This is a genomic window from Burkholderia sp. BCC1644 (assembly GCF_902833225.1).
Lineage (GTDB): Bacteria > Pseudomonadota > Gammaproteobacteria > Burkholderiales > Burkholderiaceae > Burkholderia.
The window spans coordinates 1-57,155 of the sequence record NZ_CADFEI010000019.1 but is presented as its reverse complement, the minus strand read 5'-3'; the positions used below and the strand labels follow the sequence as shown (position 1 = coordinate 57,155).

47 protein-coding genes (1 of these 47 running past the window's edge) are annotated in these 57,155 nt (G+C 67.9%); 21 read left to right on the top strand and 26 right to left on the bottom strand.

The features are described from left to right. From panD to HWX87_RS30025, 4 genes are all read right to left on the bottom strand, one after another. Positions 1–276: the 5' portion of an aspartate 1-decarboxylase gene (gene panD / locus HWX87_RS30040; RefSeq protein ID WP_011545962.1), read on the bottom strand. Its footprint begins 111 nt before the window's first position; only the first 276 of its 387 coding nucleotides appear in the window; its start codon is at positions 274–276; its stop codon lies off the left edge, out of view. A 44-nt stretch (positions 277–320) separates the two neighbouring features. After that, positions 321–1,160 carry a pantoate--beta-alanine ligase gene (gene panC, locus HWX87_RS30035; protein ID WP_176050635.1) on the bottom strand — a complete coding sequence of 280 codons (840 nt, stop codon included), beginning with the start codon at positions 1,158–1,160 and terminating at the stop codon, positions 321–323. A 260-nt stretch (positions 1,161–1,420) separates the two neighbouring features. After that, positions 1,421–2,293: a ScpA family protein gene (locus HWX87_RS30030; protein WP_176050634.1), complete on the bottom strand. Its 873-nt coding sequence runs from the start codon at positions 2,291–2,293 to the stop codon at positions 1,421–1,423. Positions 2,294–2,297: 4 nt separating this feature from the next. Then, positions 2,298–2,486 carry a DUF3460 family protein gene (locus HWX87_RS30025; protein ID WP_034178757.1) on the bottom strand — a complete coding sequence of 63 codons (189 nt, stop codon included), beginning with the start codon at positions 2,484–2,486 and terminating at the stop codon, positions 2,298–2,300. Between the two features lie 247 nt (positions 2,487–2,733). Here HWX87_RS30025 and HWX87_RS30020 point away from each other — a divergent pair, with 247 nt between their 5' ends. Together HWX87_RS30020 and HWX87_RS30015 are read left to right on the top strand one after the other, a co-directional pair. Beyond that, positions 2,734–4,548: an autotransporter assembly complex family protein gene (locus HWX87_RS30020; protein WP_176050633.1), complete on the top strand. Its 1,815-nt coding sequence runs from the start codon at positions 2,734–2,736 to the stop codon at positions 4,546–4,548. Between the two features lie 28 nt (positions 4,549–4,576). Then, positions 4,577–8,650 (top strand): translocation/assembly module TamB domain-containing protein, encoded by a 4,074-nt coding sequence (locus tag HWX87_RS30015; protein WP_176050632.1) that lies wholly within the window; start codon positions 4,577–4,579, stop codon positions 8,648–8,650. Between the two features lie 58 nt (positions 8,651–8,708). On the opposite strand, the gene metG is transcribed toward HWX87_RS30015, so the two are convergent. Both metG and HWX87_RS30005 read right to left on the bottom strand, forming a co-directional pair. Then, on the bottom strand, positions 8,709–10,865 hold the full coding sequence (gene metG, locus HWX87_RS30010) for a methionine--tRNA ligase (RefSeq protein ID WP_176050631.1): 2,157 nt from the start codon (positions 10,863–10,865) through the stop codon (positions 8,709–8,711). Positions 10,866–11,241: 376 nt separating this feature from the next. Continuing rightward, complete coding sequence (locus tag HWX87_RS30005; RefSeq protein WP_174951256.1) at positions 11,242–11,886, bottom strand: OmpA family protein; 645 nt, start codon at positions 11,884–11,886, stop codon at positions 11,242–11,244. 351 nt (positions 11,887–12,237) lie between these two features. Here HWX87_RS30005 and apbC point away from each other — a divergent pair, with 351 nt between their 5' ends. The 5 genes from apbC (at position 12,238) to HWX87_RS29980 (ending at position 17,872) form a co-directional block, all read left to right on the top strand. Continuing rightward, the gene (gene apbC, locus HWX87_RS30000) at positions 12,238–13,329 is read left to right on the top strand and encodes an iron-sulfur cluster carrier protein ApbC (protein ID WP_176050630.1); all 1,092 of its coding nucleotides are present in this window, start codon (positions 12,238–12,240) and stop codon (positions 13,327–13,329) included. Between the two features lie 133 nt (positions 13,330–13,462). Then, complete coding sequence (gene sodC / locus HWX87_RS29995; protein ID WP_176050629.1) at positions 13,463–13,999, top strand: superoxide dismutase [Cu-Zn]; 537 nt, start codon at positions 13,463–13,465, stop codon at positions 13,997–13,999. A 112-nt stretch (positions 14,000–14,111) separates the two neighbouring features. Then, positions 14,112–14,681, top strand: coding sequence for a dCTP deaminase (gene dcd, locus HWX87_RS29990; RefSeq protein WP_176050628.1), 570 nt, complete (start codon positions 14,112–14,114; stop codon positions 14,679–14,681). An 81-nt stretch (positions 14,682–14,762) separates the two neighbouring features. Beyond that, a complete protein-coding gene (locus HWX87_RS29985) occupies positions 14,763–17,042 on the top strand; it encodes an arginine/lysine/ornithine decarboxylase (RefSeq protein WP_176050627.1) in 2,280 nt (759 codons plus the stop codon). After that, entirely contained in the window at positions 17,042–17,872 is an 831-nt protein-coding gene (locus tag HWX87_RS29980) for a lysozyme inhibitor LprI family protein (RefSeq protein ID WP_176050626.1), read from the top strand. Before HWX87_RS29985 ends, HWX87_RS29980 begins: the two co-directional genes overlap by 1 nt. Before the next feature lie 87 nt (positions 17,873–17,959). Here HWX87_RS29980 and HWX87_RS29975 read toward each other — a convergent pair whose 3' ends face one another. The 3 genes from HWX87_RS29975 to HWX87_RS29965 form a co-directional block, all read right to left on the bottom strand. After that, on the bottom strand, positions 17,960–18,643 hold the full coding sequence (locus HWX87_RS29975; RefSeq protein WP_176050625.1) for an HAD family phosphatase: 684 nt from the start codon (positions 18,641–18,643) through the stop codon (positions 17,960–17,962). Between the two features lie 96 nt (positions 18,644–18,739). After that, positions 18,740–20,149, bottom strand: coding sequence for an argininosuccinate lyase (gene argH, locus HWX87_RS29970; protein ID WP_176050624.1), 1,410 nt, complete (start codon positions 20,147–20,149; stop codon positions 18,740–18,742). Between the two features lie 103 nt (positions 20,150–20,252). Beyond that, positions 20,253–21,062 carry a helix-turn-helix transcriptional regulator gene (locus HWX87_RS29965; RefSeq protein WP_176050623.1) on the bottom strand — a complete coding sequence of 270 codons (810 nt, stop codon included), beginning with the start codon at positions 21,060–21,062 and terminating at the stop codon, positions 20,253–20,255. 216 nt (positions 21,063–21,278) lie between these two features. On the opposite strand from HWX87_RS29965, the gene HWX87_RS29960 reads away from it, so the two are divergent. Beyond that, a complete protein-coding gene (locus HWX87_RS29960) occupies positions 21,279–22,031 on the top strand; it encodes a class I SAM-dependent methyltransferase (protein ID WP_176050622.1) in 753 nt (250 codons plus the stop codon). A 105-nt stretch (positions 22,032–22,136) separates the two neighbouring features. Here HWX87_RS29960 and ppc read toward each other — a convergent pair whose 3' ends face one another. Further along, positions 22,137–25,151, bottom strand: coding sequence for a phosphoenolpyruvate carboxylase (ppc, locus tag HWX87_RS29955; protein ID WP_176050621.1), 3,015 nt, complete (start codon positions 25,149–25,151; stop codon positions 22,137–22,139). 208 nt (positions 25,152–25,359) lie between these two features. Here ppc and hemC point away from each other — a divergent pair, with 208 nt between their 5' ends. From hemC to HWX87_RS29940, 3 genes are read left to right on the top strand one after another with little or no spacing between them, the layout of a single operon-like run. Further along, positions 25,360–26,364: a hydroxymethylbilane synthase gene (gene hemC / locus HWX87_RS29950; RefSeq protein ID WP_176050620.1), complete on the top strand. Its 1,005-nt coding sequence runs from the start codon at positions 25,360–25,362 to the stop codon at positions 26,362–26,364. After that, positions 26,364–28,334, top strand: a complete 1,971-nt coding sequence (hemDX, locus tag HWX87_RS29945; protein WP_176050619.1) for a fused uroporphyrinogen-III synthase HemD/membrane protein HemX — start codon at positions 26,364–26,366, stop codon at positions 28,332–28,334. The genes hemC and hemDX overlap by 1 nt, the downstream gene beginning before the upstream one ends. Before the next feature lie 2 nt (positions 28,335–28,336). Continuing rightward, entirely contained in the window at positions 28,337–29,524 is a 1,188-nt protein-coding gene (locus tag HWX87_RS29940) for a heme biosynthesis protein HemY (RefSeq protein ID WP_176050618.1), read from the top strand. A 63-nt stretch (positions 29,525–29,587) separates the two neighbouring features. Here HWX87_RS29940 and HWX87_RS29935 read toward each other — a convergent pair whose 3' ends face one another. The 5 genes from HWX87_RS29935 to HWX87_RS29915 form a co-directional block, all read right to left on the bottom strand. Then, positions 29,588–30,814: an alpha/beta fold hydrolase gene (locus HWX87_RS29935; protein ID WP_176050617.1), complete on the bottom strand. Its 1,227-nt coding sequence runs from the start codon at positions 30,812–30,814 to the stop codon at positions 29,588–29,590. Next, the gene (locus tag HWX87_RS29930) at positions 30,811–31,224 is read right to left on the bottom strand and encodes a helix-turn-helix domain-containing protein (RefSeq protein WP_176050616.1); all 414 of its coding nucleotides are present in this window, start codon (positions 31,222–31,224) and stop codon (positions 30,811–30,813) included. Before HWX87_RS29930 ends, HWX87_RS29935 begins: the two co-directional genes overlap by 4 nt. A 231-nt stretch (positions 31,225–31,455) precedes the next feature. Beyond that, the gene (locus HWX87_RS29925; RefSeq protein WP_176050615.1) at positions 31,456–32,760 is read right to left on the bottom strand and encodes an MFS transporter; all 1,305 of its coding nucleotides are present in this window, start codon (positions 32,758–32,760) and stop codon (positions 31,456–31,458) included. Positions 32,761–32,975: 215 nt separating this feature from the next. Then, the gene (locus HWX87_RS29920) at positions 32,976–33,734 is read right to left on the bottom strand and encodes an SDR family oxidoreductase (protein ID WP_176050614.1); all 759 of its coding nucleotides are present in this window, start codon (positions 33,732–33,734) and stop codon (positions 32,976–32,978) included. Between the two features lie 78 nt (positions 33,735–33,812). Further along, positions 33,813–35,252: an aldehyde dehydrogenase family protein gene (locus tag HWX87_RS29915; RefSeq protein ID WP_176050715.1), complete on the bottom strand. Its 1,440-nt coding sequence runs from the start codon at positions 35,250–35,252 to the stop codon at positions 33,813–33,815. Between the two features lie 226 nt (positions 35,253–35,478). On the opposite strand from HWX87_RS29915, the gene ppa reads away from it, so the two are divergent. Continuing rightward, positions 35,479–36,006: an inorganic diphosphatase gene (gene ppa / locus HWX87_RS29910; RefSeq protein WP_011352863.1), complete on the top strand. Its 528-nt coding sequence runs from the start codon at positions 35,479–35,481 to the stop codon at positions 36,004–36,006. Positions 36,007–36,060: 54 nt separating this feature from the next. Here ppa and HWX87_RS29905 read toward each other — a convergent pair whose 3' ends face one another. Together HWX87_RS29905 and HWX87_RS29900 are read right to left on the bottom strand one after the other, a co-directional pair. Then, complete coding sequence (locus tag HWX87_RS29905) at positions 36,061–36,855, bottom strand: GIY-YIG nuclease family protein (RefSeq protein WP_176050613.1); 795 nt, start codon at positions 36,853–36,855, stop codon at positions 36,061–36,063. Positions 36,856–36,904: 49 nt separating this feature from the next. After that, complete coding sequence (locus HWX87_RS29900; RefSeq protein WP_176050612.1) at positions 36,905–37,939, bottom strand: AraC family transcriptional regulator; 1,035 nt, start codon at positions 37,937–37,939, stop codon at positions 36,905–36,907. A gap of 151 nt (positions 37,940–38,090) precedes the next feature. Here HWX87_RS29900 and HWX87_RS29895 point away from each other — a divergent pair, with 151 nt between their 5' ends. Beyond that, complete coding sequence (locus HWX87_RS29895) at positions 38,091–40,349, top strand: glycoside hydrolase family 3 C-terminal domain-containing protein (protein WP_176050611.1); 2,259 nt, start codon at positions 38,091–38,093, stop codon at positions 40,347–40,349. Between the two features lie 71 nt (positions 40,350–40,420). Here the strand turns inward: HWX87_RS29895 and HWX87_RS29890 are convergent, their stop codons facing one another. Then, positions 40,421–41,599, bottom strand: coding sequence for a GNAT family N-acetyltransferase (locus HWX87_RS29890; protein WP_176050610.1), 1,179 nt, complete (start codon positions 41,597–41,599; stop codon positions 40,421–40,423). 109 nt (positions 41,600–41,708) lie between these two features. Here HWX87_RS29890 and HWX87_RS29885 point away from each other — a divergent pair, with 109 nt between their 5' ends. Next, positions 41,709–43,415: an NAD+ synthase gene (locus HWX87_RS29885; protein ID WP_176050609.1), complete on the top strand. Its 1,707-nt coding sequence runs from the start codon at positions 41,709–41,711 to the stop codon at positions 43,413–43,415. Between the two features lie 83 nt (positions 43,416–43,498). Next, positions 43,499–43,837, top strand: a complete 339-nt coding sequence (locus tag HWX87_RS29880) for a P-II family nitrogen regulator (protein ID WP_006398637.1) — start codon at positions 43,499–43,501, stop codon at positions 43,835–43,837. A 136-nt stretch (positions 43,838–43,973) separates the two neighbouring features. Here the strand turns inward: HWX87_RS29880 and HWX87_RS29875 are convergent, their stop codons facing one another. Both HWX87_RS29875 and HWX87_RS29870 read right to left on the bottom strand, forming a co-directional pair. Continuing rightward, the gene (locus tag HWX87_RS29875) at positions 43,974–45,050 is read right to left on the bottom strand and encodes a porin (protein ID WP_129512706.1); all 1,077 of its coding nucleotides are present in this window, start codon (positions 45,048–45,050) and stop codon (positions 43,974–43,976) included. 565 nt (positions 45,051–45,615) lie between these two features. Next, on the bottom strand, positions 45,616–46,542 hold the full coding sequence (locus tag HWX87_RS29870; RefSeq protein WP_176050608.1) for a LysR family transcriptional regulator: 927 nt from the start codon (positions 46,540–46,542) through the stop codon (positions 45,616–45,618). A gap of 133 nt (positions 46,543–46,675) precedes the next feature. Between HWX87_RS29870 and HWX87_RS29865 the strand changes: the two genes are divergently transcribed. Further along, the gene (locus HWX87_RS29865) at positions 46,676–47,173 is read left to right on the top strand and encodes a GNAT family N-acetyltransferase (RefSeq protein ID WP_176050607.1); all 498 of its coding nucleotides are present in this window, start codon (positions 46,676–46,678) and stop codon (positions 47,171–47,173) included. Positions 47,174–47,227: 54 nt separating this feature from the next. Here HWX87_RS29865 and HWX87_RS29860 read toward each other — a convergent pair whose 3' ends face one another. From HWX87_RS29860 to HWX87_RS29845, 4 genes are all read right to left on the bottom strand, one after another. After that, a complete protein-coding gene (locus HWX87_RS29860) occupies positions 47,228–48,007 on the bottom strand; it encodes an ABC transporter ATP-binding protein (protein ID WP_176050606.1) in 780 nt (259 codons plus the stop codon). Positions 48,008–48,025: 18 nt separating this feature from the next. Continuing rightward, positions 48,026–48,739 (bottom strand): ABC transporter permease, encoded by a 714-nt coding sequence (locus tag HWX87_RS29855; protein WP_069257301.1) that lies wholly within the window; start codon positions 48,737–48,739, stop codon positions 48,026–48,028. Continuing rightward, positions 48,736–49,425: a histidine ABC transporter permease HisQ gene (gene hisQ, locus HWX87_RS29850; protein ID WP_011352852.1), complete on the bottom strand. Its 690-nt coding sequence runs from the start codon at positions 49,423–49,425 to the stop codon at positions 48,736–48,738. Before hisQ ends, HWX87_RS29855 begins: the two co-directional genes overlap by 4 nt. A 215-nt stretch (positions 49,426–49,640) precedes the next feature. Next, the gene (locus tag HWX87_RS29845; RefSeq protein WP_176050605.1) at positions 49,641–50,423 is read right to left on the bottom strand and encodes an ABC transporter substrate-binding protein; all 783 of its coding nucleotides are present in this window, start codon (positions 50,421–50,423) and stop codon (positions 49,641–49,643) included. Between the two features lie 369 nt (positions 50,424–50,792). On the opposite strand from HWX87_RS29845, the gene HWX87_RS29840 reads away from it, so the two are divergent. Continuing rightward, a complete protein-coding gene (locus tag HWX87_RS29840) occupies positions 50,793–51,491 on the top strand; it encodes a pirin family protein (RefSeq protein WP_176050604.1) in 699 nt (232 codons plus the stop codon). 69 nt (positions 51,492–51,560) lie between these two features. Here the strand turns inward: HWX87_RS29840 and HWX87_RS29835 are convergent, their stop codons facing one another. Further along, positions 51,561–52,112, bottom strand: coding sequence for a periplasmic heavy metal sensor (locus tag HWX87_RS29835; RefSeq protein ID WP_176050603.1), 552 nt, complete (start codon positions 52,110–52,112; stop codon positions 51,561–51,563). 224 nt (positions 52,113–52,336) lie between these two features. On the opposite strand from HWX87_RS29835, the gene HWX87_RS29830 reads away from it, so the two are divergent. Both HWX87_RS29830 and HWX87_RS29825 read left to right on the top strand, forming a co-directional pair. Further along, entirely contained in the window at positions 52,337–53,062 is a 726-nt protein-coding gene (locus HWX87_RS29830; RefSeq protein ID WP_006493394.1) for a response regulator, read from the top strand. Then, entirely contained in the window at positions 53,046–54,362 is a 1,317-nt protein-coding gene (locus HWX87_RS29825) for an ATP-binding protein (protein WP_176050602.1), read from the top strand. The genes HWX87_RS29830 and HWX87_RS29825 overlap by 17 nt, the downstream gene beginning before the upstream one ends. A gap of 42 nt (positions 54,363–54,404) precedes the next feature. On the opposite strand, the gene HWX87_RS29820 is transcribed toward HWX87_RS29825, so the two are convergent. Next, positions 54,405–54,671 carry a hypothetical protein gene (locus tag HWX87_RS29820; RefSeq protein ID WP_011545926.1) on the bottom strand — a complete coding sequence of 89 codons (267 nt, stop codon included), beginning with the start codon at positions 54,669–54,671 and terminating at the stop codon, positions 54,405–54,407. 444 nt (positions 54,672–55,115) lie between these two features. Here HWX87_RS29820 and HWX87_RS29815 point away from each other — a divergent pair, with 444 nt between their 5' ends. Both HWX87_RS29815 and HWX87_RS29810 read left to right on the top strand, forming a co-directional pair. Continuing rightward, complete coding sequence (locus HWX87_RS29815) at positions 55,116–56,873, top strand: ABC transporter permease subunit (protein WP_176050601.1); 1,758 nt, start codon at positions 55,116–55,118, stop codon at positions 56,871–56,873. 22 nt (positions 56,874–56,895) lie between these two features. After that, positions 56,896–57,155, top strand: a 260-nt coding sequence (locus HWX87_RS29810) for an ATP-binding cassette domain-containing protein (protein ID WP_154641543.1), incomplete at its 3' end; no start/stop codon positions are given.

The following is a 57,155-nucleotide window of genomic DNA, read 5'->3' as shown; positions in this document are numbered from 1 at the left end:
CATCGCGAACGCCGCGATGATCACGAGGTCGCCGAGCTGCGCGCGGCGCGCGGCCGAGCCGTTCAGCGAGATCATCCCGCTGCCGCGCTCGCCCTTGATCGCGTACGTCGAGAAGCGCTCGCCGTTGTTGATGTTCCAGATGTCGATCCGTTCGTTTTCGATGAGGCCCGCCGCTTCGAGCAGGTCTTCGTCGATCGCGCACGAGCCTTCGTAGTGCAGCTCGCAGTGCGTGACTGCCGCGCGGTGGATCTTCGATTTGAGCATGTGGCGCTGCATGGTGTCTCCGTGATGCGTCGTGAGAGGCGCGGGCGGGCGGCCCGTCAGATTTCCAGGTTGTCGATGAGGCGCGTCGCGCCGAGCTTCGCGGCCGCGAGCACGACGAGCGGCTCGCCGGCTTCGAGTTCGGCGGCGCTCGGTGCGATCAGGTTCGCGCGGCGGCGGATCGCGATGTAGTCGGGCGCCCAGCCGCGCTCGGCCAGGTGCGTGCGCGCGTGCTGCTCGAGCTTGCCGAGGTCGCGTTCGCCGCCGAGCACGCTGTCGCGCACGCGCTGCAGCGTTTTCGCGAGTTCGGGCGCTTCCTTGCGCTCGTCGGTCGTCAGGTAGCGGTTGCGCGACGACAGCGCGAGGCCGTCCTCGTCGCGCACGGTTTCGGCCGCGATGATCTCGACCGGCAGCGCAAGCTGCTGGCACATCCGGCGCACGATCATCAACTGCTGGTAATCCTTCTTGCCGAACACGGCGACGCGCGGCTGCACGCAGGACATCAGCTTCGTGACGACCGTGCACACGCCGGCGAAGAAGCCGGGCCGGAATTCCCCCTCGAGAATGCCGCCGAGGTCATCCGGCGGCAGCACGCGGTATTCCTGCGGTTCCGGGTACATGTCGCGCTCGGTCGGCGCGAACAGCACGTAGACGTTTTCCTTCTGCAGCTTCTCGATATCGTCCTGGAGCGTGCGCGGATACTTGTCGAAATCCTCGTTCGGGCCGAACTGCAGCCGGTTGACGAAGATGCTCGCCACGACCGGGTCGCCGTGCTGGCGCGCGAGACGCATCAGCGACAGGTGCCCTTCGTGCAGGTTGCCCATCGTCGGCACGAACGCCGTGCGGTTCTGTCCGCGCAGCTGGTCGCGCAGTTCATGGATCGAGCTGATGACTTTCATGATCGGGTAGCGGGTTCCTCGCGCATGCGCGCGTTGGCGCCGCAACAGCGGCGTCGGGGTCGAAGCGGAGAACGCCGGCGCGCGGGCGGCGCATCGGGCGTCGGCGGATTGTAGAGGATTTGGCCGCCGGACGCATCGATAAAAGAACGATCGTTCACTTTTTATCGGGGCGTGCCGGAAACCCGCCGGACGGCCAGCCGCCGCGGCGAAGCGGCGAGCGCCGGAATGAAACGGGGAACGGGAAGCGGCGGGGGCGGGTGTTACGCGGGCAGGTACGCGAGGCGCACGTAGATCGGCGCGAACGGTTCGGGCTGCGTGATCTCGACGAGCGATTCGCGCGCGAGTTCGAGCATCGCGATGAAGTTCACGACGACGACCGGCACGCCGCGCGACGTGTCGAACAGGTCGGCGAACTCCATGAAGCGCGCGTTCTGCAGCCGGCGCAGGATCAGGCTCATGTGTTCGCGCACCGACAGCTCCTCGCGGGAGATCTTGTGATGCTGGACGAGCTTCGCGCGCTTGAGCACGTCGGCCCACGCGGCGCGCAGGTCGTCCGAGTTCACGTCGGGAAAGCGCGGCGTGATGCTTTGCTCGATGTAGACGTCGGCGCGCAGGAAGTCGCGGCCGAGCTGCGGCAACTGGTCGAGCCGCTGCGCGGCGAGCTTCATCTGCTCGTATTCGAGCAGGCGACGCACGAGTTCGGCGCGCGGATCTTCCGCTTCCTCGCCGGTGTCGGCCTTCTTGACCGGCAGCAGCATCCGCGACTTGATCTCGATCAGCATCGCGGCCATCAGCAGGTACTCGGCCGCCAGCTCGAGGTTCGTCGTGCGGATCTGGTCGACGTAGCCCAGATACTGCGCGGTGACCTGCGCCATCGGGATGTCGAGCACGTTGAAATTCTGCTTGCGGATCAGGTACAGCAGCAGGTCGAGCGGGCCTTCGAACGTCTCGAGGAAGATCTCGAGCGCATCGGGCGGGATGTACAGGTCCTGCGGCAGCTTGAAGAGCGGTTCGCCGTACAGGCGTGCAAATGCCGCGACACCGTCGACCGTGTCGGGCGTCGAATCGGCGCCCGCGGGCGCGGCGATCGCGTCGTCCTGCCGGGCGGCGCTGGCCTCGTCGGCGGCGCTCACGTCGTCAGAAGTTCTGGTAGTAGACGTACGACGTTTGCTTCACGCGCGATTCCTGCTGGTCGGCGCGCTCTTCGAGATCGATCGGCTGCTTGTCCCACAGCAGGGAACGGCCCTTGCGCTGCTCTTCCTCGAGCGTCGGCTTCTGCTGCTTGAGCTGGTTCAGGAACTGCGTGACGTCGGACTGGTACGGCATGGCTGGATCTTCCGTTTCGGGCGGCGCACGATGCGCCGGATTCGCGATGGCGGGATTTTACCGCATCGCGGGGAACAGCCGGCGCCAATCGCGCGTCGAATCCGCGGGGCGGCGCCGGAGCGCATGGCGCGGCGGCCGTGCCGGGCCCAGCAGTCTTTCACAATCGTTTGGCTTTGACGCCCGCGCCCTGTGGTCAAATACAGGGTTTTCCACGAAACCGTAACAATCCAGGACGGCGAGGTCATATTTGGCGGGGCAGTCGAACCAGCAAGCACCCATGGCGCACGACGCGGGCCCGCGCGCGGCACGCAGTCGCGCCGGCGCCGCGGCCGGCATCGCACGGGCGACCCTCGCCGGGTGCCTCGCCGCGTGCTTCGCGCTGCCGGCCCATGCGAAGTACGACGTCGACATCGACGCGCCGCGCTCGATCCGCAAGCTCCTCAAGTCGCATCTCGATATCGCGCGCTTCGCGAAGCGCGACGACATCAGCGACGACCAGTTCGACTTCCTCGTGACCGCCACGCCGCAGCAGGTGCGCGACCTGACCGCGACGGCCGGCTATTTCTCGCCGGTCGTGCGTACCGACGTGCGCACGCGTGACGGCAAGCGCGACGTGCGCATCGCGGTCGATCCGGGGAAGCAGACCTTCGTGTCGACGGTCGACCTGACGTTCAAGGGGCCCATCGACACCGAGGATCCGAAGCAGGAGGCCGCGACGCGTTTCGCGTTCTCGCTGAAGCCCGGCGATCCGTTCACGCAGTCCGACTGGGACGGCGCGAAGGGCGCGGCGCTCAGGCAGCTGCAGTCGCGTCGTTATCTCGGCGCGAAGATCGCGTCGTCCGAGGCGCGCATCGATCCCCGCACGCAGCGTGCGACGCTCGCCGTCACGTTCGAGAGCGGCCCGACCTTCACGATCGGCAAGGTCGACGTCGACGGCGTGCGTCGTTATCCGGAGAAGATCGTCACGAACGTCAATCCGCTGTCGGAAGGCGAGATCTACGACGTGCAGCGGATCACCGAACTGCAGCGGCAGTTGCAGAACACGCCTTATTACGCGAGCGTCGCGATCGACGTCGGCGACGATACGGCGAAGCCCGAGCGCACGCCCGTGCACGTGAAGGTCAGCGAGTTCCCGTACAACAACATCCGCGGCGGCGTCGGCTTCGCCACCGATACGGGGCCGCACGTGCAGGGTTCCTATACGTATCTCGACACGTTCGGCGCCGCGTGGCCGCTGACGGTGTCGGGCCGGCTCGACCAGATCCAGCAGTACGGGCAGGTCCAGCTGTCGATGCCGCCGGGCGAGAAGGGCTGGACCAACAGCGTGCTCGCGTCCTATACGAACACCAACGTGTCGGACACGCGCATCTACAGCGCGCGGGTCGGCGTGCAGCGCACGCGCACGGGCCAGTTCATCGACTATTCGTATTCGCTGATGTACTACCAGGACCGGCTCGACCAGAACGGCGCGGGGCCGACCACGAGCCGCGCGCTGGTGCCGCAGTGGGCGTGGACGCGCCGCAACGTCGACGATCCGCTGTTCCCGCGTTCGGGCAACCTGATCCACGCGGAGGCCGGCTTCGCGGTCAAGGGCGTGGCGACCGACCAGACCTTCGTTCGCGGCTACGCGCGCGGCCAGCAGTACCTGCCGGTCGGCAAGCGCGACCTGTTCGTGTTCCGCGCGGAGCTCGGCGGCGTGTTCACGGGCGGCAGCTCGACCGGCGTGCCGGCGTCGCTGCTGTTCCGCGCGGGCGGCTCGAACTCGGTGCGCGGCTACGGCTACCAGAGCATCGGCAACAGCGTCGACGGCTCCGTGTTGCCGACCAAGTACCTGATGACGGGCACCGCCGAATACCAGCACTGGTTCAACCGCGACTGGGGCGCCGCGACGTTCTTCGACATCGGCACCGCGACCGATGCGTGGGGCGAGCGCGTGTTCTATCCGGGCGTCGGTGTCGGCGCGCGCTGGCGCAGCCCCGTCGGCCCGATCAACGTCGACGTCGCGTACGGGTTGCGCAACCATAGCGTGCGCCCGTACCTGACGCTCGGCATCGCTTTCTGACCGTACCGCCTCATCGACGACGAACCGCATGACGAAGGACCCGAACGACACGCCGCCGCCTCACGATCCGGACTCGCCCGACGGCGCGCCCGACACGCCGCCGCGCGCGCCGCGCCGCGGCCGGGCGGTGCGCGTCGTCGCGTGGACGCTGGCGGTACTCGTGCTGCTCGTCGTGCTGGCGGCGGCGCTCGTGGCGGGCGCGGTGACGACCGAGCGCGGCACGCGGCTCGCATGGCAGGTGGCCGGACACGTGCTCGGCACACGGCTCGCGGGCACGCTCGAAGGCGGCTCGCTCGCGACCGGCGTGCGGCTGCGGGGCTTCGCATGGACGAGCCCCGACGGCTCGGGCACCGAGGTCCGCATCGACCGGCTCGACGGCCGCTGGGCGCTGACCCGTGCGCCGTGGCGGCTGTCGATCGCCTATCTTCGCGCGGGCACGATCGACGTGCGGGTCGCGCCGGGGCCGTCGACGCCGGGCACCACGCCGCAGGACCTGAGCCTGCCGCTGCAGTTGCGGATCGACGACCTGCGCGTCGATCGCCTCGCGATCCACGACGGCGGCTCGACGACGCAGCTCGACCACATCGCGCTGAACGGCCGCAGCGACGGCCGTCACCATGAACTCGTGCTCGACGGCGTCGATACGCCGTACGGCGCGCTGACCGCGCGCGCGAAGCTCGATGGCGTGAAGCCGTTCGCGCTGACCGGCGAAGCCACCTACGCGGGCAAGCTGTCGGACGAGCCGGTCGACGCGCGGGCCCGCGTGTCGGGCTCGCTCGAGGCGCTCGTCGCCGACGTCAACGCGAGCGGGATGAAGCTGAACGGGCGCGCGCACGTCGAGGCCGCACCGTTCGGCGCGGTGCCGCTCACGCGCGCGTCGCTTGCGTTCGACCACGTGAACCCGCAGGCGCTTTCGCCCGGCGCGCCGGTGGCCGATCTCGCGGTGCGGGCGGAACTCGCGCCCGTGACCGCGCCGGCCGGCTCGGCGCCCGCGAAGGGGTTCGCGGTGACGGGCCCGGTGTCGATCGTCAACGCGAAGCCCGGCACGCTCGGCGACCACCTGCTGCCGGTGATCGACGCGCATGCGAACGTGCATCTCGATGCGCACGCGCAGCGGATCGACGATCTCGCGCTGAAACTGATCCGCGACGGCAGCGTGACGGGCAACGGCACGCTGAAGGGCGGCAAGGGCCGCTTCGACCTGAAGGTCGCGAACCTCGACCTGAACGCGTTCGTCGCCGAGTTGCGGCCGATGCGTCTCGGCGGCCCGCTCGGCGTGACGCTCGCGGGCGACGTCACGACCGTCGACTTCAACTTGAACGACCCGAAGCTCGCGCTCGGCGCACGCGCGAAAGTCGCGCTGACGCCGCAGCAGACCGTGTTGACCGACGCGCGCGTGACGGCGGGCAAGGGACGTATCGACCTGACGGGCGTGTTCCGTCACGACGCGCATTCGAGCTACGACGCGAAGGCAACGCTGACGGCGTTCGATCCGCTGCTTCTCGCCGCGCTGAGCGCACCGAAGGCCGGCGGCGGCAAGGCGCCCGCCAAGGTGGCCAAGGCGCCCGCCACGCACGGCGAGACGCGCGTGTCGGGCACGCTGACGGCCTCGGGCGCGTTCGCGCCGCAGGTATCGACGAAGGCGACCTTCAAGCTCGGCGACAGCCTGTACGACGGCGTGCCGCTGACCGGCGCCGGCGTCGTGCAGCTCGCCGGTTCGCGGATCCTGCCGAGCAACGCGACCCTGTCGATCGCGGGCAACCACGTCGACCTGCGCGGCAGCTTCGGCGCGCCCGGCGACCGGCTGCGCTTCGTGATCGATGCGCCGCAGCTCGACCGGCTCGGCTTCGGCGTCGAAGGGCTCGTGCAGGCGCAGGGCGACCTGACGGGCAGCTTCGCGCATCCGAACGTGACGGCCACCTACAAGGCCGAGCACGTCGTCGTCGGCTCGAACCGGATCGGCGCCGCGCAAGGCCGCGCGGATATCCGCGACGGCGCGCACGGCGCGCTCGTGTTCACGGCCGACGCGTCCGACATCGCGCTCGGCTCGCTGAAGCTGAAATCGCTGCGCGCGAACCTCGACGGCACGCGCGCGAAGCACACGCTCGACGCGTCGGCGCTCGGGATGGCCGGCGGCCGCGTGATCGACCTGACGCTCGCGGCGAACGGCGGCGTGGTCGAGAACCGCGACGGGATGCGCTGGGACGGCACCGTCACGCGTCTGGCGAATCGCGGCACGCCGGCCGTCGCGCTGCAGGCCCCGCTGACGGTGTCGGCCGGCGCCGGCCGCGTGACACTCGGCGCGACGCGGCTCACGCTCGAAGGCGCGGCGATCGACCTGAAGTCGTTCGTGTTCGATCACGGCCAGATGCGCTCGGCGGGCTCGGTGAGCGGCGCGTCGGTCGCGCGTCTCCTCGAAGTCCGCCAGGAACTGACGGGCCAGCGCCCGCCGGTGCGGACCGACGTCGTGCTCGACGCCGACTGGGATTTCTCGCTCGGCGCGAACGCGACGGGCTACGTGCAGGTGAAGCGCCGCGGCGGCGACGTGACGATCGAGAGCGGGCGCGGCATCGCGTCGCTCGGGCTGACCGACCTGTCCGCGCGTGCGAGCTTCGCGCCCGGCAACCGGCTCAACGTGACGGCGCTCGCGAAGGCGAGCCGCATCGGCACGCTCGACGCGAACGTCACGGTGCCGTTTGCGCTGCGCGACGGCGTGTTCGGTGTCGTCAACGACGGTCCGCTGTCGGGCCGCATCGACGCCGACATTCCGGCACTGAAGACGACCGGCAACCTGTTCGGGCCGAGCTATCTCCTTGGCGGACGAGCGGCGCTGAAGCTGACGGTCGCCGGCACGCCGGTGAAGCCGAACCTGTCGGGGATGCTGACGGGCGACGATTTGTCGGCGACGCTCATCGACCAGGGCGTACAGCTGAAGGACGGCATCGTGCGCGTGAAGCTGTCGGACAACCTGGTCGAATTCCAGCAGGTCGAGTTCCACGGCGGCGACGGCACGCTGCGCGCGCTCGGCCGCGTGCGCCTCGACGGCGAGGCGCCCGACCTGACCGCGAGCATCGTCGCGGACAAGCTCGAACTGTTCGCTGCGCCGGACCGCAAGCTGTCGCTGTCGGGCAAGGCAACCGTCGCGAACGACGGGCCGCGCGGCGCGCTGTCGATCGACGGCAAGTTCGTGGTCGACCGCGCGTTGTTCGACCTGCCCGAGGAATCGGCGCCGCACCTGTCGGACGACGTCGTGATCGTGCAGCCGGACGGCACGGTGCGCGGCGAGACGCCGACCGGCACCGCGGTCGCGAAGCCGAAGCCGGTCGAGGACAAGCCGGCGCCGTCGCTCGCGCCGCGCGCGAATATCGACATCGGTCTCGGCAACAACTTCCGCTTCAAGGGGCACGGCGCCGATCTCGGGCTGCGCGGCACGATCACCGTGATGAGCGCGCCGGGCGTGCCGCTGCGCGCGGTCGGCAACGTGCGCGTGACCGAAGGGTCGACATACACGTCGTTCGGCCGCAAGCTCGCGATCGAGAACGGCTTCTTCACGTTCAACGGCCCGGTGTCGAACCCGGGCGTCAACATCCTCGCGATGCGGCGCAACCAGGAGGTCGAGGCCGGCGTGCAGGTGACGGGCACGATCCAGTCGCTGACGGTCAAGCTCGTGTCGGAGCCGAACGTCACGGACAACGAAAAGCTGTCGTGGCTGCTGTTCGGGCACGGCACCGACCAGGGCAACAACGTCGGCCAGCAGGGGGCGATGACCGCGGCGCTCGGGCTGCTCGGCAGCGTGACGGGCAAGCGCGTCGCACAGACCTTCGGCCTCGACGAGGTGTCGGTCGGCCGCAGCGAAGTCGGCCTGACCGATCCGCAGGTCGTGCTGGTGTCGAAGGCGATCAACGAGCGGTTCGTGCTCGGTTTCGAGCAGGGGCTGCAATCGGCGGCCAACGCGTTCAAGGCGACGATCAACCTGACGCGCTTCTGGTCGGTGTCCGCGTACGGCGGCACGTTCCAGGGCGTCGACCTGAACTACACGCGGCGCTTCGACCGGTGGTTCGGCAGCGACGCCGCGCGCACGCGGCGTACCGAGCAGCCATGAAAAAAGCCCCGCATGATTCGTGCGGGGCTTTTTTTGCGCCAGCGGCAGCGCGTTCGGCTTACTTCACGCGCATGCCGGGCTTCGCGCCGCTGTGCGGCTCGAGGATGTAGAGGCCCGGTTCCGCCTTCTCGTCGGTGGCCGACGCGGCGAGCACCATCCCTTCGGACAGGCCGAACTTCATCTTGCGCGGCGCGAGGTTCGCGACCATCACCGTCAGCTTGCCGACGAGCTGCTCGGGCTGGTACGCGGACTTGATGCCCGAGAACACATTGCGGGTCTTTTCCTCGCCGACGTCGAGCGTGAGCTGCAGCAGCTTGTCCGAGCCTTCGACCGCCTGGCACGCGACGATCTTCGCGATGCGCAGGTCGATCTTCGCGAAATCGTCGATCGAGATCGGTGCGTCGTCGGCGCCGTTCACGACCGCCTGCTTCGCGTTCGCCTTCGCGTTGTTCTTCGCGTCCTTCGCGGCGTTGGCGCTCGCGGCGGCCGCACCGGTAGCCTCGGCCTGCAGCGAATCGCGGTTCGCGGCGAGCAGCGCCTCGATCTGCTTCGCGTCGACGCGCGTCATCAGGTGCTGGTACGCCTTGATCGGCTGTTCCGACGACAGCGGCTTCGCGGCATCGGCCCATGCGAGCGGCGCGATCCCGAAGAACGCCTCGACGGCTTCGGCGACACGCGGCATCACCGGCTTCAGCGCGAGCGACAGCAGACGGAACGACTCGAGGCTCACGCTGCAGGTTTCATGCAGCGCGACCGCGTTGGCCGGATCCTTCGCGAGATCCCACGGCTTCGCGCCGTCGACGTACGCGTTCACTTCGTCCGCGAGCTCCATCGTCTGGCGCAGCGCGCGGCTGTATTCGCGTGCTTCGTAGTGCGCGGCGATCTGCGGAATCGCATCGCGCAGCTTCGCGACGAGCGGGTGGTTCATCGCGCTGTCCTGCACGCGGCCGTCGAAACGCTTGATCAGGAAGCCGGCCGCGCGGCTCGCGATGTTCACGTACTTGCCGACGAGGTCGCTGTTCACGCGCGCCTGGAAATCGTCGAGGTTCAGGTCGATGTCTTCCATCGTCGCGTTCAGCTTCGCGGCGAAGTAGTAGCGCAGCCATTCGGGGTTCAGGCCCGTGTCGATGTAGCTCTGCGCGGTGATGAACGTGCCGCGCGACTTCGACATCTTCGCGCCGTCGACCGTCAGGAAGCCGTGCGCGAACACGTTGGTCGGCGTGCGGTGGCCCGAGAACTCGAGCATCGCGGGCCAGAACAGCGTGTGGAAGTACAGGATGTCCTTGCCGATGAAGTGGTACTGCTCGGCCTTCGTGCCCGGGCGGATCCACGCATCGAAGTCGATGCCGCTGCGGTCGCACAGGTTCTTGAAGCTCGCGTAGTAGCCGACCGGCGCGTCGAGCCACACGTAGAAATACTTGCCGGGCGCGCCCGGGATCTCGAAGCCGAAGTACGGCGCGTCACGCGAGATGTCCCAGTCGGCGAGCTTGGCTTCGCCGGCGTCGCCGAGCCATTCGCGCATCTTGTTGGTCGCTTCGGGCTGTGCGAGGCCGCTCACCCATTCGCGCAGGAACGATTCGCAGCGCGGATCGGACAGGCGGAAGAAGTAATGCTTCGACGTCTTGCGCACCGGCGTCGCGCCCGACACGACCGAATACGGGTTCAGCAGTTCGGTCGGCAGGTAGGTCGAACCGCACACTTCGCAGTTGTCGCCGTATTGATCCTTCGCGTGGCACTTCGGGCACTCGCCCTTGATGAAGCGGTCCGGCAGGAACATTTCCTTGACCGGGTCGTATGCCTGCTCGATCTCGCGCTCGGCGATCAGGCCGGCGTCCTGCAGCGCGAGGTAGATCTTCTCGCTCAGCACGCGGTTCTCGTCCGAATCGGTCGAGTAGAAGTTGTCGAACGACACGCCGAAGCTGTCGAAGTCGCGCTTGTGTTCGGTCCACACGCGATCGATCAGCTGCTTCGGAGTCAGGCCTTCCTTCTCCGCGCGCAGCATGACCGGCGTGCCGTGCGTGTCGTCGGCGCCGATGTAGTAGACCTCATGGCCATGCATTCGCAGCGTCCGCACCCAGATGTCGGTCTGGATGTACTCGACCAGGTGGCCGATGTGGATCTGCCCGTTGGCATAGGGCAGTGCGGACGTTACGAGGATCTGGCGGTCGCCTTGCGGCGCCGCAGCCTGCACGGAAGTGAGGTCGGATGCGGACATAGGGTCTGTAGAGGAACAGCGGAAAAACGACGGGAAAGTGCGATTCTAGCAGGGGCGCACGCCGGCGATGCGAGCGGGCGCCGGGGACCGGGCGCCGGAGGGAGCGGGGCCGCGCAGGTGGCGTGCCCGGTGGCGTTGTGCTGCGATGCAGCACGAATTCTGCAGGCAAAAAAAACCGGGGCGGATACGGCCCCGGAGCAACAACGACAAGAGGAGAATGGTGACGCGCCGGCAACACCAGCCGCGTACCGTAAATACTGACCGCGGCCTGCGACGGAAGTTCGAAAATATTTTCGATTTGTTACCAGCCCCGCCGGACGCGTTGTCCGGCGGGGCTGCGCGGGCAGCCTGCCCGCGCATTCTCCTCGTCGTGCGCTTACTGCGCCTGCGCTGCGCGCAGGTAGATTTCGACGCGGCGGTTCTGTGCGCGGCCGGCTTCGCTCGCGTTGTCCGCGATCGGGTTCGATGCGCCCATGCCTTGTGCCGACAGGCGGCCGCCGTTCACGCCGCGCTGGGCGAGTGCGTTCACGACGCTTTGCGCACGGTTCTGCGACAGCGTCTGGTTCAGCTGCGCCGAACCCGTGCTGTCGGTGTAGCCGACGATCGAAGCCGTGACTTGCGGGTTCTGGTTCAGCGTCGTGGCCAGGTCGTTCAGCAGCGGCGTGAAGGCCGGCGTGATCGCGTACTGGTTCGTCGCGAACGTGACCGAGCTCGGCACGTTCAGCTTCAGCGAGCCGTCCGGCTGTTCGGTGACCTGCGTGCCCGTCTGCGCTGCCGACGGCGCGAGCTTGTTCTTGATCGCCTGCCAGTTGTAGCCCGTCACGCCGCCGACCAGTGCGCCGACACCAGCGCCGATCGCCGCGCCCTTGCCGCCGCCGGCCAGCGCGCCGATACCTGCGCCCAGCGCCGCACCCGTGCCGGTACCGACGGCCGTATTGTTGCCTTGCTGCGTGGCGCAGCCTGCCAGCAATGCGCCGGCCAATGCGAAGACGGACAAGCGGGTCGCGATTTTCATGTTCATCTTGGATTCCTCTCTTGGTTGAACGAGTCGACAACGACGACAACAACAGTTACGGCTCCCAGCGCGGGCCGCCCGAAAAAGGAGGGCAGGCCTGCGCTCGCGGCAGCCGCCGAAGCGGCCGCATGCCCTGTCCGTCAGCGTGGCTGTTCGGACAGTGCGACGCGTCAGCCTCTACAATATAGGCGGTAAGTGGCCGATTTGGCCCCATAGCATGCCGCACGCGAAGAGTGCGCCGGGTCGCGCGTTCGCGCAATGGCGTGCAACAGATTCTTTCACTTTTCCCGATTTTCGCAGCGTAATTTGATATTTTTTGACGTTTGCGCGCGAGAAAAACGTTTTCATGGAGTTTCGATGAGCATTGACCGGGCACAAGTCGACGCCGCGCTGGCGGCAGTCGTCGACCCCAATACCGGCCGCCCGTACGCGGCGAACAAGGGCGTGCGCAACGTCGCGATCGACGGCGATGTCGTGGCGCTTGACGTGGTGCTCGGTTATCCCGCGCGCAGCCAGCACGACGACGTGCGCGCGCGCGTCACCGCCGCGCTCCAGGCCGTGCCGGGCGTGCGCGACGCACGCGTCGCCGTGTCGCAGGAGATCGTCGCGCACACGGTGCAGCGCGGCGTGAAGCTGCTGCCGAACGTGAAGAACATCGTCGCGGTCGCATCGGGCAAGGGCGGCGTCGGCAAGAGCACGACGGCCGTGAACCTCGCGCTCGCGCTCGCCGCGGAAGGCGCGTCGGTCGGCATCCTCGACGCCGACATCTACGGCCCGTCGCTGCCGACGATGCTCGGTATCCACGGCCAGCGCCCCGAGTCGCCGGACAACCAGTCGATGAACCCGCTTGTCGGCCACGGGCTGCAGGCGAACTCGATCGGCTTCCTGATCGAGGAAGACAATCCGATGGTGTGGCGCGGCCCGATGGCGACCTCCGCGCTCGAACAGCTGCTGCGCCAGACCAACTGGCGCGAACTCGACTACCTGATCGTCGACATGCCGCCCGGCACCGGCGACATCCAGCTCACGCTCGCGCAGCGCGTGCCCGTCACCGGCGCGGTGATCGTCACGACACCGCAGGACATCGCGCTGCTCGACGCGAAGAAGGGCCTGAAGATGTTCGAGAAGGTCGGGATTCCGATCCTCGGTATCGTCGAAAACATGAGCATCCACATCTGCTCGAACTGCGGCCACGAAGAGCACATCTTCGGCGCCGGCGGCGCCGAGCGGATGGCGAAGGACTACGACGTGAACGTGCTCGGCAGCCTGCCGCTCGACATCGCGATCCGCGAGCGCGCCGACAGCGGCACGCCGACGGTGGCGGCCGATTCCGAAGGCGCGCTGGCGCGCCGCTACCGCGACATCGCGCGCGGCGTCGCGCTCGCGATTGCCGAGCGATCGCGCGACATGACGTCGAAGTTCCCGTCGATCGTTGTTCAAAATACGTAAAACCCTTGCGGGGCGGGCCCTTACGCTGTTTACGGCGCCACGAGGCGCGGTATCATGGCGACTTTTCCCGGGTCCCTTTACCCGCCCGGCGCGGCCGTCGTGTCAAACGGCCGCCAGCCGGCATGAGGATCGAATGAAACAACGACATCACGGCGTGCGCGCCGGCCGCGCGCAGCGCGCGCTGCTGGCCGCCGCCGCGCTGGGCCTGCTGGCCGGCTGTACCTCCTTTTCCTCGACGCACGAAAAACGGGCCGACGCACAACTGCAGCCGACGGTCGGCGCGCAGGCGCGCGGCGCGGTGACGTTCGTCGAGCGCCCGGACGGCGTCCAGGTCACCTACAACCTGGCCGGTCTGCCGCCGAACAGCGACCATGCGCTGCAGGTGCACGAGCGCGGCGACTGCAACGCGGGCGACGGCTCGAGCGCCGGCCAGGTGTTCGCGCCGGCCGCCGACCGCCTGCGCGCGGGGGCGCGCGTCGCCGGCGATCTCGGCAACATCCATGCGGACGCGAACGGCGTCGCGGCCGGCTTCATCGTCGCGCCCGATCTGGCCCTCGACGGCGTGCGCTCGGCGATGAACCGCGCGGTGCTGGTGCACCGCGAACCGAGCGATCCCGCGTTTCCGCAGCATGGCGCGGGGCCCGCGCTGGCCTGCGGCGTGATCCGTTGACGGCCGCCGCGTGCGCCGGCCGATGATCGCGTAAAATGTCCGCCTTTCCCGGCCGCCGCCTTGTATCGGCGGCTTTCGTTTTCTGTCACGCAGCGTTTCCTGGCGCCCCGATATGAGTATCAAGTCCGACAAATGGATTCGGCGCATGGCCGAAGAGCACAAAATGATCGAGCCGTTCGTGCGCGATCAGGTTCGCGCGTCCGAGGACGGCCGCCGGATCGTCAGCTACGGCACGTCGAGCTACGGCTACGACATCCGCTGCGCGGACGAATTCAAGATCTTCACGAACATCAACTCGACGATCGTCGATCCGAAGAACTTCGACGAGGGTTCGTTTGTCGATTTCAAGGGCGACGTGTGCATCATCCCGCCGAATTCGTTCGCGCTGGCCCGCACCGTCGAATATTTCCGCATCCCGCGCACCGTGCTGACGGTCTGCCTCGGCAAGTCGACCTATGCGCGCTGCGGGATCATCGTCAACGTGACGCCGTTCGAACCCGAGTGGGAAGGCTACGTCACGCTGGAATTCTCGAACACCACGCCGTTGCCCGCGAAGATCTACGCGAACGAAGGCGTCGCCCAGGTGCTCTTCTTCGAGAGCGACGAAGTGTGCGACGTGTCGTACGCCGATCGCGGCGGCAAGTATCAGGGGCAGCGTGGTGTCACGCTGCCGAAAACCTGATCTGGTTGCATAACGTCTCACCAGTTTCCGGGTGACCGCTGCGCGTGACGCGCCGCGGTCGTTCTTTTTGGAGAATCGCCCATGAAGTTTCGTTTCCCCGTCGTCATCATCGACGAAGATTTCCGCTCCGAGAACATCTCGGGCTCCGGCATCCGGGCGTTGGCCGAAGCGATCGAGAAAGAGGGCGTCGAAGTCCTCGGCCTCACGAGCTACGGCGATCTGACGTCGTTCGCGCAGCAGTCGAGCCGCGCGTCGTGCTTCATCCTGTCGATCGACGACGACGAACTCATGCTCGGCGAGACCGGCCAGGACGGCGAGCTGCCCGAGCTCGCAACCGCGATCATCGAGCTGCGCGCGTTCGTCACCGAAGTGCGCCGCCGCAATGCGGACATCCCGATCTTCCTGTACGGCGAAACGCGCACGTCGCGCCATCTGCCGAACGACATCCTGCGCGAACTGCACGGCTTCATCCACATGTTCGAGGACACGCCTGAGTTCGTCGCGCGCCACATCATCCGTGAAGCGAAGGTCTATCTCGACTCGCTCGCACCGCCGTTCTTCAAGGAACTCGTCAAGTACGCGGACGAAGGCTCGTACTCGTGGCACTGCCCGGGCCACTCGGGCGGCGTCGCGTTCCTGAAGAACCCGCTCGGCCAGATGTTCCACCAGTTCTTCGGCGAGAACATGCTGCGCGCGGACGTCTGCAACGCGGTGGACGAACTCGGCCAGCTGCTCGACCACACGGGCCCGGTCGCGGCGTCCGAGCGCAATGCGGCGCGCATCTTCAGCGCCGACCACCTGTTCTTCGTGACCAACGGCACGTCGACGTCGAACAAGATCGTCTGGCATGCGACCGTCGCGCCGGGCGACATCGTGCTGGTCGACCGCAACTGCCACAAGTCGATCCTGCACGCGATCACGATGACGGGCGCGATTCCCGTGTTCCTGACGCCGACGCGCAACCACTTCGGCATCATCGGGCCGATCCCGCGCGACGAATTCAAGCCGGAGAACATCCGCAAGAAGATCGAGGCGAACCCGTTCGCGCGCGAAGCGATGCGCGAGAACCCGGACATGAAGCCGCGGATCCTGACGATCACGCAGAGCACGTACGACGGCGTCGTCTACAACGTCGAGATGATCAAGGACTTGCTGGGCGACCTGCTCGACACCCTGCACTTCGACGAAGCGTGGCTGCCGCACGCGACGTTCCACGATTTCTACCGCGACATGCATGCGATCGGCGACGGCCGTCCGCGCACGGGCGCGCTCGTGTTCGCGACGCACTCGACGCACAAGCTGCTCGCGGGCATCTCGCAGGCGTCGCAGATCGTCGTGCAGGATTCGGAGAATCGCACGTTCGACAAGCACCGCTTCAACGAGGCGTACCTGATGCACACGTCGACGAGCCCGCAGTACGCGATCATCGCGTCGTGCGACGTCGCGGCCGCGATGATGGAGCCGCCGGGCGGCACCGCGCTCGTCGAGGAATCGATCGCGGAAGCGATCGACTTCCGCCGCGCGATGCGCAAGGTCGACGCCGAATACGGCGACGACTGGTTCTTCAGCGTGTGGGGCCCGGACAACCTGTCCGAGGAAGGCATCGGCTCGCGCGAGGACTGGATGCTGAAGCCGAACGACCACTGGCACGGCTTCGGCCCGCTGGCTGAAGGCTTCAACATGCTCGACCCGATCAAGGCGACGATCATCACGCCGGGGCTCGACGTCGACGGCGAGTTCGGCGAGACGGGCATTCCGGCCGCGATCGTCACGAAGTACCTGGCCGAGCACGGGATCATCGTCGAGAAGACCGGCCTGTACTCGTTCTTCATCATGTTCACGATCGGCATCACGAAGGGCCGCTGGAACTCGATGGTGACCGAGCTGCAGCAGTTCAAGGACGACTACGACAACAACCAGCCGCTGTGGCGCGTGCTGCCGGAATTCGTCGCGCAGCATCCGCGCTACGAGCGTGTCGGCCTGCGCGACCTGTGCGCGCAGATCCACGACGTGTACCGCGCGAACGACATCGCCCGCCTGACGACGGAGATGTACCTGTCGGACATGGAACCGGCGATGAAGCCGTCGGACGCGTTCGCGAAGCTCGCGCACCGCAAGATCGACCGCGTGCCGCTCGACGAGCTCGAAGGCCGCGTGACGAGCATCCTGCTCACGCCGTACCCGCCGGGCATTCCGCTCCTGATCCCGGGCGAGCGCTTCAACAAGACGATCGTGAACTACCTGCGGTTCGCGCGCGACTTCAACGAGCGTTTCCCGGGCTTCCACACCGACATCCACGGCCTCGTCGCGGAAGAGGTGAACGGCCGCGTCGAGTACTTCGTCGACTGCGTGCGCGACTGATGGCGGCGCACGGACGAATCCGGGCGATGCGCGCGGCGTTGGCCGCGCTCGCCGTCTGGGCGGCAGGCGCGGCGGGGCTGGCAGGGTCGGGCGTCGCACACGCGGAAGTCGCGGCGGCCGACCCGATCGACGTCGCGATGCGGCAATGCCTCGCGCGGCGCGACCGGTCGTCGCCGGCCGGCCAGATCCAGTGCATGGGCGAAGCGCAGCAGCAGTGGCAGGCCGTGATGGACGGCGCGTACCAGCGCCTGTTGAAGGATGCGCCGGCCGATGCGAAGCGCGGCTGGCAGGACAGCCAGCGCCATTGGCTCACGTGGCGCAAGGACGAAGTACATCTGCTGAAGGCCGTGTACGACACGACGCGCGGCACGTCGTATGCGATGTCGAGCGCCGACCTGCAGCTGCAGCCGGTGCGCGATCGCGCGCTGGCGCTGCGCGGCGCGGCCGATCGCTATGCGCCGCCGCCCGCCGCGGTACCGGTCGCGGCGACGAGCGGTGCGCAGGGCGGTACGAGCGCAGCCCAGGCTGCGGCCACGCCGAATGCCAAGCCGGCGGCAAACGCGCCGCGCGATCCGGCCGTGCGCCGCGTGCGGCCGTGCGAACAGGACGCCGCGTGCGAGCACGCGCTGTTCGACCTGAACCGCTATTACCAGAAGCTGCGCCGCAAGATGCCGGCCCATTCGGCCGCGACGCTCGTACGCGCGCAGCGCGCGTGGGTCGGGTTCCGCGATGCGACGGCGCCGCTGGTCGGCGAGGACGGGCGCGTCGACCTGATCGGTGCGCGCATCGCGACGATGAAGCGGCTGTCGGAGACGGCCGGCAACAAGTAACGGCCGTCACGACGCGGGTCGTTCGGCAACCCAACGAAACGGGCACCCTGGGGTGCCCGTTTTGCATTGCGCGGCGTGCGGCGACGCCTATGCAGGCTGCGACGTGCCTTGCAGGCCGAACCACGACGGCACGAGCGCGACCGCATCGTCGAGCGACGCGAGCACGTGCAGGCTCAGCGCGATGATTTCGGGAGTCGGTGCTTTCAGGTCGGGCACGGTGACGACCGATGCGCCGGCGCCGGCGGCCGACTGCGCGCCGAAGTCGCTGTCCTCGAACGCGACGCACGCATGCGCCGGCACGCCGAGGCGTTCGGCCGCGAGCCGGTAGACGGCCGGGTCGGGCTTGCCGCGTGCGACTTCGTCGCCGCCCGCGATCGCGCGGAAGAACGGCAGCACGCCGACCGCGTCGAGCCGCGCGCGGATCACGTCACCGGCGGACGACGACGCGACCGCGCATGGAATGCCGGCCTGCGCGAGCGCATCGAGCAGCGCGAACGCGCCGGGTTTCAGCGGAAACTTCGGATGCGGCTCGGGCGCCGCGAGCTGCTCGCGCACGCGGGTGCGCACGGCGTCGAACGTATCGGGATTGCCGATCAGCCGCGCCAGGATGACCTGGCCTTCGGCGAACGAGCGGCCGACGATCTGCAGGTAGTCGGTGACGGTCAGCGCGACACCGTGCGCATTCGACACGTCGATCCACGTGTTCATGATGGTCCGCTCGGAATCGACGAGCAGGCCGTCCATGTCGAAGAGCGCGGCGGAAAAGGTCATCGGCGGCATCCGGGAAGCAGGGAAAGCGAGGAGCGGCGCAACGGCCGCCCGAATGAAAAACGGACGCCGAAGGCGTCCGTCCGTGACAGCAGGCTGTTACCGGCCCAGTGCGGCGCGGGCCGCCTTGACGGCCGCACGCACCTGGTCGGGCGCGGTGCCGCCCGGGTGGTTGCGGCTGGCGACCGAACCCTCGAGCGTCAGGTAGCCGAACACGTCTTCGCCGATCAGGTGCGCGACGTTCGGCAGTTCCTGCTTCATCTCGTCGAGCGTCAGGTCGGCCAGGTCGATGCCGCGGTCGTCGCAGACCTTCACCGCGTGCGCGACGGCTTCGTGCGCATCGCGGAACGGCAGGCCGCGCTTCACGAGGTAGTCGGCGAGGTCGGTGGCGGTCGAGAAGCCCTGCAGCGCGGCCGCACGCATCGCGTCCGGCTTCACGGTGATGCCCGCGACCATCTCGGCAAAGATCCGCAGCGTGTCGGCGACGGTGTCGACCGTGTCGAACAGCGGCTCCTTGTCTTCCTGGTTGTCCTTGTTGTAGGCAAGCGGCTGGCCCTTCATCAGCGTCAGCAGCGCCATCAGGTGGCCGTTCACGCGGCCCGTCTTGCCGCGCGCGAGTTCGGGCACGTCCGGGTTCTTCTTCTGCGGCATGATCGAGCTGCCGGTGCAGAAGCGGTCGGCAATGTCGATGAAGCCGACGCGCGGGCTCATCCACAGCACGAGTTCTTCGGAGAAGCGCGACACGTGCGTCATCACGAGTGCCGATGCCGCCGTGAATTCGATCGCGAAGTCGCGATCGGACACGGCGTCGAGCGAGTTCGCGCAGATGCCGTCGAAGCCGAGCGTCTTCGCCACTGCGTGACGGTCGATCGGGTAGCTCGTGCCCGCGAGCGCGGCCGCGCCGAGCGGCAGGCGGTTCACGCGGGTACGGCAGTCGCGCATGCGCTCCGCGTCGCGCGTGAACATCTCGACGTAGGCGAGCAGGTGGTGGCCGAACGTGACGGGTTGCGCGACCTGCAGGTGCGTGAAGCCCGGCATGATCGTGTCGGCGTTCTGTTCCGCGAGGTCGATCAGCGCGCCGCGCAGGTCGGTGAGCAGACCGCCGATGCGGTCGATCTCGCCGCGCAGCCACAGGCGGATGTCGGTCGCGACCTGGTCGTTGCGCGAGCGGCCCGTGTGCAGGCGCTTGCCGGCATCGCCGATCAGTGCGGTCAGGCGCGCCTCGATGTTCAGGTGGACGTCTTCCAGGTCGAGCTGCCATTCGAATTCGCCGCGCTCGATCTCGCCCTTGATCTGCGCCATCCCGCGTTCGATCGCGGCCAGGTCGTCGGCGCTGATGATCTTCTGCGCGGCGAGCATGTTCGCGTGCGCGAGCGAGCCGGCGATGTCGACGAGCGCGAGGCGCTTGTCGAAAAACACCGACGACGTGTAGCGCTTGACCAGTTCCGACATCGGTTCCGAGAAGCGGGCCGACCAGGCCTCGCCCTTTTTGTGCAGTTGGGACGTCATGGCGATTCTTCGAAGGGGAGTTGGGCGGCGTGCGCCGCCGAGGGAATCCTGCAATTCTAACATTCGCGGGCCTGCCGGCCGTGGCCCGCGCGGGCCGGCCCGCTCAGTCGCGTACCAGCACGACGAGCTTCAGGTCCTCGCGGTGCGCGGGCTTCAGCGTGATCTGCTGGTACACGAGGCGGCCGTCGGCCGGATGGTCGAATTCGCGCAGCCCGCCTTCGCGTTCGAACACGTCCTGCGACGCCCAGTACTGCGCGAAGGCGTCGCTGCCGGCGGTCAGCGCGTCGATCAGCGCGCGCGTCGGCGCGTCGGTCAGGTGACGGATCGAATCGGCGCGGAATTCGGCCGCGAGCCGCCGCGCGCGGGTTTCCCAGTCGACGATCAGCGTGCGCGCGGCCGGCGACATGAACGTGAAGCGCAGCAGGTTGCGGTCGTGCTCGCCGTCGAGCCAGCCGGAAAAGAGCGCGGCGGCCGGCGCGTTCCATGCGAGCGCGTTCCATTGCCGGTCGAGCACGTACGCGGGCGTTGCGATCGCCGCGACGGTCGCGGCGAGCGTCGGCGGCAGGTCGCCGCCTGCGACATCGGGTTCGGCCGGGTCGCGCTGCGCGGCCAGCTCGAACAGGTACGCGCGCTCCGCCTTCGACAGCTGCAGCGCGACGGCGATCCGGGCGAGTGCGTCGGCCGATGCCGACACCGGGCGGCCCTGTTCGATCCACGTGTACCAGGTCGGGCTGACGCCGCACAGCTGCGCGACTTCCTCGCGCCGCAGCCCCGGCGTGCGGCGGCGCGGGCCGGGCGGCAGCCCGACGGCCTGCGGCGACAGCCGCTCGCGATGGGCACGGATGAATTCGCCGAGGGCACGGGCGGGCGTGGCGTCGAGCGGCGGGACGGAGGCGGAGGGCGGCTGGTTCATGCGGAAACGGCGAAAGGGACGCGGCAACGCGGCAACGTTCAGACTGGTGGATCGAATACCAGAATAATTGCTTAACTTGTACTGGTACAGGTGCGGGCCTATTGTAGCGGCTCGCGCGCTGGCAGGGCAGCGGGCGTCCCACAAAACGTGTTGCATGGGGCCGGAACGCGCTGACGCAGCCATGCCGGCCGATTGCGCAAGAGAAAGGAGCGAACGATGAAACACCACGACCAGGTCGCCGACGCATTCGGCACGACGGCCGCCGCCTATCTGACGAGCACGGTCCATGCGACGGGCGCCGACCTGCAGACGCTCGCCGACGCGGTGCGCGCGACGCCCGATGCCGCGGTGCTCGATCTCGGCTGCGGTGCCGGCCACGCGAGCTTCGCGGTCGCGCCGCACGTGCACGACGTGGTCGCCTACGATCTCGCCGCGCCGATGCTCGCGACCGTCGATGCTGCCGCGCGCGAGCGCGGGCTCGCGAACATCCGCACGCAGCAGGGGCCGGCCGAGCGGCTGCCGTTCGACATGGCGACGTTCGACTGGGTCGTGAGCCGGATGAGCGCGCACCACTGGCATGACATGCGCGCGGCGCTCGCCGAGGTGCGCCGCGTGCTGAAGCCGGGCGGCCGCGTGCTGATGATCGACATCGCCGGCAACGATCACCCGCTCCTCGACACGTACCTGCAGGCCGCGGAAGTGCTGCGCGACGCGTCGCACGTGCGCGACTACCGGGCCGATGAATGGCTCGCGATGTTCCGCGAGGCCGGTTTCGCCGCGCAGGTGCACAGCCGCTGGCGGCTGCCGATCGATTTCGATACGTGGGTCGCACGTATCCGCACGCCGGCCGACAGCGTGACCGGCATTCGCGCGCTGTGGGCGCATGCGCCCGACGAGGTGCGGGCCTACTACGCGGTGCAGCCCGACGGATCGTTCGAGCACGACGCGCTGCTGATCGACGCGCATTGAACGATGCGGCGCGCAGTGGCATGAAAAAAGCCGCGATACGCACGTTCGCGTATCGCGGCTTTCACGATGCCGGCCGGCGCGGCGCGTGCCCGCGCCGCATGCGGATCAGCCGGTGTTGCGCAGGCCCGCCGCGATCCCGTTGATGGTCAGGTGAATCCCGCGGCGCAGCCGCGCGTTCGTGTCGCCCGCGCGGTGACGCTTGATCAGCTCGACCTGCAGGTGGTTCAGCGGATCGAGATACGGGAAGCGGTTCTTGATCGAGCGCGCGAGCAGCGGGTTGGTCGCGAGGCGGCCTTCGTGCCCGGTGATTTCCGCGAGCGCCTGCGACGTGCGCTCCCATTCCGCGACGATCCGCTCGAACACGTGCTTGCGCAGCTTGCGGTCGGACACGAGCTGCGCGTAACGCGACGCGACCGCGAGATCGGTTTTCGCGAGCACCATGTCCATGTTCGACATCAGGTTCGAGAAGAACGGCCAGGTCTTGTTCATCTTCTTCAGCAGCGTGACGCGCTTCGTGCGTTCGGCGTCGTCCTGCGCGCTGTCGAGATACGCGCTCACCGCGCTGCCGAAGCCGTACCAGCCCGTCAGCAGCAGCCGGCACTGGCCCCACGAGAAGCCCCACGGGATCGCGCGCAGATCCTCGATCTTGCGCTGCTTCGGATCCTGCAGCTTGCGCGACGCCGGGCGGCTGCCGATGTTCAGCTCGGCGATCTCGGTGATCGGCGTCGACGAGAAGAAGTAGTCGGTGAAGCCCGGGGTTTCATAGACGAGCGCGCGGTACGCGGCCATCGCCGAATCGGACAGCGTCTGCATCGCGGCTTCGAACACGGGCAGTTGCGCGGGCGCGTTCGACTGCGGCAGCAGCGATGCCTCGAGCGTCGCGGCGACGACGGTCTCCAGGTTGCGGCGGCCGATCTCGGGGTTCGCGAACTTGCTCGCGATCACCTCGCCCTGTTCGGTCAGGCGGATCTGGCCGTTCACGGTGCCCGGCGGCTGCGACAGGATCGCCTGGTAGGTCGGGCCACCGCCGCGGCCGACCGTGCCGCCACGGCCGTGGAACAGCCGCAGCGTGATCTTGCGGTCGCGGAACAGGTCGACGAGCGCGAGCTCCGCACGATACAGCTCCCAGTTCGACGTGAGGAAGCCGCCGTCCTTGTTGCTGTCCGAGTAGCCGAGCATCACTTCCTGCTCGGCGCCCTGGTGCGCGATCAGCGCGTCGATGCCCGGCAGTGCGAAGTATTCGCGCATGATGCGCGCGGCGTCGCGCAGGTCGGGAATCGTCTCGAACAGCGGGATCACCATCAGGCTGTTCCTCGCCTCGCCGCCCGGCACGCCGAGCGCGCCTTCGAGCAGGCCCGTCTCTTTCTGCAGCAGCAGGACTTCGACGAGGTCGCTGACGGTTTCCGTGTGCGAGATGATGTAGTTGCGCACCGCGCGCGCGCCGAATTGCGCGCGGACTTCGCGCGCCTTCTCGAACACGCCGAGCTCGCTCTGCGCGAGCGCCGAGTATTCGAAGTACGGCGAGCGCAGCGGGCGCGGGTCGGCGAGCGCGGCGAGCAGCACGCGCAGCTTGTCTTCTTCGGCGAGCGCCGCGTAGTCGGCCTCGACGCCCGCGCGCGCGAACAGCTCGGCGACCACCGCTTCATGGATGTCGGAGCTCTGGCGCAGGTCGATGCTCGCCAGATGGAAGCCGAACACCTCGGCCGCGCGCACGAGCGGCGCGAGGCGCGGTGCGGCGAGCGACGTGCCGTGGTGTTCGTCGAGCGACGCCGTCAGCACCTTCAGGTCGGCGACGAACGCTTCGGAATCCGCATACGGGATCGCGCGCACGGGCGGCGCGCCGCGGCCCGCGCTGCGCACGGGCACCGTGCCTTCGCCAAGACGCACGCGCGCGCTCGCGGCGAGGCGCGTGTAGATGCCGATCAGCGCGCGGCGATACGGTTCGTCGACGCGGTGCGGCGACTGGTCGGGCGATGCGGCCGCGAGCGCCTTCACCGCGTCGTTCGCGCCGACGAGCAGGTTCGATACCGACAGCTCGGCGCCGAGCTTGTGCACCTGTTCCAGGTAGTGCTCGAGGATCACCGCGGCCTGGCGGTTGATCGCTTCCTCGAGCGTCGGCGCGGTCACGTTCGGGTTGCCGTCGCGGTCGCCGCCGATCCAGCTGCCCATCTGGAAGAATGCGGGCACGCGGGCGGACAGGCCGTGCTCGGCGAGCGCGGCCTCGATGTCGCCGTACAGCGCGGGCAGCTCGTCGAGGAAGGTCGCGCGGTAGTACGACAGCGCGTTCTCGATCTCGTCGCCGACCGTCAGGCGCGCGTCGCGCAGCATGCGGGTCTGCCACAGCGCGGTGACGCGTGCGCGCAGCATCGCTTCGTTGTACTGGCGCTCGCGCGCGGTCAGTTCCTGGTCGCGCTCGGCGAGCAGGCGCGCGATGTCGTGCTGCGCGTCGAGGATGCTCTTGCGCTGGACTTCGGTCGGGTGCGCGGTCAGCACCGGCACGATCAGCGCATCGTCGAAGAAGCGCTGCAGCAGGCGCTTCGATGCGTTGCCGGTCGTCTTCAGCTGTTCGAGCGCGTACGCGACCGTGCCCGGTTGCGACGCGGAGCCGGCCAGCGCGTGGATGCGGCGGCGGCGGTTGTGATGGCGGTCTTCCGCGATGTTCGCGAGATGCGAGAAATAGCTGAACGCGCGCACGACGCTCACCGTCTGCTCCGGCGTCAGCTTGCGCAGCTTCTTCTCGAGCGTCTGCGCGGCTTCGTTGTCGTCCTCGCGGCGGAACTTGACCGCGGTCTGGCGGATCGTCTCGACGACGTCGAACACCGTATCGCCTTCCTGCTCGCGCACGACGTCGCCCAGCAGGCGGCCGAGGAAGCGGATGTCTTCGAACAGCGGACGGTCCTTGTCTTCGCGCGTCCGCGTGCCGGCCTTCGGCGCGGCGGCCTTGCGGGCAGCGGAGCCGGCGGCTTTCGTCACGCGTTTTGTCTGACGTATCGGGTCTTTCGGTTTCGTTGCCGTTTTCGCACGGCCGTTCGCGGCGGTGGCGACGGTGTCCGTCGAGGCGTCGGAGGAGGACAGGGCAGCATTGCGGCGCGCCGTACGCGCCGATCCGGAAGACTTCACGATGGGTTTCCTTGGGAAAGCTCGAGTCAAAAGGAACTGCGAAAACTGCGGGAACTGCGGTCAAGCAACCAGCTACGTGCGGCACATCCGCACATCGGCGCCGCGACCCGCGCAGGGGCAGGCCGGGCGCAGGCTCCGGGCCCGGGCGGGCCGGGGCGTGCGTGCTACCATTGTTCGATCTTCAATCCCGTCCTTCGATGTTCCAGCAATGAATTCCGAGACCCCTGCGGCAGGGCCGCAACAGGCACAACCGCCCGCGACGTTGACGATTGCTTCGCGCGAGAGCCGCCTGGCGATGTGGCAAGCCGAACATGTGCGTGATGCGCTGCGCAAATTATATCCAGCTTGTGACGTGAAAATCCTCGGGATGACGACCCGCGGCGATCAGATTCTCGATCGCACGCTGTCGAAGGTCGGCGGCAAGGGCCTGTTCGTGAAGGAACTGGAGAGCGCGCTGGCCGACGGCCGCGCCGATCTCGCCGTGCATTCGCTGAAGGATGTGCCGATGGCGTTGCCCGACGGCTTCTCGCTCGCCGCGATCATGGAGCGCGAAGACCCGCGCGACGCATTCGTGTCGAACGACTATGCGTCGCTCGACGCGCTGCCGGCCGGCGCGGTCGTCGGCACGTCGAGCCTGCGCCGCGAAGCGATGCTGCGTTCGCGCTATCCGCACCTCGACGTCCTGCCGCTGCGCGGCAACCTCGACACGCGTCTCGCGAAGCTCGACCGCGGCGACTACGCGGCGATCATCCTCGCGGCCGCCGGCCTGAAGCGCCTCGGCCTCGACGCACGCATCCGCACGCTGATCGACGTCGAAGCCAGCCCGCCGGCCGCCGGTCAGGGCGCGCTCGGCATCGAGATCGCCGCGCATCGCGACGACGTCGCCGCGTGGCTCGCGCCGCTGCACGACCCGAAGACCGCGCTCGCGGTCGAGGCCGAGCGGATGGTGTCGCGTGCACTCGGCGGCAGCTGCGAGGTGCCGCTCGCCGCGCATGCGGTGTGGCGCGCGGGCGAACTGTATCTGACGGGCCGCGTGTCGACGACCGACGGCAAGCGCGTGCTGACGGCCGAGGAGTGCGGCGCCGTGATGACCGTCGCCGATGCGCTCGCGCTCGGCCGTGCCGTGTCCGACGAACTCGAGGCGCAAGGCGCGCTCGACATCGTCCAGGCGCTGCTCGCGGGCTCGCAGGCCGCCGGCAAGGGCGACGCCTGATGGCGGGCGGCGCGCGCGCGTTCACCGCTGTCCTGACGCGTCCGGACGGTCAGTCCGACGCGCTTGCGTCGCAACTCGCCGATGCCGGTTGCGACGTGCTCGAATTCCCGCTGATCGACATTGCGCCGGTTGACGATCCGGCGCCGCTCGACGCCGCGTTCGCGGCGCTCGCCGATTATGCGCTCGTGATTTTCGTGTCGCCGAACGCGATCGACCGCGCGCTCGCGCAGTACGGCGCGATCTGGCCGAACGCGCTGCCGGTCGGCGTGGTCGGGCCCGGCAGCGTCGCGGCCCTCGCGCGTCACGGCATCGCGGCGCCCGCGCATCGCGTGATCGCGCCGCAGGCGCCGGCCGACGGCGGCGTGCCCCATTACGATTCCGAAAGCCTGTTCGCGTGCATCGAGACCGCGTTCGGCGGCGCGCAGGCGCTGACGGCCAGGCGCGTGCTGATCGTGCGCGGCGACGGCGGGCGCGAATGGCTCGCCGACCGGCTGCGCGAGGCTGGCGCGGACGTCACGCTCGTCGCCGCATACCGGCGCGTCGTGCCGGAGCCGCGCGTCGGCGCGTGGGAGCGCGTGCACGCGCTGCTCGACGGCCAGCCGCATGCGTGGCTCGTCACGAGCTCCGAAGGCGTACGCAACCTGCACGAACTCGCGCGGGCACACCTGAACGATGCCGAGATCGACGCGCTGAAGCATGCGCCGCTCGTCACGCCGCACCCGCGGATCGAGCAGACCGCGCGCGCACTGGGTTTTGATAGGATTACGCTGACCGGCGCGGGCGATGAGCGCATCGTCCGCGCGTTTCGAACGATGGCCGACGAGGCCGTCCAACCGGCGACAGCCGCACCGGTGACTAAACGCATGACAGATACCAACGATTCCAAAAGCGTCGCTTCCCAGCCGGCCGCTGCATCCGCACCGCCGTCTCGTCCCGCCTATATGGCGTCCGAACCGCCCGCGCGCCGCGGCGGCAGCGCGGTGCTGTGGTTCGTCGTCGTCGTGCTCGGCTGCGCGGCCGGTGTCGGCGGCTACGCGCTGAACCGCAAGATCGACCGGCTCGACGGCACGTTCGTCACGCGCCAGAAGGCGCTCGACGCGCAGACGGCCGAGACGCGCATGAAGACCGAGCAGGCACTCGCCAGCACGCACCAGGTCGACACGCAGCTCGCGCAGCTCGACGGCAAGCTCGCCGACGCGCAGAGCGCGCAGCAGGCGCTGCAGCAGCAATACCAGGACCTGTCGCGCAACCGCGATGCATGGATGCTCGAGGAAGTCGACCAGATGCTGTCGAGCGCGAGCCAGCAGCTTCAGCTGACCGGCAACACGCAACTCGCGCTGATCGCGCTGCAGAACGCCGATGCACGTCTCGCGACCTCGCAGAGCGCACAGGCCGTCACGGTGCGCAAGGCGCTCGCGCTGGACATCGAAAAGCTGAAGGCCGCACCGGCGGCCGACCTCACGGGCCTCGCGATCAAGCTCGACGACGCGATCGCGAAGGTCGACGCGCTGCCGCTGTCCGGCGAGGCGATCGTCCCGCACGAAGCGCCGAAGGCCGCGCCGGCCGAAGCCGCCTCGTCGGCCGTGGCCGGCGAGCCGCGCTGGAAAGTGTGGTGGCACGACTTCTCGGCCGGCCTCGGCCAGCAGTTGAAGGGCCTCGTGCAGGTGCGCCGGATCGACAATGCGGATGCGATGCTCGCGTCGCCCGACCAGGGCTACTTCGTGCGCGAGAACGTGAAGCTGCGCCTGCTCACCGCGCGGCTGTCGCTGCTCGCGCGCAACGACAGCGCGATGAAGGCCGACCTGCACGCCGCGCAGGCGTCGCTCGGGAAGTATTTCGACCAGGCATCGAAGGACACGCAGACCGTCGAGGATCTGCTCAAGCAGGTTGACGGCGCATCGCTGACGGTCGCGGTGCCGAACCTGAACACGAGCCTGAACGCCGTTCAGCAGTTCAAGAGCCGGGGGTAACGATGACGCTTCGAGGAATCGTCTGGCTCGCGGTCCTGTTCGCGATCGCCGCGGCACTCGCCACCGTCGGCCGTTTCGACGCGGGGCAGGTGCTGCTCGTCTATCCGCCGTACCGGATCGACGTGTCGCTGAACCTGTTCGTGATCGCCATCGTCGTGCTGTTCATCGTCATGTACGCGCTGCTGCGTATCGTGCGCAACATCTGGCGCATGCCGCAGCGGGTCGCCGCGTATCGTGCGCGCTCGCGCAACGAGAAGGCACAGGCGTCGCTGCGCGACGCAATTTCGAACCTGTACGCAGGCCGCTTCTCGCGTGCGGAGAAGGCCGCGCGTGAAGCGCTGACGGTCGATGCGAATCTCGGCGCCGCGAGTCTCGTCGCGGCCACCGCCGCGCACCGGATGCACGAGTACACGCGCCGCGACGACTGGCTGTCGAAGGTCGATGCGCCCGAGTGGCAGGATGCACGGCTGCTTGCGGCGGCCGACATGCGCGCGGATGCGCGCGATGCCGACGGTGCGCTCGCGGCGCTGGCCGACATGCAGGCCGGCGGCAAGCGCATTCATGCGCAGCAGGTTGCGCTGCGCGCGCAGCAGCAGTTGAAGAACTGGGCCGAGGTGCTGAAGCTTGCGAAGGCGCTCGAGAAGCGCGAGGCGCTGCATCCGGCCGCGGCCGTGCGGCTGCGCCAGCAGGCGGCGGAAAACCTGCTGCGCGAGCGCCGGCACGACCCGGACGCGCTGCTCGAGGTGTGGCAGTCGCTGTCGCCGGTCGAGCGCCAGTCGCCGCGTCTGGCCGATCTCGCGGCCGACCTGCTCGTGCCGCTCGAGCGTCGCAACGAAGCGCGCCGCATCGTCGAGGACGCACTCGCGCACAACTGGGATGCGCGCCTGCTGCGCCGCTACCCGGACACGGCCGGCGCCGATGCGCTGCCGCTGATCCAGAAGGCCGAAGGGTGGAAGAAGGATCACCCGGACGATGCCGACCTGCTGTTCGCGCTCGGCCGCCTCTGCCAGCAGCAACAGCTGTGGGGCAAGGCGCAGTCGTTCCTCGAATCGGCGCTGAAGCTGGCCGACAACGAGGCGCTGAAGGTGCGGGCGCATCGCGCGCTCGCTCGCCTGTTCGAGCATCTCGGCGAAACCGACAAGGCCGCGAAGCATTATCGAGAAAGCGCGCTTGCGATTACCGTGGTCTGACGCTGCGCTGCGCTGCAAAAAAGCCCCGAACGCCAAGCGGCCTTCGGGGCTTTTTTTCGTCCGTTACGCGCCGAGCCTGCGTAGCAGGTCGTCCTCGCTCGCGACGAACCACACCGACGTCCCGCGATTGCACTCGCGAACGAGCGCGCGCAGCGCTTCGCTGTGCGTGAGCCGGCGATCGATGTCGCCGACCACACCGAGCCGGACGCCGTAGTTGACGAGCTTCTGCAGCACGGCGCCGGCCAGCCCGCTGTCGAGCCGGTAGAAGTCGTCGTGCAGCGCGTCGGCGGGGACCGCGATCCAGTCGGCTTCGTGCTCGTGCGCAAGCGCGACGAGTTCGAGTGCATCGCTTTCCCGCTGCACGAGGCCGGCGGAAGGATCGCGGACCAGCACACGGCTGCCGGCTGCCTGAACGATTCGATGGTGCATGTCGAGGGTTTCCGTCGAGGCGAGAAACGCGAGTATGTTGTCGCGCTGCCCGCGGATGAAGTGGGGCTGCCCGGGAAGAAACCGGACCTGCGCGTGCGGCACGAGACGCGTCAGGCGATCGCGCGTGTCGCGTGAATCGAGCATCACGTCGCGGCCGCCGACGATCGCCAGCACGGGCATGGACAACGTGCGGAGCGTGGCGTCGTCGAATACCGGAATCGGTTCGAGGCGCGGGCGAAACCCGCGATCGACAGCGCGCATCAGTGCGAGCCCGTCACGCTCGGCCGCCGTCGACGCGGGCGGCAGCCGGCCGAGCACGCGCCGTCGCACGCACGCGCGTCCGGCATCGCCGAGCAGCAACAGCGGCAGCGCCCACCACAGAAACGGCTTCTGCCGGCCGACGCCGGACGGGCAGAGCAGCGCGAGCCGCGTCACGCGTGCGGGCCGCCGCAGCGCGAAGTCGAGCGCCGTTCGCGCGCCGAGCGAGATGCCGACGAACGCGGCGCGCGACACCTGCAGGCCGTCCAGCACGTCGTCGAGCCACTGCGCGTACGCGTCGCCTGCGAGCGGCGGCCGCGACGGCGCGCTGGGTCCCGCTTCGCCGATCACGTCGATCGCGTAGAGCCGGAAGTGCGTCGACCAGACGGCCGCGTAATGCTGCCAGCTTGCCGCTGTCGTCTGCGCGCCGTGGATCAGCACGACCGGCGGCGCGTGTTCCGGGCCGCAGGCGATCACATGCGTCGCGCCCTGGCGCGTTTGTATCGTGACGCGCCGGTGTCCGGCCGGCCAGTGCGACAGCGCGGCCGCGTACGCGGCGCGAATCGCGCGGGCGTGGCGGGGCGACCGGAAGATCGCGCTCATGTCCCGCTTTTCTGCAGCAGCGTGTCGAGCGACGACATCAGCGCCGCCGTGTCGGCCGGCGTCGCGGCGACGACGACCTTGACCACGCTTGCAGCGGGGTCGAACGTGACGTCGATCCGCACGGGATCGACATACGACGTGCGGCCCGACGCCATCGCATGCAGCGAGCGCGACAGGTACTGGTGCAGCGACTGAGACGCGTCCGGAATGTCGACGATGCTGGTGACGCGCACCGCGCGCGGCACGGGCGCGGCCGGCTCCGTTTGCGCGAACGCGGCGAGGTCGGCGTCGAGGATGCGGTACGCGCGGCCGACCCGCGTCGCGCGCAGCTTGCCGTCGCGAATGAACCGCAAGACGGTTTTCGGGTGGACGCGCAGGCGGGCGGCAGTGTCTTCGACGGTGTGGAACATGGTTGGAAAATTATTCCCTAAATGTTCTTTATTGTTCCATATGTAAAGGATAATAAGGGAATAATTTGGTGAAAGAGATGTCATCATCCAGCCGGCGTAGCATCCGCCCGATCCGGGACGCGCCTGTCCGGAATTGAAAACGCCCCGGCGACCGGAGGGATTCCGGTCGCCGGGGCGTTTCGGGAGCCGGCGGTCGGCCGGCGTGCCCGGTGCGCCGCTATGCGCCGCGCGTCACTTGTCGACCAGCCGTTTCGGCACCGACAGCGCGAGCAGCCCGCCGAGCACGAGGAACGCGGCAAGCATGACCATGCCTGCATTGTTGGTGCCCGTCGCCTGCTTGAGCCAGCCCATCATGTACGGGCTCAGGAAGCCGGCGAGGTTGCCGATCGAGTTGATCATCGCGATGCCGGCCGCGGCCGCCGTGCCGCCGAGGAATGCGGTCGGCAGGCTCCAGAACAGCGGCAGCGTCGTCAGGATGCCGATCGTCGCGAGCGTGAGGCCGAGCATCGCGAGCGCGGTCTGGTGCGCCCAGATGACCGACAGCACGAGCCCGAGCGCGCCGATCGCGGCCGGGATCGCGAGGTGCCAGCGGCGTTCGCGGCGCTTGTCCGCGCTGCGCGCGATCAGGATCATCGCGACCACCGCGGCCGCATAGGGAATCGCCGACAGCAGGCCGATCGTGAACGTGTCGGTCACGCCGGTGGCCTTGATGATCGTCGGCAGCCAGAAGCCGACGCCGTAGAGCCCCATCACGAACGAGAAATAGATCAGCGCCATCAGCCACACGCGCGGGCTCGACATCACGGCGCCGAGCGGCAGGTCTTCCTTGGTCGCTTCCTCCGCGTCGACGTTGCGGGTGAGCAGCGCCTTTTCCTCGTCGGTCAGCCACTTCGCCTTCGCGATTCGCTCGTCGAGCTTGAAGAACACGAGCACGCCGACCAGCACCGACGGGATACCTTCGAGCAGGAACAGCCATTGCCAGCCGTGCCACCCGCTCATGCCGTCGAACGCCTTCAGGATGAAGCCCGAGAGCGGTCCGCCGATCACGCCGGACAACGCGACGGCCGTCATGAAGAACGTCGTCATCCGGCCGCGCCGGTGCGCGGGATACCAGTAGGTGAGGTAGAGGATCACGCCGGGGAAGAAGCCTGCCTCGGCGACGCCGAGCAGGAAGCGCATCACGTAGAACATCGCGGGCGTCGTGACGAACATCGTCAGGATCGAGATCACGCCCCACGTCGCCATGATGCGCGCGATCCACACGCGCGCGCCGACCTTGTGCAGGATGATGTTGCTCGGCACTTCGAAGAGGAAATAGCCGAAGAAGAAGATCCCGGCGCCGAGCCCGTACACGGTGTCGCTCAGGTTCAGGTCGCTCGCCATCTGCAGCTTCGCGAACCCGACGTTCACGCGGTCGAGATACGCGACCACGTAGCACAGCAGCAGGAGCGGCACGAGCCGCCACGACACCTTGCGATAGGTTGCTTCCTCGAATGCGCCGGACGAGCCCGGCAGCGACTGCGTCGATATTGCCATGTTGTCTCCTGTCGATCAAAGTTGGCGCTTACTTGGATCCCATGCTTTGCGGTCGATCGAAGTTGGCGCTTTAGCGGTTACCTGGATCCCATGCACCGCTGTCCTTGTAGTTGGCCGGAGAAGGCGTATCGGCGCCTAGTCCGGTGTCGTGCGAGGCAATGCGCGTGTGTCGTTGCGGTTGCCGGCCGCGGCACGTCGCGGTAACGGGGATACCGCTAGATACAGCGCCCGCCGTCGACTTCGAGGCAGACGCCGGTGATGAATTCGGCTTCGTCGGAAGCAAGATAAAGCGCCGCGTTCGCGATGTCCTGCGGCGTCGAGAAGCGGCCGAGCGGGATCGTCGCAAGGAAGCGGCGGCGGTTCTCGGGCGTGTCCTCGCAGCCCATGAACTCGGTCATCAGCGCCGTCTCGCCGAGCACGGGATTGATGCAGTTCACGCGGATGCGGTCGGCGCCGAGCTCGGCCGCGAGCGACTTGCTCGCGGTGATCATCGCGCCCTTCGTACTGTTGTACCAGATGAGGCCCGGGCGCGGCCGCACGCCGGCCGTCGACGCGACGTTCACGAACACGCCGCCGCCCTGTTCGCGGAAATACGGCACGAAGGTCTGCACGCACCAGAACAGGCTCTTCATGTTGACTGCGTACACACGGTCGAACTCGGCTTCCGTCACGTCGAGCACGGGCTTGTTGCGGTGCGTGGTGCCCGCGTTGTTCACGACGATCTGCACCGAGTGGAAATCGTCGAGCGTGGCCTGCAGCAACGCATGCCAGTCGTCCTGCTTCGACACGTCGCCGGCCACCGCGATCGCCTTGCCGCCCGCGAGCGCGATCTCGCTCGCGACGCGCTCGGCCGCCGCACCGTTCAGATCGTTGACGACGACGTTCGCGCCTTCGCGCGCATACGTCTTCGCGATGCCTTCGCCGAAACCCGAGCCGCCGCCCGTGACGATGGCCGTCTTGCCGCTCAACCGCATGGTGTGTCTCCTGTGCTGGTGATGAGTGTCGTCGTGCTTCGGCATGCGGCCGGGCGCTATCGGCCGCGTGCCGCATGTTCAGCCGTGCCGGATCGCGATCGTTTTCAGCGCGGTGAATCCGTACAGCGCCTCGAAGCCTTTCTCGCGGCCATGGCCCGAATGGCCGACGCCGCCGAACGGCAGCTCGACGCCACCGCCCGCGCCATAGTTGTTGATGAACACCTGGCCCGCGCGCAGGCGTCGTGCGAGCCGCATCTGGCGCGCGCCGTCGCGCGTCCAGATGCCCGCGACGAGGCCGTATGGCGTGCCGTTCGCAAGCGCGACGGCTTCGTCTTCGTCGATGAAACGCATCGCGGCGAGCACGGGGCCGAACACTTCTTCCTGTGCGAGGCGGTGCGACGGCGGCACGTCGCGCAACAGCGCGGGCGCCTGGTAGAAGCCGCTCTCGGGTGCGTCGGCGACGACCTGGCCGTGCGCGGCCATCGGGATGCCGTCGTGCTGCGCGTCGGACAGGAAATCCCACACGCGCTGCTGCTGTTTCGCGTTGATCAGCGGGCCGCAGTCGAGATCGGCGCGGCTCGGGCCGACGCGCAGCCCGTTGAATGCGGTGGCGAGGCGCTCGACGAGCGGCTCGTACACCGCTCGTTCGATCAGCACGCGGCTGCCGGCCGAGCAGGTCTGCCCGCCGTTCTGCACGATCGCCGACACGAGCACGGGCAGCGCCGCTTCGAGATCGGCATCGGCGAACACGATCTGCGGCGACTTGCCGCCGAGTTCGAGCGTGACGGGCACGTGGTTCTCGGCCGCCATCTGCGTGACCAGCTTGCCGGTGGCCGGCGAACCCGTAAACGAGATGTGGTCGATGCCCGGATGGCGCGCGAGCGCGGCACCGGCTTCATGGCCGTAGCCGGTGACGATGTTGAGCGCGCCGGCCGGCAGCCCGGCTTCGGCGGCGAGTTCGGCGACGCGCAGCACGGACAGGCACGCATCCTCGGCCGGCTTGACGACGCATGCGTTGCCGGCCGCGAGCGCCGCGCCGACGCTGCGCCCGAAGATCTGCATCGGGTAGTTCCAAGGCACGATGTGGCCCGTGACGCCGTGCGGCTCGCGCACCGTCAGCACCGTGTAGCCGGCCTGGTAGGGGAGGGTTTCGCCGTGCAGCTTGTCGGCGGCGCCCGCGTAGAACTCGAAGTAGCGTGCGAGCGCGGCCGCGTCGGCGCGCGCCTGCTTAAGCGGCTTGCCGGTGTCGCGCGCCTCGATCGCGGCGAGTTCCTCGATCGAATCGGTCACGCGCGCCGACAGCCGCATCAGCACGCGGCCGCGTTCGGCGGCGCTTTTGGCGCCCCACGGGCCCGCGAAGGCGTCGCGGGCCGCGGCGACCGCGCGCTCGATGTCGGGCGCGGTGCCGCGCGCGATCGTCGCGAACGGCTGGCCGTCGGAAGGATCGACGACCGCGATGGTTTCCAGTTGCGCGGGCAACGTCCATTCGCCCGCGATGAAGTGCTTCGCCTCTTCCATGCCTGCTCCCGTGTACCAGGGTTGGCGCTTCAGCGCCGACGCCGATTCCATGCAACGCGGCCGGTGGTTCGACAGCCGACCCATCCGGAACGATTATCGCGCCGATCGTCATCCGGACGCCACCGGTCGATTGGCTATAATGGCGCATTCCCTTGGGGGACGCCCGCGCCGGTGCATCGGCCGCGGCGCCCTGTCCCGAATTCCCATCGACCTACAGAGAGTGCTCATGAGCTTCAATCATGTTCCGGCCGGCAAGGACCTGCCGCAAGATTTCAACGTGATCATCGAGATTCCCGCGCAAAGCGACCCGGTGAAGTACGAGGCGGACAAGGAACTGGGCCTTCTCGTCGTCGACCGCTTCATCGGCACGGGCATGCGCTATCCGGTGAACTACGGCTACATCCCGCAGACGCTGTCGGGCGACGGCGATCCGGTCGACGTGCTGGTGATCACGCCGTTCCCGCTGCTGGCCGGCTCGATCGTGCGTTCGCGCGTGCTCGGCATGCTGCAGATGACCGACGAGTCGGGCGTCGACGCGAAGCTGGTTGCCGTGCCGCACGACAAGGTCTGCCCGATGACGGCGAACCTGAAGTCGATCGACGACGTGCCCGAGTACCTGAAGGACCAGATCAAGCACTTCTTCGAGCAATACAAGGCGCTCGAGAAGGGCAAGTGGGTGAAGGTCGAAGGCTGGGCCGGCATCGAAGCCGCGCACAAGGAAATCACCGACGGCGCAGCGAACTACAAGAAGTAAGCGGCGTACCGGCCGACGGCCGGTTCGTACCGAACGCAAACCGCGCGTGTCTCCTCAGGAGGCCGCGCGGTTTTGTTTTGTGCGCGCGGGTTTCTTGCGTGCGGGTGTGGCAGCGGGCGGGGCGGTTTCCGCACGTTCGGCTCGGCGAGGGGTAACGGAGGCTGCGGGGGCTTCGGCGGCTTTCGTGCTGGACGATCGGCGACGGGCCGGTGCGGAAGCCGCATTGTCGTGTCCGTTCGCAATGGGCTTGCCGGCGGCGGCCGGCGCTTTCTTTTTCGACGACGGCGGTGTGGCCGGCCTGGCCTTTTTTACCGGCTTGTCGCGCGACGAGGTCTTTTTCCCGACTGCATTTCCGTCTGTCTTCACGCGTTTCGCAGCCGCGGTGGTTTTTGCTGTCTTCGGCTTCCTGGCCGGTTCGGGTGTCTTCGCGGCCTTGACGGTCTTTCCCGTCTTCACGGCAACCGGCTCCGTTTCAGCTGCTTTCGCCGCGCCGTCGATGTTGTCTGTCTTCGCCTTCTTCCGCCCGCGCGTGCGCATCGGCAAGCCGGGCGCGTCACTGCTTTCATCGAGCGTCGCCACGACGGGCAACACCGATTCGAGCGTTCGCAAACCGGTCGCCAGCTCGCGCTTCTGTGCGGGCGTGAGCCGTTTTACCCAGTACTCCGCACGCGACGCGCTCGACCGGTCGGGCAGCGGAAACGACGCGAGCACCGCACGCGGCTTGCGCGAGCGCGTGTAGCGCGCGCCCTTGCCGGACGCGTGTTCGTCGAAACGCGCGGCAACGTCGGTCGTGATGCCCGTGTAGACGCTGTCGTCGGCACATTCGATCAGATACAGAAACCAGGACATGGCAGGGCGGCGGTGTGCGAAGCCGCCAGTGTCTCAGAAAAAGCGCGTGTCAACGCCACCGTTCGCCGTGTCCGTCGCGGAAGCGGCTCGGCGCCGCGCCGAGTTCGCGCGTGAAGAAGCGCGTGAACGCGCTCGTCGAACGGAAGCCGACGCGCACGCCGATCTCGCCGATCGGCAACTGCGTATTCAGCAACAGGTCGCGCGCCTCGCCGAGCCGGGCCTGCGCGACGAGCGCATGAAAACCCACGGCCTCGCGATGCAGCCGCCGACGCAGCGTCCAGCGCGACATCGCGAAGCGCGAGCACGCATGCTGCATCAGCGTGTCGGTCGGTGCATCGGCTTCGTCGGCGGTGCGCAGCCAGTCGCGCACGCACTGCTCGACCGACGAGCCGAACGTCGAGCGCACGCGCACACGTTCGCGTGCGGCGTCGGCCGCATGACGCTGGATGCCGGCGAGCGGCGCGTTGTAGCGCTCGAACGGCGTGTCGAAGTGCGCGGAGCGCAGCACGATGCGGTTGTGCGCGGCATCGAACGACATTGGCGCGCCGAGCATGTCGCGCAGCGCGGCGGCCGGTGCGAATGCGCGGCCGGCGAATTCGGCATCGCCGATGCCTACGCGCGGATCGTAAAGGCGCGCAAGCGCCGCGAGGATCGTGAGGTTCGCGAACGCGCTGCCCGCGTGCCGGCCGTCGCCTTCGTTCACGTATTCGAGCGCGATCGCGTCGCCGTTCTCGTGCGCGAACACCCAGTCGACGTTGCCGATCAGCTCGCGATAGCGCAGGTAGCCGCGCAGCGCATCGCGCAGCGTCGCCGCGTTGCACGTGATGCCTGCGAGCTCCGGGAACGGCACGAGCCACGGCACGACCTGCGGCGGCGGCCGATACCACGACAGCGGCCATTCGTTCGTGAGCTGCATCGCGGCGACGTGCCGGTCGCCCGCGATGCGGCGCGTGTCGTCGGCGAGTTCGGCCGGCCCGATGCCGAGCGTGTCATACAGCGGTGCGAGATCGATGCCGTTCGCGCGCGCGTCTTCGCACAGCCAGCGGTAGATCCGGACGGATACCGATTTCTGTTGCAACTCCATGTCTGTCTCCCTGTCGTCATGCCGTTCGGGTTTGTCCCCGCTGCGAGAGGTCAACGCATGCTCCTGCCGGTCAAGCGTGGTGACCGGTCAATTTTTAGACTCGGACGCTGGAGTTAAGCCACAAGTACAACAGAACGATTCTGGAGGATCAATGAAAACTTCGCTGTTCCGGTGTTCGACGATTGCGTCTGCGTGCGCGCTCACGGTGCTGCTCGCGTCGTGCGGCGGCGACGACATCCACGCGGGCCCGACCGCGCCGGCCGATCCCGATGTGGCGGCCGACCAGCGCGCGGCCGCGCTCGTCGCGCAACTGACGACCGACGAGAAGCTGCAGCTCGTGCACGGCACGGGCATGCCGGCGCTCGATCTGGGCGGCCCGTTCCCGGCCGACGCGCTGAACGGCGCAAGCTACATCCCGGGCGTGCCGCGGCTCGGCATTCCGGCGGTCAGCAGCGCCGATTCGGCGGGCGGCGTGAACGTGAAGAATGCGCGCGTGACCGCGCTGCCGGCGCCGGTCGCGCTCGCGGCGACGTGGGATCCGGCGCTCGCGGGCACCTACGGCACGCGCATCGCACTCGAACTGCGCGCGCTCGGTTTCGCGGAAGGGCTCGGCGGCGGCGTGAACCTCGCGCGCGAGCCGCGCAACGGCCGCACGTTCGAATACATGGGCGAGGATCCGGTGCTCGCGGGCACGCTGAGCGCCGCGCGCACGCAGGGGACGCAGGCGCAGAAGGTGATCGCGACGATCAAGCATTTCGCGTTCAACGACCAGGAAACCAACCGGATGACGATCGATTCGGTCGTCGACGAGCGGACCATGCGCGAGGCCGAACTGCTCGCGTTCGAGATCGGCGTGAAGGACGGCCAGCCGGGTAGCGTGATGTGCTCGTACAACAAGCTGAACGGCGTGTATGCGTGCGAGAACCCGTATCTGCTGACCACGGTGCTGAAGAACGAATGGGGTTTCAAGGGCGTCGTGCAGTCGGACTGGGGTGCGACGCATTCGACCGTCGCGGCCGTGCAGGCCGGGCTCGACGAGGAACAGCCGGGCGCGGCGGACGACAACAACGCGCCGCTCGGCTCGTACTTCAATTCGAAGCTGCGCGCGGCGCTGCAGGCCGGCAGCGTGTCGGCCGCGCGGCTGAACGACATGGTGCAGCGCAAGCTGCGCACGCTGATCCGCATCGGCGTGATGGATGCGCCGCCGAAGGCAGGCGGCGCGATCGACGAGGCCGCCGGCAATGCCGATGCGCTCGCGATCGCGCGGCAATCGGCGGTGCTGCTGAAGAACGCGGCCGCATCGGGCGATGCGCAGCCGGTGTTGCCGCTCGCGGCCGGTGCGCTCAAGTCGATCGTCGTGATCGGCGGTCATGCGGACGCGGGCGTATTGTCGGGCGGCGGCTCGGGCGCGGTGCCGGCGATCGACGGCAATGCGGTGACGACCTGCCAGCAACCGGCCGACACGTTGTTCGGCGGTTGCGCGACCTGGTACAAGTCCGCGCCGCTCGCGGCGATCCGCGCGAAGGCGCCGAGCGCATCGGTCAGCTATCTCGACGGGACCGACGCGAATGCCGCGGCGACCGCCGCCGCGCAGGCCGATGTCGCGATCGTGTTCGCGACGCAGTGGCAGACGGAAGGGCTCGATCTCGCGAGCCTGTCGCTGCCCGATGCGAAGGCCGATCCGTACAACCAGCAATACGACCAGAACGCGCTGATCGCGGCCGTCGCGGCGAAGGCGAAGCGCGTGATCGTCGTGCTCGAGAACGGCAGCCCCGTGCTGATGCCGTGGCTCGCGAACGTGCACGGCGTGCTCGACGCGTGGTATCCGGGCGCGCAGGGCGGCCAGGCGATCGCCGACCTGCTGTTCGGCGACGCGAACCCGTCGGGCCGGTTGCCGCTGACGTTCCCGAAGCAGGAAGCCGACCTGCCGCAGCCGACGATCGATCCGTCGCGCACGCAGACCGTCTATGCGGAAGGTCTCGCGTACGGCTATCGCTGGTTCGACGCGAAGGCGATCGAGCCGCTGTTCCCGTTCGGCTACGGGCTGTCGTACACGACGTATGGGTTGTCGGCGATGTCTGCACGGGCCGATGCGTCGGGCAACGTGACGGTCGGCGTGACGGTGACGAACACGGGCGCGCGGGCCGGTGCGCAGACGGTGCAGATCTACGCGGCGCTGCCTGCGTCGCTTGGCGAGCCGCCGAAGCGGCTCGTCGGCTGGACCAAGGTCGCGCTGCAGCCGGGCGAGGCGCGCACGGTCAGCGTCGCGGTGCCGGCGCAGCGCTTCGCGGTCTGGGATGCGAATGCGCACGCGTGGCGGATCGGCGCGGGCAGCTACACGCTGTCGGCGGCCGCGTCGTCGCGCGATCCGCAGGCGCTGTCGCAGGCGGTGACGCTCGCCGCACGCTGAACCGGAGCCGGGCGCGCGGCCTGCGGCGGGGCCGGTCGTGGCCGCGCCGCAGGCCGATGCGCTTGCCGACGCTACTCGCTGCCGCGCCGGAACGGATCGTGTTCGCGCAGCTCGTCGACGTACGCGTGGATATGCTCGGTCTCGCGTTCGAGAAAGCGCGCGACCGCATCGGAAAATGCCGGGTGCGCGAGCCAGTGCGCCGAGTGCGTGACGGTCGGCAGGAAACCGCGCGCGAGCTTGTGTTCGCCCTGCGCGCCGCCTTCGAACGTATCGAGCCCGGCCTCGATGCAGAATTCGAGCAACTGGTAGTAGGCCGTTTCGAAATGCAGGCAGGGCACGTGCTCGATCGCCCCCCAGTAGCGGCCGTACAGCGTGCCGCCGCCATGCTCGCCGCGCCGGTACACGGCGAGCGCGCTCGCGATCGGCTGGCCGTCGGCTTCCGCGATCACGAGCAGCAGGTTCTCGGGCATCGTCGCGCCGATCGTGCGGAAGAATTCGAGGTTCAGGTACGGGCTCGAATAGTGCTCGCGGTAGGTCTGCCGGTAGCAGCGCGAGAAGAAGCGCCAGTCGGCGTCGGTGATTCGATCGCCGGTCAGCCGCCGGAACGTCACGCCTGCGTCGTGCACCTTGCGCCGCTCCGCGCGGATGTTCTTGCGCTTCTTCTGCTCGAGCGTGCCGAGGAAATCGTCGAAGTGGCGGTAGCCGTCGTTGAGCCAGTGGAATTGCACGCCTTCGCGCAGCATCATCCCCATCGATTCGAGGAGCCGCGCTTCGTCGCCGGTCGGGAACAGCACGTGCAGCGACGACACGTCGCTCTGCTCGGCGAACGCGAGCAGCGTGGCCGCGAGCCGGCGGCGCGCGTCGTCGTTAGCCGCGAGCAGCCGCGTGCCCTGCACGGGCGTGAACGGCACCGCGCACAGCAGCTTCGGGTAGTAGGGCAGGTCGTTGCGCTGGTACGCGTCGGCCCACGCCCAGTCGAACACGTATTCGCCGTACGAATGCTGCTTCGCGTAGACGGGGGCCGCGGCCGCCAGGCGGCCGGTGCGCTCGTCGGTCAGCGTGACGAAGTGCGGCGACCAGCCGGTATCGTCGACCGCGCAGCGCGCGACGTGCAGGGCGTCGAGGAATTCGTGGCGCAGGAACGGCGTCGGCTGCGCGTCGCGGGCGAGCAGCGCGTTCCATTCGTCGGCCGGCACCTCCGCGGGGGACGACAGGATGCCCGTGCGATAATCGATGCGTTCGTGTTTCAAGCGTGAATCCGTACCGTTGGATGTTGCCGGATGCGTGCCGCCATGGCCCGCGTCCGGGTCGATTTCGTCAGCCGTTCAGGGCGCGCCGCCGGGCTGCGCCGATCCCGCCATGAAGACCCGACTCGCACTCGCCCAGATCAACGTCACCGTCGGCGATTTCGCCGGCAACGTCGCGCGGATCGTCGCGGCCGCGCGCGCCGCGCACAACGATGGTGCGCAGCTGATGGTCGCGCCCGAACTCGCGCTGTCCGGCTATCCGCCGGAAGACCTGCTGCTGCGCCCCGCGTTCTACGCGGCGGCGGCCGTTGCGCTCGACGCCCTGGCCGACGCGCTGAAGGCGTTCGACGGGCTCGCGGTGCTGGTCGGCCATCCGGTGCGCGGGGCGGGCGGCGATGCGCGCGCGCCAGCCGTCGATGGTAATGCAAACCGCCCGATTGAGCGCGGCGTGCCGCCGACCGATACCTTCAATGCCGTGTCGCTGATCGTCGGCGGCGAGATCGTCGGCACCTACCGCAAGCAGGATCTGCCGAACGCCGAGGTGTTCGACGAGAAGCGCTATTTCGCGACGGACGCCGAGCCGCTCGTGTTCGAGCTGAACGGCGTGAAATACGGCGTGATCATCTGCGAGGACGCGTGGCATGCATCGGCCGCGCAGATCGCGAAAGCGGCCGGCGCTCAGGTGCTGCTGATCCCGAACGGTTCGCCGTACCACATGAACAAGGAAGCGGTGCGCATCGACATCCTGCGCGCGCGGATCCGCGAGACCGGGCTGCCGATGGTGTACGTGAACCTCGTCGGCGGCCAGGACGAACTCGTGTTCGACGGCGGTTCGTTCGTGCTCGACGCGCAGGGCGCGCTCGTCGCGAAGATGCCGCAGTTCGACGAAGGCCATGCGATCGTCGAATTCGACGGCGCGCGGCCGCTGCCCGGCGCGATCGCGCCCGCGCTGTCGACGGATGCGCAGGTGTACCGCGCGCTCGTGACCGGCGTGCGCGACTACATCGGCAAGAACGGCTTTCCCGGCGTGCTGATCGGGTTGTCGGGCGGCGTCGATTCGGCGCTGGTGCTGGCCGTCGCGTGCGATGCGCTCGGGCCCGAGCGCGTGCGCGCGGTGATGATGCCGTCGCGCTTCACGGCCGGCATCTCGACCACCGACGCGGCGGAGATGGCGCGGCGCGTTGGCGTGCGCTACGACGAGATCGCGATCGCGCCGATGTTCGACGCGTTCCGCGCATCGCTCGCCGGCGAGTTCGCGGGCCGCGCGGAAGACGCGACCGAGGAGAACATCCAGGCGCGCATCCGCGGCACGCTGCTGATGGCGCTGTCGAACAAGTTCGGCTCGATCGTGCTGACGACCGGCAACAAGAGCGAGATGGCCGTTGGCTACTGCACGCTGTACGGCGACATGGCCGGCGGTTTCGCAGTGATCAAGGACATCGCGAAGACGCTCGTGTACCGGCTCTGCCGCTATCGCAACGAAGCGACCGACTATGGGCTGCGCGACGTGATTCCCGAGCGGATCCTGACGCGCGCGCCGTCGGCCGAGCTGCGCGAGAACCAGACCGACCAGGACAGCCTGCCGCCGTACGACGTGCTCGACGCGATCATGCGGATGTACATGGAAGAAGACCGGCCGCTCGCCGAGATCGTCGCGGCCGGCCATGCGCAGGCCGATGTCGAACGCGTGACGCGGCTCATCAAGATCAACGAATACAAGCGCCGTCAGGCGCCGATCGGCATCCGCGTCACGCATCGCGCATTCGGGCGCGACTGGCGCTATCCGATCACGTCACGTTTTACCGAACGTCTCGATTGAGCCGTGCTGGGCCGGATGCGGCTCGCAGGCTTACAATCGGGATCGCGATTTTTCATCCAAACGAGCATTGGGGGACAACCACCATGAAACGCATCACCGCCATCATCAAGCCGTTCAAGCTGGACGAAGTCCGCGAAGCGCTCGCCGAAGTGGGTCTCACGGGCCTGACCGTGACGGAAGTGAAGGGCTTCGGCCGCCAGAAGGGCCATACCGAGTTGTATCGCGGCGCCGAATACGTCGTCGATTTCCTGCCGAAGATGAAGATCGAAGTGGTCGTCGCGGAAGCGCAGGTCGACCAGGTGATCGACGCGGTGATCGGCGCGGCGCGTACCGGCAAGATCGGCGACGGCAAGATCTTCGTGTCGGACGTCGAGCGCGTGATCCGCATCCGTACCGGCGAAGAGAACGAAGCGGCCGTCTGAGCGCCGCATTCGTCAGCGGGCCGTTTCAGGCCCCGCCAATAAAAAACGGTGCGATACCCGGTTGGGTACCGCACCGATACGCGCCTCTCGCAGCAGCGTGGAAAGTGTTGTCGAATCGTTCTTTGACGGCGCCCGATCAGAACAGGTGCTGGATGCCGGCGTAGACGCCGGTCTGGCTGCCGCCCGGATTCGGGTTGCCCGTCGACACGGCCGTACCTGCGCCGTTGGCGTTCAGGCCGAAGTTCGCGTTCTTGCTGTTGCGCACCGTCGCGACCTGCAGATCGAACAGCGTGCGCTTCGAGATGTTGTACGAACCGCCGACCGTGTAGATGTTCGCGTTGCCGCCGCCATGGTTCGCGTTCACGTGATAAGCGGCCGCGATCAGCGCCGCTGCCGGCGTGGCTTGCCACGTCACGCCGCCCCAGACCTGCTGGGTACCCGTCACGCCGGCGTTCACTGCCGGGCCGCCGCTGCCGTCCGCGCGCGATGCCTGGTAGGCCGCCTGCACCTTGAACTGGCCGAGGAACACGTTCACGCCCGCGAAGTATTCACGCGAGTAGTTGAACACGTCCGAGAAGCGGCCGTTGCTGTCGCGCGTTTCGTCGTAGATGCCGCGCAACTGGAACAGCGAGTTCGTATAGGTGACCTGACCACCCATTGCACGGCCCGGTTGGCCGGCCGTCGTGTTGCCGTTGAAGCTGGTCGAGTTCGAGAACGAGAACTGGCCGTAGAAGTCGAGGCCGTAGAACTGCGGCGACTGGTACGACACGTTGTTGCTGGTCTTGTTCCAGTTGCGGCCGCGGACGAGCGATGCGGTCGACCAGGCCGACTGGCCGAACGGATCGAAGTCCCACACGCCGTTGGCGATCGCGAGTTCACGACCCAACAGCAGCGTACCGTAGCGATCGTTCGAGATGCCGACCGTCGCAAAACGATCCCAGATCGAGCCGCTGAAGCCGCCGGTCATCGTGTTGAACGCGCCTTCGAGGTGGAACAGGACCTTGTTGCCACCGCCGATGTCTTCGCTACCCTTCAAGCCCCACAGGCTCGTGCCCCAGTCGCCGCTTTCCGCGCGCACTTGGTGGCCGTTTTGCAGGCCGTTCATGTACTCGATGCCTGCATCCAGGCGGCCATACAGCGTGACGCTGCTCTGCGCGTGCGCCGTCACCACCCCAGCAGCCATCAGCGCGGCCGCGACCAAAGCTTTCTTCATCGTCTCCTCCATACCCTGTCAAAAAGTCAACCCAGAACTGCACGAGATGCCCGGAGCGACGAGCGCCGGGCAAAAGCGGGATAACCAGGGAGACCTCGTGCAGGGCCGGTAAGCGCAGCACGCGGGCAAGCGGACGGAAATGCCGTTGAGCGGTCCCGCGCACAGCCGGGTCGGCTTGCGGGGTCTCCTTGTAGTGTCGTGAAGCTAAACTACATTTCACGAACTTCGTTTTGCTACTTTGGTTACTAATTTAGCAAAAATACAATTTTGTGGCGATGGAAATCGTTGTTTGACTAACAGCTGTCGCCAAATTGCCATGCAACACAGTGCGCAACTGGTGCACCGAGGGTTAGCAATTAACGGAAAACCCTTGTCACGCAAGGGAGACACGAATTCCCGGAACATGGGTCAAGGATTGCCACTATTGACGTTGCCTGAGCGCGGGCGTAGGCGTGAAAGTCGCGAAATTGGTAAGTATTTCGTAATGATTCGGGCGGTTTCGCCAACGTCTGGCCGGCGCCTGAAACGCCCGTCGCACAAGGCGCGCGGCCAGGTCGCGCGGAACCTAGCCTGGGCCCGGCCGTGCGTCGAGCAACTGCGCGCGAATCCAGCGGTGCGCATCGGTGCGTGCATGCTTCGCGTGCGAATAGACCTTCACGGTGTAGCGCGGAATCTCGAACGGCGCGGGAAAGATGCGGATCGGCGCCGCGTGCCGCAGCGCTTGCGCGGCGCGGTTCGGCACGGTCATCAGCAGTTCGGAGTCCGCGATCACGAACGGCGCGGCCAGCACGGTCGGCAACTGCACGGCCACGTGCCGCGCGAGGCCGAGCCGGTCGAGCACGTAGTCGACGACGCCGCGCGACTCGTTCCACGGCGTGACGACCACGTGGCGGGCGGCCAGGTACTGATCGAGCGTCAGCCGCCGGCGGATCGCCGGATGCGCGGCGCTTGCGATCACGACGTAGTCGTCGGAGAACCAGTCGAAATCCTCGATGCCCGGCGCGTCGGCCGCCGATTCCTCGTGATAGCCGAGCGCGAAGTCGATGCGGCCGGCCGCGAGCTCGTCGACGGAAATCTTCCGGTCGGAATGCACGACGCGGATCCGCAAATGCGGCGCGACGTGCTGGATCCGCGCGAGGAACGCCGGCAGCACCGCGAACGCCGTGTAGTCGGTCGCGGCGAACACGAACGTGCGGTCGCTGTGCGCGGGATCGAAGCGGCGTGCGCGGGCGAGCCCCTTCGACATCGCGTCGAGCGCGTCGCCGGCCCACGTGGCGATGTCGTCGGCGCGCACGGTCGGCTGCATCTCGTTGCCGAGGCGCACGAACAGCGCGTCGCCGATCGCGTCGCGCAGCCGCGCGAGCGCGTGGCTCAACGCGGACGGGCTCAAGGCGAGTTCGTGCGCGGCCGCCGCGACCGACCGGTGGCGGTACAGCGCGTCGAATACGAGCAACAGGTTCAGGTCGAGACGGCGCAGGTCGGGATGCATCATGTTCAGGTCCGGATGAAGAAACTGCACTTCCTGCAGGAACGGCGTGAACGTAGCATGACGGTTTGATCGGCGCCAGCGCGGCTGCGCGGCGCCGCTTTCCGTTTCAAGTCCGGGCCGGAGGAGGGCTCAACCCGTGCAAATCGATATCCGTTCCGCCACTGTCGCCGACGTGCCGCTGATCCTGCGTTTCATTACCGAGCTGGCCGTCTACGAGAAGGCGGAGCACGAAGTGATCGCGACGCCCGCGTCGCTCGAGCGCAGCCTGTTCGGCGAAGGGTCGCCGGCGCGCGCGCTGGTCTGCGAGGTCGACGGCGAGCCGGCCGGCTTCGCCATCTATTTCTTCTCGTATTCGACCTGGCTCGCGCGGCAGGGGCTGTATCTCGAGGATCTGTACGTATCGCCGCGTTTTCGCGGTGCGGGCGCCGGGCTGCGGCTGCTGAAGACGCTGGCGCGGATCGCGGTCGAGTCGGGTTGCGGGCGGTTCGAATGGAGCGTGCTCGACTGGAACGAGCCGGCGATCCGCTTCTACGAGAGCGTCGGCGCGGCGCCGCAGAGCGAATGGGTGCGTTACCGGCTGGCGGGCGACGAACTGCGCGCGTTCGCCGACAGCGCGCCGGTGAGCGCCGCGTAAACGCAAAACGGGCGCCGTGGGGCGCCCGTTCGAACGTCGTGCGTTTCGTGCGTGTTACTTGAGGCTGCCCGACAGGAACCCGCGCAGGCGGTCGCTCTTCGGGTTGGCAAACACCTCGGACGGCACGCCTTCTTCCTCGACGCGGCCCTGGTGCAGGAACATCACGTGGTTCGACACGTTGCGCGCGAAGCCCATCTCGTGCGTGACGACGATCATCGTGCGGCCTTCCTCGGCCAGTTTCTGCATCACCTTCAGCACTTCGCCGACGAGTTCCGGGTCGAGCGCCGACGTCGGTTCGTCGAACAGCATCACGTCAGGATGCATCGCGAGCGCGCGCGCGATCGCCACGCGCTGCTGCTGGCCGCCCGACAGGTGCGACGGATACTGCTTCTCGACGCGCGGCGCGAGGCCGACCTTCTCGAGATACGCGCGCGCGCGGTCCTCGGCTTCCTTCTTCGGGATGCCGAGCACGTTCACGGGCGCTTCCATCACGTTCTCGAGCACGTTCATGTGCGACCAGAGATTGAAGTGCTGGAACACCATCGACAGCTTGGTGCGCACGCGCTGGAGCTGTTTCGTATCGGCCGCGCGCAGCGCGCCGGTCTTGTCGAGCGCGGTGCGGACTTCCTCGCCGTCGACGAAGATGCGGCCCGCATTCGGCTGCTCGAGGAAATTGATACAGCGCAGCATCGTGCTCTTGCCGGAGCCGGACGAGCCGATCACGCTGATCACGTCGCCCGAGTTCGCCTTCAGCGACACGCCCTTGAGCACCTCGTTGTCGCCGTACCGCTTGTGCAGATCGTCGACGAAAAGCTTCTGAGTCTGGGAATTCATCAATAGTCCTGCGAAAACTTACTTGCCTTGCGGGCGCAGATACGCGAGCCAGCGACGCTCGGCCTGGCGGAACAGCCACACGAGCGTGAACGAGATCACGAGGTAGAGCAGGGCGGCGATGCCGAACGCATGGAACGACATGTAGGTCGCCGAGTTGACGTCGCGCGCGATCTTCAGGATGTCAGGCACGGTCGCGGTGAAGGCGACGGTGGTCGCGTGCAGCATCAGGATCACTTCGTTGCTGTACAGCGGCAGCGCGCGGCGCAGCGCCGACGGCAGGATCACGCGGCGGTACATCGTGAAGGTGGACATCCCGTACGCGCGCGCGGCTTCGATCTCGCCGTACGACGTCGCCTTGATCGCGCCGGCGAAGATCTCGGTGGTGTACGCGCAGGTGTTCAGCGTGAACGCGAGCAGCGTGCAGTGCATCCCGTCACGGAAGAACGCGTCGAGCATCGGCGTGCCGCGCACGGCCTGCAGGCTGTAGAGGCCCGTGTAGCAGAGCAGCAGCTGCACGTAGAGCGGCGTGCCGCGAAATACGTACGTGTACAGCCACACGGCGCCCGACAGCCACTTCTTCTTCGACACGCGCGCGACCGCGAGCGGCACCGACAGGCAGAAGCCGAGGCCGATCGACACGACCAGCAGCCACAGCGTGATCGCGACACCGGTGATGCGATAGCCGTCGGTGTAGAGATAGTTGCGCCAGTATTCTTGGATGAGTTCGATCATAGGTCAGCCTTGCGGACACCGGTCGAGTAGCGCTTTTCGAGCCACATCAGCACGAAGTTCGAGATCGTCGTGATGGCGAGGTAGACCGCACCCGCGATCAGCGTGAAGAAGAAGAACCGCAGCGTGCCCTTGCCGGCGTCCTGCGATGCCTTCACGACGTCGGCCAGGCCGATGATCGACACGAGCGCGGTCGATTTCACGAGCACCTGCCAGTTGTTGCCGATGCCCGGCAGCGCGAAGCGCATCATCTGCGGGAACATGATCCGCGTGAATACCTGCCAGTTCGTCATCCCGTATGCGCTGCCGGCCTCGAGCTGGCCGCGCGGCACCGACAGGAACGCACCGCGGAATGTCTCGGTGAAGTACGCGCCGTAGATGAAGCCGAGCACGAGCACGCCGGCGAGGAACGGGTCGATGTCGATCTGGTCCCAGCCGAGTGCGTCGGTCGCCATGTTCAGCCAGATCTGCAGGCTGTAGAACAGCAGGAGCATCAGCACGAGGTCGGGTACGCCGCGGATCAGCGTCGTGTAGACGGTGCCGACGCCGCTCGTGAAGCGGTTGCGCGACAGCTTCGCGCCTGCGCCGAGCAGCCCCAGCAGGAACGACAGCGCGAGCGAAAGCACCGCCAGTTTGACGGTTTGCCAGGTGCCAGCGAGGATCAGCGGGCCGTAACCTTGTAGAAACATATGTGGTCCTTGACGGCGCACGCAGTGCGCCGCGAAAGACGCGCCCGCCAAGCTGCGCGGAACGCCCCGTGCGTATCATGACCGTCCGCCCCGGCAACGGTGCCGGGCGAGCCCGTCGCGAGCGGCGGGCAAGGGGGCGGGCGGCGCGTGGTTGACTGCCTGTACTGCGCGGATACGGGGCCGCCCCCGCATCCGTTGCTTCTTCTTGTCGGCGCTCAGCGGGCCGAAGCCGAATAGACGCTGAACGAGAAGTACTTGTGCGACAGCCGGTCGTACGTGCCGTCCTTGTGCATGTCGGCCAGCGCCTTGTTGATCTTGAGCTTCAGGTCCGTATCGTCCTTGCGCAGGCCGATCGCGGTGCCGTCGCCGATCGTTTTCGGATCCTTCACTTCCGGCCCGGCGAACGCGAAGCCCTTGCCGCGCGGCGTGCGCAGGAAGCCGTAGTCGGCCTGCAGCTCGTCCTGCAGCGTCGCGTCGAGGCGGCCCGAGCCGAGATCGGCATAGACCTGGTCCTGGTTCTGGTAAGGAATGATCGTCACGCCCTGCGGTTCCCAGTACGCCTTCGCGTAGGTTTCCTGCGTCGAGCCCTGCTCGACGCCGACGCGCTTGCCCTTCAGCGACGCGACCGTCGGCAGCAGCGGCGAGCCGGTCTTCGCGATCATGCGCGCCGGTGCGTCGTACACCTTGTCGGAGAAGTCGATCTGCTCGCGGCGCTTGTCGGTGACGGTCAGCGACGACACGATGACGTCGTACTTCTTGGCCTTCAGCGCCGGGATGATTCCGTCGAGATCCTGCGCCACCCACACGCATTTCACGTTGATCCGCTTGCAGATTTCCTTGGTGAGATCGACATCGAAACCGACGATCTCACCGCTCGGTGCGGTCGACTCGAACGGCGGGTAGCTGGCATCGACACCGATCCGCACGGTCTTCCACTCCTTCGCGAAGGCGCTGCCCGCCACGAGGGCGAGGGCGGCGCACAGGGCGGCCTTCTTCATTTCCATCCTTCTGTTGCTGACTTTCCGGGGGCGCTCGCGGCCGGTCGTACCGGGCGCCGCGGCGTATTCTAGACGGCCAAAATTCGCCGAACGGCGCTTGGGCGTTGGCGGCCGCCGGAACGGCGAACGCCAAAAGGGCGGTATTTTACCCGAACGCGATACCCGGAAAACGGCAATCCGGCGCGATCGATCGATTCTTCGATTCGGTTGTTGCGGCAACAGTGGCATTCGCAACGAATATTCTGGTGATTGGTCTCGCGGGTGCAACGATGCGGTGCGGCGGCGGCGGATTGTGGCGCGTTCGGTGTCCCCCTACAGTCGAGGTAAACCCGAACGAAGAAAGAATCCTGCCCCCGGAGTGTCCGCGCCATGTTCCAGATCCGCCGCGCCGAAGACCGCTGTCACACGCACCAAGGCTGGCTCGAATCGAGTCACAGCTTTTCGTCCGCTGGCCGTGCCGCGAACGCGTATCCGCCGGTCGGCGCGCTGCACGTGCTGAGCGAGGACCGGATCGCGCCGACGCGCGGGTTCGGGATGCAGCAGCGGCGCGACGTGGAGATCGTGACCTACGTACTGGACGGCACGCTCGCGCACCGCGACAGCCTTGGCTGCGGCGCGATCGTCCGCGCCGGCGGCGTCCAGCGGATGAGCGCCGGCACGGGGCTCGTGCACAGCGAAACCAACCCGTCGCGCGACCGTCCGCTGCATCTGCTGCAGATCTGGCTGCAGCCGGCCGAGCGGGGCGAGCGGCCCGGCTACGAGGAACGGCATTTCGCCGACGACGAGAAACGCGGGCGGCTGCGGCTCGTCGCGGCGCCGGATGGCGGCGACGGCGCGCTGTCGATGCGTGCGGACGCCCGCATCTTCGCGGGGCTGATCGACGGCGACGAGGCGGCGACGTTCGATCTGCGTGCCGGGCGCAGCACCTACGTGCATGTGGTGCGCGGCGACGTCGAGGTCAACGGCCGCGCGCTGGCCGCCGGCGACGGCGCGCGGATCGGCGGCGTGGACGCAGTGGCGTTCGCGCGCGGCCGGGCGGCCGAGGTGCTGCTGTTCGACGTCGCCTGAAACGAAAAAGGGGACGCGGGCCGGTGCCCGCGTCCCCTCCGGCGCCGCTCCGCGGAGCGGCCAGCCGGCTTACTGCGCCGGCGCCGATGCGCCCTTGGCGGCGCGATGCTGCTCCCAGCGCTCCTTCATCTTCTCGTGGCGCTGCTCCATCTTCGCGAACTGCTGCTTGAGCGCCGTGCTGACCATCGTCTTCTGCTGGTCGTTCAGCCCGTTGTAGAACGTGAGCCATGCGGCGGTAGTCTGCTCGCGCAGTTGCGCGTTCTGCGCCTCGGCCTGCTGGCGGGCCGATTGCATCGCGCTCAGGTCGAGGATCGGCTGGTTCTGCTGCGCCTTGAACTGCTCGCGCATCTGCTCGTGGCTCTTGCGCATCGCGTCATGGTTCTGCTTCATCGTGTTGACGGCAGCCTGCCACTGCTGTTCCTGCGACGCATTGAGCTTCAGCTGGTCGTGCAGTTTCATGACGGCGCCGAACGGGCCGCCTTCATGCCCGCCGTGCATCTGGTGCATGCCGGGGCCGCCCGGAGGCGGCATGTCGTTGGGCTGCGCGGCATGCGCAGTGCCGAATGCGAGAGCGAGCACGGTGGCGGCCGCGATGGCCACGCGGGAAGTCTTCTTATACATTTCAGAAACTCCTTGTATCCAAAGGGTCCGGCGATGCGGTGCCGGGAAAGTCGGGTACCGCATCCGGTAAGACGCAGGTTAGCGATGCAGGCCCCGGCCGGTGTTACGTGGGGCGGCGGCCCGGTTACCGCGCATTACAGTTCCCTTGCGCGGTAACCCGCAGTAACCCTTTCGTCCCTTTGTTTCGTTCTTCGACTCCGCCCTCGCGCGGTAAACTTCGAGCCATGACTACCCAGATCCTCATCGTCGACGACGACCAAGAACTCCGAGACCTGCTGCGCGACTATCTCGTGCGCCAGGGGATGGAAGTGTCCGTGCTGCACGACGCGGCGACGCTCGAGAAGCGCCTCGAGCGCGAGCGGCCCGACCTGATCGTGCTGGACCTGATGATGCCGGGCGTGGATGGCCTGACCGCGCTGCGCCAGTTGCGCGCGGCCGGCGACGACATCCCCGTGATCATGTTGACCGCGCGGGCGGACGACGTCGACCGCATCGTCGGGCTCGAACTCGGCGCGGACGACTACCTCGGCAAGCCGTTCAACCCGCGCGAGTTGCTCGCGCGCGTGCAGGCCGTGCTGCGCCGCCGCCGTGCGACGCCGTCGGCGGCCGCGCCCGAACAGCGCGAGCCGTTCGCGTTCGGCCGCTTCCTGCTCGACTTCCAGGCGCGCACGCTGTCGGTCGACGGCAAGCCGGCCACGCTGTCGAGCAGCGAATTCGCGCTGCTGAAGATCTTCGTGAACCATGCGCTGCGCACGCTCACGCGCGAGCGGCTGCTCGAGCTGCTGCACGGGCCCGAGTACGACGGTACCGACCGCGGCATCGACGTCCAGGTGTGGCGCCTGCGCCGCATCCTCGAAACGGATCCGTCGACGCCGCGCTTCATCCAGACGGTGCGCGGGCGCGGCTACGTGTTCGTGCCCGACGGCGAGGCTCATGCGCAAACCCATTGATTCACTGTTCGGGCGGCTGGCGCTGCTCGTCGTCGGTGTCCTGCTCCTGTCGCACTTCGCGTGGTTCTTCGCGATGCGGCTCGAGCGCAACCAGATGCAGACGCGTTATGCGGTCGAGGAGGCCTCGTTCCTCGTCGATGCGGTGCGCCAGCACGTCGAGCGCACGCCGGACCAGCCGCTGCCGTCGCGCGTGCGGCTCGTGGCGCCGGGCAGCGCCGACATCCCGACGGGCGGCGATGCGGGGCTGCCGCCGCCGCTCAAGCGTTTTCGCGACGACGTGAGCGACCGCATGCCGCCCGGCACGCAGGTCGAGATCGGCGCACCCGGCCATCCGCCCGTGCTGTGGGTGAAGGAGCCGGCCGACCGCAACTGGATCGTGGTGCCCGTGCAGCCGCTGCGGCCGCCGCGCTCGCTCGACCGGATGCTGCTGTGGCTCGGCACGATCTTCTCGGCCGGCGTGATCGCCGCGCTGTTCGCGGCCTGGCAGCTGCAGCAGCCGCTGCGCTCGCTCGCGCGCGCGGTCGCGCGTTTCGGCCGCGGGCAGCCGGTGCCGCCGCTGCGCGAGCGCGGCCCGCGCGAGCTGCGCCAGCTCACGCACGGCTTCAACCAGATGGTGGAGCAGGTGTCGCAGGCCGAGAGCGATCGCGCGGTGATGCTGGCGGGCGTTGCGCACGACCTGCGCACGCCGCTCGCGCGGATGCGCCTGCGGGCGGAAATGATGGACGACGCGCGGTTGCGCGACGGTGTCGTGCGCGATGTCGACTCGATGTCGCACATCGTCGACCAGTTCCTGGTGTTCGCGCACGGCGGGTCCGACCGCAGCGAACCGGTGTCGGTCGACCAGGCTTGCGAGCGGATCGCACGCAGCTATCGCGCGGTCGCGCCGAACGCGCCGACGGTCCAGACGCGGCTCGACGCCGATCCGGGCTTCCGGCTGCCGACGGCCACGCTCGACCGGATCCTGTCGAACCTGCTGGACAACGCGCATGCGTATGGCGCGCCGCCGGTGATCGTCGAGACGGCGCGCACGCCGACCGGCTATGTGTTGTCGGTCAGCGACAGCGGCGGCGGGATTGCGCCGCGCGACCTGGCGGCCGCGACGCGGCCGTTCGTGCGGCTCGACCCCGCGCGCGGCGGGAACGGCCACAGCGGGCTCGGGCTTGCGATCGTCGAGCGGCTGGTGCTCAGGCTGGGCGGGGCGTGCGACATCGGCAACCGCCCCGAAGGCGGCCTGCGCGTCGCGATGACATTCCCGTTTGAAGTTGTGCCGAAGGACGAACCCCACGCACAGGCCGCGTAAGCGGCTGCGGCGCCTGCCCGGCCGGGCGGGCGCCGCGCGGCATCATTCGCCGAACAGCGTGCCGAGCGTCTCGGCCGCGTTGCTGTCGATGGTGTTGTAGGTCACGGTGGTGGCCTCGAAGATGTAGACGGTCGTATACCGGCCGAGGCGCTCCAGGATTTCCTCCTGCAGCGATTCCGGCACGACGTTCATGTTCAGGTACCATGCCGTCGACGACAGCCGCGTCTGGAACGACCCATACTCCTGCATCAGTTCGTAGAACGCGTCGGCATCCTGATCGCGGCAGACGATCACCAAGTTTCCTGCCATTCCCTTTCCTCCCGCTCGTCGATCGATCCCCAAGGGGGCTAGCCCCGATCATACCCGCTTCGCCACATCCGGCTCGTGACGCCGGACACGGATTGCGCCCGTGTGCGGCTGGCGGGTTCCCGGCCGGGCCGGATCACGGCATAATTCGGGCCTGCTGCCGGCCGAAGGACTCAGGCCGGGTTGCTCCGTACCGTGCACCGGCCGTCCGCCCGCGCGTCGGGCACGATCCGTGCGCCGCCCCCGGACGGTTGTACCTGAAATACAGGTTGGTGTAGTGTCGTGCCGTCGCGGGCCGACTCGCCCGGGAGCGCGGGTGCAGCTTGCACGCACGGCGCATCGCGCGTGCGCGAGATCGTCAGTCAATCGAATTACCGCGCCCGTGCGCTTTGCCATGAATCAACATCGACTGCCGGCTTCGTTCGGCCTTACCGGGGAGGGCGCCTGATGGACGTCGGATTCTTCAATCCGAACCGGACCGCCAACGCGTCCGCGTGGCGCGTTCTGCCGAACCGGTGGGACTTCATCGCGTTTCCGCTGATCATCTGCCTGATCGCGATGGCGGTCGTCGGTTTCCACGAAACGATGGCGCCGATCGGGACGCTGCAGACGCAGAAGATTTCGCTCGATCCGTCGAGCCTGCCCGAATACGCGTTGCGGACCACGCTGCGGATGCTCGCGGCAATGGTCGCGTCGCTCGCGTTTACGCTCGTCTACGGCACGCTCGCGGCCAAGAGCCGCCGCGCGGGCATGGTGCTGATCCCGATCCTCGACATCCTGCAGTCGGTACCGGTGCTCGGCTTCATCTCGTTTACCGTCACGTTCTTCCTCGCGTTGTTCCCGAGCCGCGTGCTCGGCGCGGAGCTCGCGGCGATCTTCGCGATTTTCACCGCGCAGGCCTGGAACATGACGTTCAGCTTCTACCAGTCGCTGCGCACGGTGCCGCGCGACCTGGACGAAGTGTCGCGGGGCTTCCACCTGACGTCCTGGCAGCGCTTCTGGAAGCTCGAAGTGCCGTTCTCGATGCCGGGCCTGATCTGGAACATGATGATGTCGATGTCGGGCGGCTGGTTCTTCGTCGTCGCGTCGGAGGCGATCACCGTCGGCAACCAGACGATCACGCTGCCGGGCATCGGCGCGTATCTCGCGCAGGCGATCTCGGACAAGAACCTCGGCGCGATCGGCTGGGTGATCGTCACGATGACGGTCGTGATCCTCGCGTATGACCAGTTGCTGTTCCGCCCGCTCATCGCGTGGGCCGACAAGTTCCGGATGGAGAACACCGCATCGGGCGATGCGCCGCAATCCTGGCTGCTCGACCTCGTGCGCCGCACGCGCCTGATTCATCAGCTGCTCGTGCCGGCCGGCTGGTTGTTCGCGAAGGCCGCGCGGATTCCGCTGCGCCTGCCGCTGTCGGGCGCGATGCGTTTTTCGCTGCCGCGTGTCGAGAAGAAGGCGTCGCGCACCGTCGACATCACGTGGGCGATCCTCGTGCTGATCGGCACGGCCTATATCGTGTGGCGCGTCATCAGCTTCGTGTCGACCGGCGTGACGATGGCCGAGGTCGGCCACGTGATCGTGCTCGGGCTCATCACGCTGCTGCGCGTGGTCGTGCTGATCGCGATCGCATCCGTGATCTGGGTGCCGATCGGCGTGTGGGTCGGGCTGCGCCCGAGGCTGGCCGAGAAGCTGCAGCCGCTCGCACAGTTCCTCGCCGCGTTCCCGGCCAACCTGCTGTTCCCGGTGTTCGTGATCGTGATCGCGCGCTTTCACCTGAACCCGGACATCTGGCTGTCGCCGCTGATCGTGCTCGGCACGCAGTGGTATATCCTGTTCAACGTGATTGCCGGTGCAACGTCCTACCCGAACGACTATCGCGAAGCGGCGACGAATTTCCGCATCCGCGGCTGGCAGTGGTGGCGGCAGGCGATCCTGCCCGGCATTTTCCCGTACTACGTGACCGGTGCGATCACCGCGTCTGGCGGCGCGTGGAACGCGAGCATCGTGTCGGAAGCCGTCCAGTGGGGCAACACCAAGATCGAGGCGCACGGCCTCGGCGCGTACATCGCACAGACCACGGCTGCCGGCGATTTCCCGAAGATCATCCTGGGCATCGCCGTGATGTCCCTGTTCGTCACCCTGTTCAACCGCCTGCTGTGGCGCCCGCTGTATGCCTTCGCCGAAGCGAAGCTGCGGCTCGACTGAGACCGATTGAGAGCGAAACGCGATGCACAATCCGAATGCTGTAAACGCCCCCGTCCAGACGTCCCAGCCGCCGCGCCTCGGTGAGGAAATCCTGCGGGTCGATCACGTCTGCCGCGGCTTCAACAAGACGCAGGGCGAGCTGCTCGTGCTCGACGACGCGAACCTGTCGCTGCGCGAAGGCGAGATCGTCGGGCTGCTCGGCCGTTCCGGCTCGGGCAAGTCGACGCTGCTGCGCATCATCGCCGGCCTGATCGAGCCGACCGGCGGCGAAGTGACCTACCT

Coding starts and splice junctions, on each gene's coding strand:
- HWX87_RS29880 (WP_006398637.1), top strand. CDS start 43,499: ATGAAACGCATCACCGCCATCATCAAGCCGTTCAAGCTGGACGAAGTC.
- HWX87_RS29820 (WP_011545926.1), bottom strand. CDS start 54,671: ATGGCAGGAAACTTGGTGATCGTCTGCCGCGATCAGGATGCCGACGCG.
- HWX87_RS29875 (WP_129512706.1), bottom strand. CDS start 45,050: ATGAAGAAAGCTTTGGTCGCGGCCGCGCTGATGGCTGCTGGGGTGGTG.
- HWX87_RS29845 (WP_176050605.1), bottom strand. CDS start 50,423: ATGAAGAAGGCCGCCCTGTGCGCCGCCCTCGCCCTCGTGGCGGGCAGC.
- HWX87_RS29985 (WP_176050627.1), top strand. CDS start 14,763: ATGAAGTTTCGTTTCCCCGTCGTCATCATCGACGAAGATTTCCGCTCC.
- apbC (WP_176050630.1), top strand. CDS start 12,238: ATGAGCATTGACCGGGCACAAGTCGACGCCGCGCTGGCGGCAGTCGTC.
- HWX87_RS29815 (WP_176050601.1), top strand. CDS start 55,116: ATGGACGTCGGATTCTTCAATCCGAACCGGACCGCCAACGCGTCCGCG.
- panC (WP_176050635.1), bottom strand. CDS start 1,160: ATGAAAGTCATCAGCTCGATCCATGAACTGCGCGACCAGCTGCGCGGA.
- HWX87_RS29925 (WP_176050615.1), bottom strand. CDS start 32,760: ATGGCAATATCGACGCAGTCGCTGCCGGGCTCGTCCGGCGCATTCGAG.
- HWX87_RS30015 (WP_176050632.1), top strand. CDS start 4,577: ATGACGAAGGACCCGAACGACACGCCGCCGCCTCACGATCCGGACTCG.
- HWX87_RS29885 (WP_176050609.1), top strand. CDS start 41,709: ATGAAGACCCGACTCGCACTCGCCCAGATCAACGTCACCGTCGGCGAT.
- sodC (WP_176050629.1), top strand. CDS start 13,463: ATGAAACAACGACATCACGGCGTGCGCGCCGGCCGCGCGCAGCGCGCG.
- HWX87_RS29965 (WP_176050623.1), bottom strand. CDS start 21,062: ATGAACCAGCCGCCCTCCGCCTCCGTCCCGCCGCTCGACGCCACGCCC.
- HWX87_RS29830 (WP_006493394.1), top strand. CDS start 52,337: ATGACTACCCAGATCCTCATCGTCGACGACGACCAAGAACTCCGAGAC.
- HWX87_RS29905 (WP_176050613.1), bottom strand. CDS start 36,855: ATGTCCTGGTTTCTGTATCTGATCGAATGTGCCGACGACAGCGTCTAC.
- HWX87_RS30025 (WP_034178757.1), bottom strand. CDS start 2,486: ATGCCGTACCAGTCCGACGTCACGCAGTTCCTGAACCAGCTCAAGCAG.
- HWX87_RS29895 (WP_176050611.1), top strand. CDS start 38,091: ATGAAAACTTCGCTGTTCCGGTGTTCGACGATTGCGTCTGCGTGCGCG.
- HWX87_RS29930 (WP_176050616.1), bottom strand. CDS start 31,224: ATGTTCCACACCGTCGAAGACACTGCCGCCCGCCTGCGCGTCCACCCG.
- HWX87_RS29980 (WP_176050626.1), top strand. CDS start 17,042: ATGGCGGCGCACGGACGAATCCGGGCGATGCGCGCGGCGTTGGCCGCG.
- HWX87_RS29870 (WP_176050608.1), bottom strand. CDS start 46,542: ATGATGCATCCCGACCTGCGCCGTCTCGACCTGAACCTGTTGCTCGTA.
- HWX87_RS29935 (WP_176050617.1), bottom strand. CDS start 30,814: ATGAGCGCGATCTTCCGGTCGCCCCGCCACGCCCGCGCGATTCGCGCC.
- argH (WP_176050624.1), bottom strand. CDS start 20,149: ATGACGTCCCAACTGCACAAAAAGGGCGAGGCCTGGTCGGCCCGCTTC.
- HWX87_RS29975 (WP_176050625.1), bottom strand. CDS start 18,643: ATGACCTTTTCCGCCGCGCTCTTCGACATGGACGGCCTGCTCGTCGAT.
- HWX87_RS29835 (WP_176050603.1), bottom strand. CDS start 52,112: ATGTATAAGAAGACTTCCCGCGTGGCCATCGCGGCCGCCACCGTGCTC.
- hemC (WP_176050620.1), top strand. CDS start 25,360: ATGAATTCCGAGACCCCTGCGGCAGGGCCGCAACAGGCACAACCGCCC.
- metG (WP_176050631.1), bottom strand. CDS start 10,865: ATGTCCGCATCCGACCTCACTTCCGTGCAGGCTGCGGCGCCGCAAGGC.
- hemDX (WP_176050619.1), top strand. CDS start 26,364: ATGGCGGGCGGCGCGCGCGCGTTCACCGCTGTCCTGACGCGTCCGGAC.
- HWX87_RS29825 (WP_176050602.1), top strand. CDS start 53,046: ATGCGCAAACCCATTGATTCACTGTTCGGGCGGCTGGCGCTGCTCGTC.
- dcd (WP_176050628.1), top strand. CDS start 14,112: ATGAGTATCAAGTCCGACAAATGGATTCGGCGCATGGCCGAAGAGCAC.
- HWX87_RS29960 (WP_176050622.1), top strand. CDS start 21,279: ATGAAACACCACGACCAGGTCGCCGACGCATTCGGCACGACGGCCGCC.
- HWX87_RS29940 (WP_176050618.1), top strand. CDS start 28,337: ATGACGCTTCGAGGAATCGTCTGGCTCGCGGTCCTGTTCGCGATCGCC.
- HWX87_RS29860 (WP_176050606.1), bottom strand. CDS start 48,007: ATGAATTCCCAGACTCAGAAGCTTTTCGTCGACGATCTGCACAAGCGG.
- HWX87_RS29855 (WP_069257301.1), bottom strand. CDS start 48,739: ATGATCGAACTCATCCAAGAATACTGGCGCAACTATCTCTACACCGAC.
- ppa (WP_011352863.1), top strand. CDS start 35,479: ATGAGCTTCAATCATGTTCCGGCCGGCAAGGACCTGCCGCAAGATTTC.
- HWX87_RS29915 (WP_176050715.1), bottom strand. CDS start 35,252: ATGGAAGAGGCGAAGCACTTCATCGCGGGCGAATGGACGTTGCCCGCG.
- HWX87_RS29900 (WP_176050612.1), bottom strand. CDS start 37,939: ATGGAGTTGCAACAGAAATCGGTATCCGTCCGGATCTACCGCTGGCTG.
- HWX87_RS29920 (WP_176050614.1), bottom strand. CDS start 33,734: ATGCGGTTGAGCGGCAAGACGGCCATCGTCACGGGCGGCGGCTCGGGT.
- hisQ (WP_011352852.1), bottom strand. CDS start 49,425: ATGTTTCTACAAGGTTACGGCCCGCTGATCCTCGCTGGCACCTGGCAA.
- HWX87_RS29840 (WP_176050604.1), top strand. CDS start 50,793: ATGTTCCAGATCCGCCGCGCCGAAGACCGCTGTCACACGCACCAAGGC.
- HWX87_RS30005 (WP_174951256.1), bottom strand. CDS start 11,886: ATGAACATGAAAATCGCGACCCGCTTGTCCGTCTTCGCATTGGCCGGC.